Consider the following 52971-nt stretch of genomic DNA (forward strand, 5'->3'; position numbering starts at 1 on the left):
TCGGCGATGTCCTGAGCCGGAATTGCAACGTTGTCGCGGTAGTCCTGAGCAGACTTTTTGCTTTCCTCGTGGGTGATGTGGTCGGATAATTCTGTCGCCACCGCACCAGGCTCGATGACTATCACGCGGATGTCAGGCTGGAGTTCGACGCGAAGCGCCTCGGACCAGCCGTTGATCCCCCATTTGGTTGCCGAATAGGCAGCGAACCCGGCTGGAGCTACGCGACCTGCCACAGAAGAGATGTTCACCAGATCTCCCTTCTTGGCGCGGAGTTGGTCAAGGAAAACCTCAGTCACAGTCATGGCACCCAGGAGATTGGTTTCGACCATCTGCCGATGCTCGGATCGCTTGTCCGATCCAAACGGCGCTGTGAGCATCACGCCTGCGTTATTGACTAGAACATCGGCGCCGCCGAACTCCTGGACGCGCGCGGCGGCTCCAGCGATGGAGTCCCGGTCGGTCACGTCAGCCTGGATCGCGATAGCGCCTTCGCCGAGTTCGTCTGCGAGTGCCGCGACACGCTCGAGGCGCCGCCCTAGAAGGGCTACGCGATATCCTTCTGAAAGAAGCTCACGTGCCAGCGCCTCACCGATTCCGGAGGATGCACCAGTGATTACAGCGACCCGATTGTTGTTATTCATGGTAGTCTCCTTCGTTGTGCTCTCTGGCTGGCCCTACCGATCCGGAAAGACCGGAGCGAGGACCACAGAGGTGGCAGCGCCTCGGACAAGAAGCGCCGCAGGTACCCGGCTAGACTTCAGCCCGTCGGTTCTTGTGGGTTGGTCACCTGACCGGTGACATGCCGGTTCCGCCCTTGGAACTCGTTCCAAGTTTTGCGCCGGTATCGATCATCGCGAGCATTGGTGGGCTCAGACGCGCGCCCTGGACCGTGATCCGGGCAAAGCCGTCATCGATCTCCTTGACATCGGCCGCACTCAACTGGACCTGCAGCGCGTCCATGTTCTGGTCCATCTGGTCCTCCGTTATCGGGCCGGGAATGGGCACGATCCACGGCTTGCGGGCGAGCAACCAGGCAAGGGCGACCTGGCCGGGCGCAGCCTGACGACGTGCGCCTACGCGCTGTAGCAGTTCGACCACCGGCCAGTTGGCGCGGCGGGCTTCAGGCGTGAAGCGCGGCAGGTTGGCCCGTAGGTCGGCAGGGCCATGCACGAACATGGGGGTGACTGTACCGGTCAGGTATCCCATGCCGAGCGGGCTCCATGGCACGAACCCGATGCCAAGCTCCTCGCAGGTCGCCAGAACCTCCACCTCCGGATCGCGGGTCCAGACAGAGTATTCATTCTGCACCGCCGTGACTGGCTGCACTTTGTGGGCGCGGCGGATGGTCGCTTCGCCTGCAGCGGACAGGCCGAAGTGGCGGACCTTGCCTTCACGGATCAATTCCTGCACCGCTCCGGCCACGTCTTCGACGGGCACGGTCGGATCGACACGGTGTTGGTATTGAAGATCAATGTAGTCCGTCTTCAAGCGGCGGAGCTGTTGCTCGGTCACCCGCTTGATATTGTCAGGGCGGCTGTTGACGCCTGTGACCCGGCCTTCGGGCGTGATGTCGAAGCCGAACTTGGTCGCGATGATCACCTGGTCGCGGATCGGCGAAAGCGCTTCGCCAACAATATCCTCGCCCAGGAAGGGTCCATAGACTTCAGCGACGTCGAAAAAGGTCACGCCCCGGTCATGCGCCGCCCGGATGATCCGCACCGCCTCCTGCCTGTTCGTGGGCGGGCTGTACATCCCGGCAAAGTTTTGGCAGCCCATCCCCATGGCAGAGACTTCCAGCGAGCCGAGCATGCGACGCTGAAGGTTCGATGACCTTGCACCTGTGGCTGCGGCACCCGATGTTGCCGTTTGAGCTCTCGACTCGGAAAGAGGCAGCAGCGACGCTGCGGCGATGCCTAGCCCAGCGGCGAACAATTTACGGCGGCTTGGCATCTCGGGAGCGCCTGTTTCGAAATCGTCTGCATAGTTCTTCATGGTGCTGCACCTCCACTGGGTTTGATCAACCTCCGAAACACATCAGCGTTTGCGGCTGTGTCTTCGTGAGTGAGCGCAGAATACGATGGCCGTTCCTTTCAAAAAATGGCATTCGGGTTGATGCGACATTAACCAGAGGTTCATAATGGACAAGGATCAGCTTGATGGGCTTGTGGCGTTTGCGCTTGTCGCCGAGAAGCGGAACTTCACGGCGGCGGCAGAAGCACTCAGGGTTTCGCCGCCTGCGATAAGCAAGATGATCAGACACCTCGAAACTCGCCTGGGCGTCACCCTGCTTACAAGAACGACACGAGCTACGAGCTTGACCGAAGCCGGGGAGAAATTCCTGCAACAGGCGGGACCGGCGCTGGATGCGATCCTTTCCGCTATGAAGGACGCGGGAAGCGCAGCGGACAAGCCTGCCGGTCGTCTGCGCTTGAATGTCCCGCAGACCGTCTATCCGAACTTCCTTAGGCCGCTGATCGCGACCTTTATCGAAAAGTACCCGGATGTGACGGTTGAGATCTTCTTCGAGAACGCGGCCACCAACATATTCGAGCGCGGGTTTGATGCAGGAATACGGGTGTCAGACATCCTTGCCAAAGATGTCGTGGCGCTCAAACTCTTCGGTCCCGTCCGATGGGTTGTGGCTGCTGCACCGGCCTACCTTGACAAGCATGGGCACCCTGAACATCCAAAAGACCTGTTGGCCCATCCTTGCATCTGCGCGGGAGCTGGCAATCGTGTGTACGATCGGTGGGAGTTCGAGAGCGACGGCAAGGAATTTGAGGTTCAGGTAAAGGGGCCGCTGATCCTCAATGATGTTCTGCTGGCGATCGATGCGGCCGTCGACGGCTTAGGGGTCGTTTACAGCCCTGAAGAAGCGATCAGCGACAAGTTGACGAGCGGCAAGCTCGAAGTCGTTCTGGACCACTTCACCGGGACAAGCTCGGGTGTGTACCTCTACTACCCGCAGCGGTCTCAAGTTCACCCCAAACTGCGGGCCTTCATCGAACATCTCAAAGGCCTGGAGAAGAGGTAGCGCGAGCTTCCTATTGGACGCAGCTTTCGCGTCCCACAGAACCGCTGTCAACGCGAAGAATATTGACGGCCTTCGTCACCTTGGTGCTGCGGATCGCAATCCAACAACGTCCGCTGTTGGCGCATTTGTTGCCATCTCCGTCACAGCGGCAGTCTTCGAAACGGCACAACGGCGTCGTGGTCAAGGTGCGAGGCAAACAGCGCTTACGATGCGCGTCGAGGAAGACGAACAGGTTTGCGGTGCGGTTGCGTTTGTACTCGCAGTCGTAGCGCTCCAGCCTTCCCGGCGCGGCCGGGATTGGCTGACGCACCTCGCCGATGAGTTGGGTCGGGCTTTCGTCGAAGCACACCACCGGCCGCTTCGGGTCCGGTGCCTCGGCATAGAGGTCGAGCACATCCTCCATGCGCGCGACATACTCCGCGTCAACCTTTGGAATGCACCACATGTCCTTGCGCCACGGCTTGAGATCGTTCTCGGCCAGGCGCCGGCGCACCGTCTCGCGCGCCAGCTGTTCGTGCTCGGTCAGCTTGACGAACGCATCGGCCAGCAGATCCAGTGTCCAACGGGCCCGACCCGGCGGCGGACTGGAGCAGGCGGTGGCCACCAGCAGGGCTTCTTCCTTGCCCGTCAGCTTGCGTTGCGCGCCTGCGCGTGGCTCTTCGCTGAGCGCCGCCTCTAGGCCCATCTCCACGAAGCGGCGCTTGGTGCGGTAGACAGTGGAGCCGCCGACCGCCACCGTTGTGGCAATGGTCTCGTCACTGCGGCCGGCATCGGCAGCAAGCAGGATCTGCGCCCGCTTGAGCTTGCGCGCCGGATGCTTGCCGCCTGCCAGCATGGCTGTGAGTTCGTCGCGTTCGGGTTGGTCGAGATCGACGCGATAGCGTACATTCATCCCGGAAGGCCTCCTTCGGTTGCGGAGGTTCCGGAAGAATCAGAAAATGAATCAATTAGGTGACGGACGGCCGCCAGACCGACCCCGCTTCACCGAAAAGCAGGGCCAGTACCTCGCCTTCATCTGGACCTACGGCCTGCTCAACGATCGCGCGCCGGCCGAACGCGACATGCAGCGCTTCTTCGGCGTCACCGCACCTTCCGTCCATCAGATGGTGCTCGCCCTTGAGCGCGCTGGATTGATCCGCAGGCAACCCAGCCTCGCGCACAGCATTGAACTGCTCGTCAAACCCGATATCTTACCCAGGCTACAACCCATCGAACCCGTCATTGCTGTGATATCAGGAGCACCCACTGCCAATGACCGAACAGGAAATGATTATCAACGCGTTGGGTGTCGCTCCCAGTGTTGACGTCGCGCTGGAGGCACGCCGGCGTATCGACTTTCTCGGCACGTATCTGCGTGCATCGGGGCTCAGCACCTATGTACTGGGGATCAGCGGCGGGGTGGATTCACTTGCCGCGGCCCTTCTGGCTCAACGGGCCGTTGAGGAACTGCGAACGGCTGGATACGACGCCAAATTCCTGGCCGTTCGGCTCCCGTATGGCAACCAGGCCGACGAGAGCGACGCCCAGCGGGCTTTGGACACCATAGGGGCGGACGAAGTGCATCGGGTCGACATCAAGCCGGCTGCCGACGCAATGCTAGATTCGATCAAGCGGGCTGGTGTCGAGTTCGGCGACGCAGGCCGCGAGGATTTCTTGCTTGGCAACATCAAGGCGCGTCAGCGCATGATTGCCCAGTTCGCGCTCGCCGGCGCCAGCCGAGGACTGGTCATCGGCACCGACCATGCGGCCGAGGCACTGATGGGCTTCTTCACCAAGTTCGGCGACGGCGCCGCCGATATCCTTCCTCTTTCGGGGCTAAACAAACGCAGGGTGCGAGCCTTGGCCGCGCATCTGGGCGCTCCGCCCGAACTCGTCGACAAGATCCCGACCGCCGACCTGGAGAACCTTGTCCCGCTTCGTCCTGACGAAGATGCCCATGGCGTCACGTATGAACAGATCGACGATTTCCTCGAAGGCAAGGAAATCGACGAGGCCGCGCGGACGCGGATTCTTCATGTGCATTCCAGCACGGCACATAAGCGCGCGCTTCCGGTGACAGCGATTGCGCTAACACTCTCGCCATGACGGCATTGGCAATAGTTCCATGATACCGTTTCGTGGTCAGCACCTCGTGGAGATTGCTTCCGCCATGTTGGCAACCGCATCGACGAGCACTTTGACGGCATGAACAGCCGGACTCGATAATATTCCGCACTCGGGTTTGCTACCTTCGAGCGCCTGAGCAGGTTGGCCGATCCGACGTAGGCGGCGACGCCATCTGCAAGCACGATCCTCACGTGAAAGGGTTCTTGCGTGAGGTCGCCGCTGCCATAGTCGATGATGCGCGTCGTCGCCTTTTCCAGGCGAAGTCTAGCCTCGGCGCACCCCGAGAGTTGGGAGGCATCCCTTATGACGAGGACGCGCTCGATCGCTTCCGTCGTCTCGAATAGTTCTGCGGCCAACGCGACATGCAGCGCTTCTTCAGCGTCACCGCGCCTTCCGTCCATCAGATGGTGCTCACCCTCGAGCGGGTCGGATTGATCCGCAGGCAACCGGGCCTCGGCGCAGCATTTGAACTGCTCGTCAAACCCGATATCCTACCCAGGCTACAACCCATCGAACCCGTCGAATCCTCTGTGCAGGGGTACTAGACGATGTTAGCCTTTCCGGCTGCGCTCGACGAACTTGTTGAAGCGGCTAGTCTTTCCGCCGCTGGTCTCATCCTGGTAGAGGAACGCCAGTTCGTTCTCATCGAAGATCCTGAAGAACTCGTCCCATTCGACGGGCTCGAACGTCTCTTCAGGCTCGCCGAAGTCGATGCGCAGTATGCCGCCCTCGCCCTTGGTGCGCACCACCGCCGGCCGCCCGTCGCGATCCTCGGCCCAACGGCGGATTTCGTCGTGATCGGTGGTCGTCTTCGATTCAGACATCGCAATCTCCCTTCGATTCCACCGCAGACCGCGAGACCCCCGCGTTGCCGGTCTGCCTCCACACAACCAGCAGATGCATCGCTGCCCGGCATGTGCGCGCGGTTGGTCGAACATGGCTCCTAACACCAAGCAGCCTTCGATGTTCCCACGCCTGGTTGAACCTACCCCGGCGAGCCTCCTGAACTTTGTTGAAGCAAGGGAACAAACCTTTCGCCCGGAAGTTTGGGGCGGCAAAGCCATTCGTATGAGGAGTTGTCGTGAAACGTATACTGGTCACGGGAGGCTGCGGTTTTATCGGCCGCCACGTCGCCCAGGAACTCGTTGAACATGGCTATGGGGTTTCAATTCTCGATGCGCTGCTGGACCAGGTGCATGGCGGCGAGGCAATCAGCCTGCCGCCAGGCGCGAAGCTGATCAAAGGCGACGTTCGCGATCGCGACGCCATCGCAGAGGCGGTCGACGATGTCGACGCGATCATTCACCTGGCGGCTGAAGTGGGCGTCGGCCAGTCCATGTACGAGATCGCCCGCTATGTCGGCGCCAACGACCTCGGCACCGCCACGTTGCTGGAGGCACTGATCAAACGGCCGATCGAACGGATCGTCGTTGCTTCGTCGATGAGCGTCTATGGCGAGGGTCTCTATGCCACGCCGGACGGCCGGCGCATCGACAATGCAAGACGGCAGCCGGACGACATCCGCAGCGGCCAATGGAATCCCCTGTCGCCGGAAGGAGAAGTCCTGTCGCCGCTGCCGACCGACGAGCAGAAACCGGTCGACCTCGCCTCGATCTACGCATTGACGAAATACGCCCAGGAACGCGCCGTGCTGATCTTCGGCGAAGCCTATGGCGTCGATGCGGTGGCGCTGCGCCTGTTCAATGTCTTCGGTGCCGGACAGGCACTCTCCAACCCGTATACCGGCGTGTTGGCGAACTTCGCCTCGCGCATCGCCAATGGCCAGCGGCCGCTGATTTTCGAAGACGGCGAACAGCAGCGCGACTTCGTTCATGTACGCGATGTCGCCCTCGCCTTCCGGCTGGCGCTGGAACAGCCCCAGGCGCGCGGCCACGTCATCAACATCGGCAGCGGGCGAGCCTACGCGGTCAGCGAGGTCGCCCGGCTGCTCGCCGAAGCAATGGGCGTGCCTGGCCGCCAGCCGGAAATCCTCGGCAAGGCACGCTCCGGCGATATCCGCAACTGCTTTGCCGACATCTCGAAGGCGCGCGAACTGCTCGGCTTCCAGCCGCAGTACAGGCTGGAGCATTCGCTCGGCGATTTCGTCGCCTGGGTGCGTAACACGGTCGCCATCGATCGCAGCGCCGAGATGAAGCGGGAACTCGAAGCGCGAGGGCTGGTATCATGAGACCGGATTCACGCAATTTTCGCGAAGCGCCCGTCGCCATTATCGGCGGCAGCGGCTTCATCGGCTCGAACCTCGCCGACAGCCTGTTGTCGGACGGCGAGCCGGTGCTGGTCATCGACAATCTGAGCCGTCCCGGCGTCGAACAGAACCTGGAATGGCTGACGCAAAAGCACGGCAACCGCCTCGCCGTCGAAATCGCCGATGTCCGTGACGCCGAGGCGCTGATGCCGCTGGTGGCGCGTTCGAAGGCGGTTTTCCACTTTGCCGCGCAGACCGCCGTCACCACGAGCCTGGTTCGGCCGGACGAGGATTTCGACATCAACCTGCGCGGGACGTTCAACGTCCTGGAGGCCGCTCGCCGCAGCGGCAAGCGCATCCCCGTCGTTTTCGCCAGCACCAACAAGGTCTATGGCCGCCTCGCCGATCTCGCCATGCGCGAAGAAGGCGGCAGATACGCGCCTCGCGACGCGGGCGTCCATGCGCACGGCATCGACGAGACGCGCGGCCTCGATTTCTGCACGCCCTATGGCTGCTCCAAGGGCGCGGCGGACCAGTATGTCCTCGATTACGCCAAGTCATACGATCTGCCGACGGCGGTGCTGCGCATGAGCTGCATCTATGGACCGCGCCAGTTCGGGACGGAGGATCAGGGCTGGGTCGCCCATTTCCTGCTTAGTGCCTTCTCCGACCGGCCGATCACCATCTATGGCGATGGCAAGCAGGTGCGCGACATCCTCCACGTTGCCGACGCGGTCGCGGCTTACCGCGCCGTGCTCGACCGCATCGAGGCGGTCAAGGGCCAGCCATTCAATCTCGGCGGCGGACCGGACAACGCCGTCAGCCTGCGCATGCTGCTGAAGGAGATTCGCGACATAACGAAACGGGACGTTCCGATTCGTTACGACCGCGAACGCACCGGCGACCAACCGTTCTTCGTCGCCGACACACGCGCGATCGAGGCGGCGCTGGGATGGAAAGCGCACGTCCCGTGGCAAAACGGCATCCGCGACCTCGCCGACTGGCTGCAGCATCATCGCCTCGACCCGCATCCCGAACCGGCGAGGTACGTGGCATGAGGGTCGCTCTGGTCAATCCGTCCTGGACCTACCAGGACAGCATCTATTTCGGCTGCCGCCAGCCGCATCTGCCGCTCGAACTCGGCTATTCGAAAGCGCTGCTCGAAGCAGCCGGCCACGAGGTGCTGATGCTGGACGGGCAGATCCAGAAGCTCGACAACGCCGCGCTCGCCGATCGCGCCGCCGCATTCGAGCCTGACATGACCGTCGTCAGCACCGCGCCGACCTACCTGTTCTGGCGCTGCGCACCGCCCGAGTTGCGCGTGCCGGCCGATTTTCTCAACCATCTTGCCGGGCGCGGCGGTCGCACCGTCGCCGTCGGGCCGCATGGCTCGGCGACGCCGACGCCGACTTTGCGCAAGCTTGGCGTCGACATCGTCGTGCGCGGCGAATGCGAGGAAGTGGTCGCGGAACTTGCCCGGCGCGACGACTGGAGTGCGGTGCCGTCCACCGCCCACTTCGAGGATGGAGAACTGGTCTCGAACGGCGGCGTGCATGCGAGCTCGTTCATCGATCACCCAGCGCTCGAATGGCCATCAGACTGGATTGCCGCCCATTCGCACCATCATCACCGCTTCGACGACGACCAGGTCGGCTTTGGAGCGGAGGTCGAGGCGTCGCGCGGCTGCCCGTATAATTGCAGTTTCTGCGCCAAGATCGATTTCCGCGATGCCTATCGCCGCCGGAACCACGAAGCAGTGATCGCCGAGATCGACCGGCTGATCGCACAGGGCGTCGGCTACATCTATTTCATCGACGAGATCTTCCTGCCGCAAAAGGCATTGCTGGAGGCGCTGGTCGATCGTGATGTGAAGTTCGGCGTGCAGACCCGTATCGACCTCTGGAAGCCGGAATTGCTGAAGCTGCTCGGTGCCGCCGGCTGCGTCTCGATCGAGGCGGGCCTCGAAAGCCTGACGGTGGAAGGCCGCGCCATGCTGGCAAAACGCTGCCGTTTGGGCACCGAGGAGCTGGCCGCGTTGCTGGTCGACGCAAGGCGCCACGTGCCGTTCGTGCAGGCCAATCTGATCGGCGTGGTCGAGGACGATCCCGCGCTCGTCGATTATTGGCGGAAGCACCTGATCGACAACGGCGTTTGGGCCAACGAACCGGTGCCGCTCTATCCTTATCCGAGTTCGCCGAGCTACCGCGAACTTTGGGGCGAGCCGGACGATCTCGCCTGGGAGCGCGCGCATGAACATTATCTCGCATCCTTCCGAACGTTCAGCGACATCCAGGAGAAGCGGCCGCGTCCGCTGGCCGAATTGGAGGCCACATGTTGCGGACACTGAGCCCGCGGCCGCGGCGTATCCTGATGACTGTCGATGCGGTTGGCGGCGTCTGGCGCTATGCGCTCGATCTGGCCAGGCAACTGGTCGCCGGCGGCGACAGCGTCGTGCTTGCCGGGCTTGGTCCGGAACCGTCCAGGCAGCAGGCGGAGGAGGCCCAGTCATTCGCAACGCTGACATGGCTCAACACGCCGCCCGACTGGATGACCCGCAACGAGCACGACCTCGACACATTGCAGCAGGAGCTGCACCCGCTCATACGTGACTACGCCGTCGAAATCGTCCATCTCAACGCGCCGACGCAGGCCGCGGGGCTCGACGTGCCCTGCCCCGTCGTGGCGGTGTCGCATTCCTGCGTGGTGACATGGTTCCACGCCGTCAAGGGACAGGCGGCGGACGGCGAATGGGCTTGGCAGAAGGACCGCAACCGGCGCGGTCTCGACAAAGCAGGAATGGTCGTTGCGCCCAGCCGCAGCCATGCCGACATGCTCGAAACCTGCTACGGGCCGATCGCGCGCCTGAGTGTCGTCGGCAACGGCGCACGGCCCGGCGCGAAGAGCGAAAGGCGGGAATCGATCGTTTTCGCCGCTGCGCGCTGGTGGGATGAAGGAAAGAACGCGGCGGTGCTTGACCAGGCCGCCTCCCTGACGCAATGGCCGGTCTTCGTCGCCGGCTCGCAGCAAGGGCCGGACGGCCAGCATGTTGGCTTCAGTGGCGCCGTTCCCCTCGGGCCGGTGCCACATGAGGAAGTGCGCTCGCTGATGGCTCGGGCCGGTATCTTCGTATCGCCGTCGCTCTACGAACCGTTCGGCCTGGCCACGCTGGAAGCCGCAATGTCGGCAACGCCCTTGGTGCTCGCCGATATCGCGACCTACCAGGAACTGTGGGACGGCGCGGCCCTGTTCTACGACGTGCGCGATCCGAGTGATCTCGCCAGCTGCATCAATGGCCTTTGCAATGACGCGCAGCGCCGGCGAGAGCTCGGTGAGGCGGCGGCGCGCCGAAGCCGCAGATTTTCACTGGCAAGGCAGGCGACCGCCATGCGCGGCGTCTACGACAAGGCGGCCCTGGCCACCATGGCGGATAATTGATTATGCGATTTTTATTCTACACCCATTCGATCGTTTCCGACTGGAACCACGGCAACGCACATTTCCTGCGCGGCATCATGCGCGAGCTGGTCGCGCGCGGGCACCAGGCGATCGCGCTGGAACCCGCCGACGGTTGGAGCCGGTCGAACCTGGTAGCCGAGAAAGGGTCCTTCGCGATCGAGCGATTCCGGAAGGATTTCCCCGAGTTGATGCCGGTGACCTACGATGCCGCTTTCGACCACGAAGCCTGGATATCCGATGCCGATGTGGTGATCGTGCATGAGTGGACCGAGCCGGACCTTGTTGCGCGGCTGGGCAAGGCGAAAGCAACTGGCGGCCGTTTCACGCTGCTGTTCCACGACACGCACCATCGCGCCATCTCGGCCACGCAAGCGATTTCTGCCTTGCAGCTTGAACATTACGACGGCGTGCTCGCCTTCGGCGCGGCGCTGCGGGAAAGCTATCTTCGCGCCGGATGGGGCAAGCGGGTCTTTACCTGGCACGAGGCAGCCGATGACCATCTGTTCGAGCCCCATCCTGAAATCGAGCGCTGCGCCGACCTGATCTGGATCGGCAATTGGGGCGACGACGAGCGCAGCGCCGAAATCAGGGAATTCCTGGTCGAGCCGGTGCGTGAGCTCGGATTGAGCGGCACTGTCCACGGCGTTCGCTATCCACGGCAAGCGCTCGCCGACCTTGCGGCCGCCGGCCTGCACTACGAAGGTTGGATCGCCAACGCCGACGTGCCGAAGGCGTTTGCAGCAAACCGCATCACAGTGCACATCCCCAGGCGTCCATACCGCGAAAGCCTGCCAGGCATCCCGACCATCCGTATGTTCGAGGCGCTCGCCTGCGGCATCCCGCTGGTTTCGGCGCCGTGGTCCGATGTCGAACGCCTGTTCAGGCCCGGCGTAGATTTTCTGTTTGCAAACAACGGTTCCGAGATGCGGCGTCATCTTCGCGCCGTGCTGCACGACGCGGATCTCGCCGCCTCTCTGGCGACTTCGGGCCTCGAGACCATCCGCTTGCGGCACACATGCCGGCACCGGGCGAATGAGCTGTTCGGCGTGCTCGCCGAATGCGGGCACCGCCAAGCCGCCGACACGATCCTTGCAAAGGAGGCCGCCGAATGAAGATCGCATTTTACGGGTCGAGCCTGCTGTCGTCCTATTGGAACGGCGCGGCCACCTATTACCGCGGACTGCTCAAGGCCCTGGCAAGGCTCGGCTATGACATCACCTTCTACGAGCCGGACGTCTACGATCGCCAGAAGAACCGCGATATCGCGGCGCCGGACTGGTGTGCCGTCGTCGTCTACGAGGCCACTCCGCATGCCATGATGCAGGTGGCGGCGCGGGCGGCGGAGGCAGATATCGTCGTCAAGGCAAGCGGCGTCGGTTTCGCCGACGACGCGCTGTTGCGGGCGGTGCTCGATCACGCCCGTGCCGATGCGCTCACCGTATTCTGGGATGTCGATGCGCCGGCGACGCTTGGCCAGTTGCGCGACGAGCCCGACCATCCGCTGCATCGCGCGCTGCAGGAAATCGACCTCGTGCTGACCTATGGCGGCGGCGACCCGGTGGTCTGGGCCTATCGGGCAATGGGGGCGGCCGAATGCGTGCCGATCTACAATGCGCTCGATCCGGAAACGCATCATCCGGTCGGCAAGGACATGCGCTTTGCCTGCGATCTCGCCTTTCTCGGCAACCGGCTGCCGGACCGCGAGGCGCGCGTCGAAGCCTTCTTCCTCGACCCGGCCGGCCGCTCCGCCGATCAGCGCTTCCTGCTCGGCGGATCGGGCTGGGGCGACAAGCAGATGCCCGCCAATGTCCGATGGCTCGGCCATGTCGGCACGCGCGACCACAATGCATTGAACGTCACGGCCAAGGCGGTGCTGAACATCAGCCGCGACAGCATGGCGGCCAATGGCTTTTCACCTGCGACGCGCGTTTTTGAGGCGGCGGGCGCCGGCGCATGCCTCATCACCGACGCCTGGCTCGGCGTGGACCTGTTCCTGAAACCCGGCGAGGAAATCCTGGTCGCGCGCGATGGCGAGGACGTCGCCGAGATCATGCAAAGCCTTAGTGCCGAACGGGCTAAGGCGATCGGGACATCGGCGCTTCGGCGCGTGCTTGGCGAACATACCTACACGACACGTGCCGTTTTAGCCGACGCCATCTTCAGGCGCCATTTCGAGCGTCCGACCGTGGAGGCGGCCGAATGACAAAGCCGCTCGACATCGTCTTTCTTGGCCTGTCGCTCTCCTCATCCTGGGGAAACGGCCACGCCACCACCTTTCGGGGGCTGCTTAAAGGTCTCCACGAACTCGGCCACCGCGTCACTTTTCTCGAACGCGACGTGCCGTGGTACGCAAGTCACCGGGATCTGCGCGATCCCGATTTCTGCGCCTTGCGCTACTATGAAACGATCGATGATCTTCGCCGCAATTTTGCGCGCTGTCTGCGCGATGCCGATATCGTGGTCGTCGGCTCCTTCGTTCCCGAAGGCCCTGAAATCATCGACGTCGTGGCATCGCTGTGCACGGGTCAGTTCTGCTTCTACGACATCGACACGCCGATCACGCTGGCAAAGCTTTCGACCGATGATTGCGAGTACATTGCCAGGCGGCAGGTCCCGTATTTCGACGTCTACTTCTCCTTCACCGGCGGGCCGACGCTTGCCCGTCTGACGGCGGAATTCGGCGCGAGGCGGGCCGAGCCGCTCTACTGCTCCGTCGACCCGGAACGGCATCACGGAACCGGTGATCCAATCCGCTGGGATCTCGGCTATCTCGGCACCTACAGCCCCGACCGCCAGGCGACGCTAGAGGCCCTGCTGTTCGAACCGGCGCGTCGCATGCCGGAGCGCCGCTTCGTCGTGGCAGGCTCGCAATATCCGCGCGAAATCGCCTGGCCGGACAATGTGGATCGCATCGAACACCTGCCGCCGGCAGATCACGCCGCCTTTTACAGCCGCCAACGCTACACGTTGAACGTCACGCGCAGTTCCATGATCGCGGCCGGATGGTCGCCCAGCGTGCGCCTCTTCGAGGCAGCCGCCTGCGGCACGGCGATCATCAGCGATAGCTGGGCCGGACTGGACAGCCTGTTTCCAGAGCGGACGATCCACACGGCGCGCAGGACCGAGGACGTAATCGGTATCCTGTCTGGGGAATCCGACGGCGCCCGGCTTGCCATGGCCAGGCAGGCGCGCGTGCTCATCCTCGCAGCTCACACAAGCATCGCAAGAGCCCGCGAATTCGTTTCGCTGCTGGCGCAGGCCAAATCGCCACGTTCTGTTCTCGATCTGGACGTCGAGAGCGCAGCATGACCCGCAGACGGGAGAAGATAGAGATGCAGCTATCAAGAAAGGCGCAACGGACCAAGACCGTGCTTGTCGCCGGCGGCGCAGGTTTCCTCGGTTCGCATCTTTGCGAGACAATGCTCCAGGCCGGCTGGCGCGTGATCTGCGTCGACAATTTCCTTACCGGCCGCATGGAGAACATAGCATCGATCGCCGATCGTCCGGATTTTCGGCTGATCAAGCAAGACATTTGCCGACCGTTGGAGCTTGGCGAACCGGTTGACCGCATCTTCAACATGGCGTGCGCGGCCTCGCCACCACGCTATCAGGCCGACCCGGTCCACACGACACGGACTTGCGTCATCGGGACGCTCAATCTGCTGGAGCTCGCCGCCCGTAATGGCGCCCGCTTCCTGCAGGCGTCCACCAGCGAAATTTATGGCGATCCCGAACAGCATCCGCAGAAGGAAGACTATGTCGGCCACGTGAACTGCATCGGCCCCCGCGCCTGCTATGACGAAGGCAAGCGCACCGCCGAAACCTTGTGCTTCGATTATTTGAGAATGGGAAAGGCCGATATCCGTGTCGCGCGCATCTTCAACACCTATGGTCCCAGGATGGATCCTGCGGATGGACGGATCGTTTCCAATCTGATCATGCAGGCACTCGAGAGACGGCCGCTGACGATATTCGGCGACGGGCTGCAGACCAGGTCGTTCTGCTACGTTTCCGATCTGGTCGACGGCTTGATCCGGTTGATGGAGGTCAATCCCAACCCGCGCCAGCCGATCAATCTAGGCAATCCGGGGGAGTTCACCATCCTGCAACTGGCGGGCCTGGTGAGAGGCATGACCGCCACCAAATCGGACTTGAAATTCCTGCCGCTGCCGCAAGACGATCCTCGTCGTCGGCAACCCGACATTTCCCGTGCAAGGAAGCTTCTCGGCTGGTCGCCCAAAGTGCCGCTCAGGCAGGGTTTGATGCGCACAATCGGCTATTTTGCCGAGCTTGAGACGGCGCAGATGGTCGACAGAAGACGTCGAATTGCCGCCACCGTGCGTTCTGCATCAGGCCGGCTGCAAAACCTGCCGGCCTGAAGGCGGGGAGCGTCTGGCCGCTGCTTGGTCACGACGGAAAGCGCCGTCGTCTCGGATTTGGTCACTTTTTCTCGTTGCGGGAACAACCCGTCCAGCTTCTGGTTCTGTCAAGGTACCGGCATGGAGACGATTGTGCATCCGAAGCGATCCGCCAAAGACATCGAACAAATGGCCGCAAAGGAGACGGCTGCCTTCCTGCGGCGCGCCTCCATCACCTATCTGGAATGTTGTGTGAGCCTGATGATGACGCATCTTCAGCGCGAGGAGGTAGCGGCCATCCTCGAAAAGGAAGCGGATATGCTGCGCCGGCTGGACTGATCCTGGTCGAGCGGCGGCAGGTCGCCTTGGCTTTCCAGGAAACGAAGCAGCGCGGCAGCGTAACGTCTTGCCGCGGCCGCCAGCCGGATCTGTTCCCGATCATCGCCCGATCGCTCAGCCATGCTCCACAAGCCAAGCTGGAAGGCGAGATAGCAGGGCTCGTAGTAGTGGACCAGATTGGCATCGACGCGACGAGAGGTAGTCGCCTCGACAGCTTTGCACAGTGCCGCAGTCGCTGCGTCGGAGAGGCTGTACTCGACACGGGCGCCGGCAATGTCCCAGGCGATGTCCTGGCAGCCGATCAGATCGTGCGATCGGCAATGGTCGAGGGCGTCCGTCTTGATCAGCGTTCCGCCGCGCGAAAGGATGAACTCCCACGGATGAAGCCGCCCGTCGATCTCGACCCGCTGCATGTTCTTGGGTGGAGCCCGTGTCGAAAACCAGTTCTGCAGCTCCGCCGCGCGGTTTTCGCCCAGCGTCTCACTTGTATTCCGCACGGCCATGTCGGCAAGGGCCTCCAGCGAGGCGCCCGGCTGGGAGGCGGGCAGATTGGCTGCGCGCCAGGACAGATAGCGCGCGAGATGAGCGACCATTTTTTCTTTCGAAAGCCTTGCCCGGTCCAGCGTTGCACCGTCGATCCAGCGTTCGACGAGAAAGCCATGGCACAGCCCGGCGACTTCCGGGCCAAAGCCTGCATCGTGCAGCTTCCTGGCGGTCTCGGCCTTTTGCATTCCGATTTCGCCGAGGCCAACGAATTTGACCGACCATTTTCCCCGGCCCGCAAAAGCGAGGAACTTTCGCCGCTCGAAGCCGCGGTGAACAGGTGGCCAATGATCCAGCGAGCCATAGTGCAAGCGACGCCACTCTCCGGCGGATGTTTCGGTCAGGCTGGCCGCTGTGCGGCCGATCGTCCTGGCCACCCAATCCCGCAACGTCGGGACAGCGGATCCAGCAGGGAAAGTCCGTTCGAAATCCACGCTGTGTTTTTGGCAAACCGTCCATGCCTCCCGACTGTTCGTCGATGCCTCGGGGCCCGGCCCACCCGAATGGCTGGGGAACAGATGGATGCGCCCGGCATCGATATCCAGCGCTTGCAGCCATGCGACGACTGCGTGAAACGAGCTGCCGGACAGGCCCGGGCCCTCATCGACGACAGCGAAATGGGCCGATGGCCTTGTCCTCCAGCCGCCGATCAGTTCCGGATCGGCGGCAAGCCGCCTGCGAAACGGATGACCGGTCGGACGGACGCTGACGGGTGCCGGTGCGCCGATGGCTGCAGCCACCATCGCTGCAAGCCCCAGGCCGATGCTGCGGATGCCGATTACGCATGTGTTCGCATCGAGACCCGACTGCCGCGCGGCGACGAAATAGCTCTCCGGATAGAGCGCGTAATGGGCGTAGCCCTCGGCCGTGCCGATGAGGATTTCGCCATCGCAATCGAGTTCGGCCAGCATTCGCGGCACTTCGGCATCGACCGGGCCGTCGATGGCGAATCCGGCCGCCCACGATCTGCCCACGTCCCGGGCCAAGCCGACCAGGAGATTTGCGCCCGCGATCCGCTGTCGGGAATTCCTGTCCATGCCGTTGGCCTCGAATTCAGCATCGGCAAGGCCCTGGACCAATTCCGAGATCTTGATGAACAGGCCGACCAGGGCTGCGTGCCGTCCGATCCCGCTTGGCATATCCGCAATGTGCCCGGCCGCTTTGCAGGCCGAGCCGCGAACATATCGCGCGCTCTCAATTCGCTTGTGGTCGCCATAGACGATCATTGTTCCGTCCCGGTTGGCCTCACTCCCAGCTGCACAACTCGGCGAGCGCTACTTTGATCCACCATCGGTTGCACGATTTTTGCAGCCGGCAAGGAACAATCAGCGAGGCAGGTGGTTTGGCACGAAGAACTTACCTTCAACAGCATAGGCAGCGGTTTCGTGGGATCGAAGAAAGTTCGGATCGGAATAGTAGGCGTGGGCAACTGCGCCTCCTCCCTTATTCAGGGCATCACCTATTACCGTGACGCAAGGAGCGATGAGCCCATCCCCGGGCTGATGCATGCCGATCTTGGCGGCTACCATGTCAAAGACATCGAGGTGGTCTGCGCTTTCGATGTCGCCAAGGGCAAAGTCGGACGCGATGTGGCAGACGCGATCTACAGCGCGCCGAACAATACTTTCCGCTTTGCCGATGTGGCGGCTACCGGCGTTCGCGTCGAACGCGGGCCGACACTGGACGGCATCGGCAAATATCTGCGCGACGAGATCCAGGAGGCCGACGAACCCGTCGCCAACATCAGCAAGATCCTCGCCGAAAGCGGCGCCGAAATCCTGGTGTCCTATCTGCCTGTCGGTTCGGAGGAGGCAACGCGCTTTTATGCCGAGTGCGCGCTCGAGGCGGGCTGTGCCTTCGTCAACTGCATACCCGTCTTCATCGCCTCGCGGCCGGAGTGGCGCCGGCGCTTCGAGCAGCACGGCCTGCCGCTCATCGGCGACGACATCAAGAGCCAGGTCGGTGCGACGATCGTCCACCGGCTGCTCGCCAACCTGTTCCGCGAGCGCGGCGTGCGCATCGATCGCACCTATCAGCTCAATTTCGGCGGCAACACCGACTTCCTCAACATGCTGGAACGCGAGCGGCTGGAATCGAAGAAGATCTCAAAGACGCAATCCGTCACCAGCCAGATCGACGTTCCCCTGGAGCCCGGCAACATTCACGTCGGGCCGAGCGACCATGTCCCGTGGCTGACCGATCGCAAGTGGGCCTATATCCGGGTCGAAGGCACAACCTTCGGCGGTGTGCCGCTGAATGCCGAGCTCAAGCTGGAAGTGTGGGATTCGCCCAATTCGGCCGGCGTCGTCATCGATGCGGTGCGTTGCGCCAAGCTGGCGCTCGACCGCGGTATCGCGGGCGCGCTGACCGGTCCCTGCAGCTATTTCATGAAATCGCCGCCCGAGCAGTTCACCGACGCGGAAGCCCGCCAGCGCACGCTCTCGTTCATCGCCGGCAAGGACGAGCCGATGCTCGATGCCGCGGAATGACGACGACGTTCTTTCTGGTGCGCCACGCCGCGCACGACAATGTCGGCTGTTATCTTGCCGGACGGATGGCCGGCGTTTGCCTCGGCGAAGCCGGCAAGGCACAGGCCTCGCATCTGGCAGACCGCATGGCACGCGACGCGATAGCGGCAATCTTCTGCAGCCCGCGCGAACGCACGCAGGAGACTGCCAATCCGATCGCGCTCGCCTGCAATGCCGGTGAGATCGTGATCCGCGAGGAACTCGATGAGATCGACTTCGGCACCTGGTCGGGAAAGACCTTCGAAGAGCTGAACCAGGATGCCGACTGGCGAGTGTGGAACGACCAGCGTCAGCAGGCGAGAACACCGAGCGGCGAGACCATGCTGGACGTGCAGCAACGCGTCGTCTCATTGATCGAGCAGGTCCGCGGCACCTACCAGAACCAGGGCGTCGCACTGGTCAGCCATGCCGACGTCATCAAGGCCGCCGTGTGCAAGGTGCTCGGCCTGTCGCTGGGAAACTGCTTTCGCTTCGATATCGACCCAGCGTCGATCACCACGGTTGTTTGGGGGGACTGGGGGTCGAAGCTGATCAGACTCAACGAAGCTGCCTGACGAGGAATTGCCGGATGCGCATGGTCATTTTCGGTCTTACCGTGACATCGTCGTGGGGCAATGGGCACGCTACGCTGTGGCGCGGATTGATCCGGGCGATGGCCGGGCTGGGCTGGTCTATCACCTTCTTCGAACGCAACACTCCCTATTATGCCGGGACGCGCGACCTCGACCAGTTGGATGGCGGCAACCTCGTCCTTTATCAGGATTGGGAGGACATCCAGCGCGTTGCCGAGCAGGCGATGAATGAGGCCGATGTGGTCATCGTCACCTCCTATTGCCCCGATGCCGTGAGCGCGTCGCGCCTTGCCCTCCAGGCCTGTCGCGGGCTGAAGGTGTTCTACGATCTGGATACGCCGGTGACACTGGCGCGGATCGAACAAGGTGAGCCTCCGGCCTATTTCGGGCCGGAAGGGCTTCGCGATTTCGATCTCGTGCTGAGCTACACGGGAGGCACCGCGATCGACGCATTGAAGTCGATGCTGGGTGCACGCCGCGTCATGCCGCTCTACGGCCATGTCGATCCAGAGCGACACCGGCCCGCCCCGCCCAGGCCGGAGTTTGCCGGCGACCTTTCCTATCTCGGGACCTATGCGGCAGACCGCCAGGCCGGGGTCGAGAGGCTGCTGGTCAGTCCGGCTGCGCGCCTGCCGGAGCGCCGCTTCATCATTGGCGGCGCACAATATCCGCAGGAATTCCCGTGGAGCGACAATATTTTCTTCGTCCGGCATCTGCCGCCGGCCGACCACCCCGCCTTCTTTTCATCATCACGGCTGACCCTGAACGTGACCCGCGAGGCGATGGCCGAAAGGGGCTGGTGTCCTTCCGGCCGGCTGTTCGAAGCCGCCGCTTGCGGTGCCGCGATGGTGAGCGACACATGGCCGGGACTGGAGGCCTTTTTCCGGCCCGGCGAAGAGATCGTCGTGGCGAACAGCACCGACGACGTGGTCGCCGCGCTCGACCTGTCCGACGCCGAGCTTGACGCTATCCGCCGCCGAGCGCGCGAGCGGGTGCTGGACGAACACACCTCGGCGCGGCGCGCGAAGGAATTCGACCGCATCCTGTCCGATGCACTGCACGGCTCCACGCATGGCGAGCCGTTGAAGGAGGCAGTTTGATGTTGGGCATCGTGCCCGCAGCCGGACGGGGAAGCCGCATCCAGCCGCTCGGCTTTTCGAAGGAGCTTCTGCCGGTCGGCAGCCGCATCGACGGCAACACCGAGCGGCCTTGCGCGGTCAGCGAATACCTGGTGCGCCGCATGGTGCGCGCGGGGGCCGACAAGATCTGCTTCGTCATCGGCTCGGGTAAGTCGGATATCCTCGAATATTATTCTGCCGGCTATGCCGACGCGACTGCGCTGTTTGTGGTGCAGCCCTCTCCGGTCGGCCTTTGCGACGCCATCTTCCGTGCCGCACCGCTCGTCACAGCCGATGAGACCGTTCTGGTCGGGTTGCCCGATACAATCTGGTTTCCCGAAGACGGCTTCCTGGCCCTCCCGGACGACGGCCTGTCCTTCCTGCTGTTTCCGGTGGACCAGCCGGAGTTCTTCGATGCCGTCGTTGTCGACCAGGACGACCGGGTGAAGCAAATCCAGGTCAAGCAGCAGAATGCCCAATCGAACTGGATCTGGGGTGCGTTCAAGATGCCCGGCCGCACCCTTCACCAGCTCGCCGCGCTGTGGCGGGAACGGGACCGGTGCGACGAATATATCGGCACGCTGGTCAATGCCTATCTCGCCGCCGGAGGCGATGCCTATGGCATCAAGGCTGGCACCGCCTATGTCGACGTCGGCACCTTCAACGGCTACCGCACCGCACTTCGCCTGCTTGAAAGCGCCGGCGGTACCAAGGACGACCAAGTCGCCAATACGCGGCCCGGCCACCAGCACGTCCCTGTCCTCGCAGGCGAAGGAGGCTAGCCATGCTGCATTCCGATGCCGAAATCCGCCGCCGTATCGATGCGCTCGGCCCATGGTTCCACAATATGGAACTGGCCGGCGTCGAAACCGCTCCCGATCATTTCCTCGGCAATTACCCACTGATCAAATGGCGCAAATTCGCCGACGCCATTCCCGCCGATCTTTCCGGCAAGGCGGTGCTCGACATAGGCTGCAATGCGGGTTTCTATTCGATCGAGATGAAACGCCGCGGCGCCGGCCGCGTGCTTGGCATCGATTTCGATGAGGCTTACCTGGCGCAGGCGCGCTTTGCCGCTGAGGTTGCGGACTGCGACATCGAATTCCGGCAGCTCTCGGTCTACGACGTTGGCGCCCTGCATGAGCGGTTCGACATCGTGCTGTTCATGGGCGTGCTCTACCATTTGCGCCATCCCTTGCTCGCACTCGATCTGATCCGTGAGCACGTCGCCCGGGACCTGATGATCTTCCAGTCGATGCAGCGCGGCAGCACCAACGTGCCGGCGCTCGAGCAGAATTATCATTTCTGGACCCACGACCTGTTCGACCGGCCGGAGTTCCCAAAGCTGCATTTCATCGAGCATCGCTATGCCGACGACCCGACCAACTGGTGGATTCCCAATCGCGCCTGCACCGAAGCCATGCTGCGCAGCGCCGGCTTCGAGATCGTCCTGCAACCGGAGCAGGAGGTCTATTTCTGCCGCACCGCCGACGTGCCGGCCGGTGGCGGCGTCGTCTACCCGTCGAAAGGACAAATAAATGATTGAAGCCGCGATGATCTGGAACGAGCCCAACAACAAATCCCACTGGGATCCCGAGCTCGACCCCGACTGGAGCCGCTTCGCCAACATGGCAACCCTGGTCGCCGACGCGATCGCGTCGGAGAATCCGGCCTTGACCAAGGTCCTTGGCGGCATCTCGCCGATCGATGCCGGTTTCATGACACGGATGAAGGAGTTCGACGTGCTCGATCATGTCGATGCTGTCGCCGTGCACGGTTTCCCGCTCGACTGGAACCTCTGGCAGATCCACGAATGGCCGCAGAAGATCGGGGAGATTTCGGCTGTCACCGATCTTCCGGTATGGGTCAGCGAGGTCGGCGTGTCGACCTTCGGCGCCGAGGAGGTACAGGTCTGGGGCCTGCGCCGGACCGCGGAATTGCTGATCGGCAACGCACCGCGCATCCAATGGTATAGCCTCTACGACCTGCCGCGCGAGTGGGAAGCGACGACGCGCCATCGCGAGGCGGAAGGCTCGTCTTACTACCGCCATTTCTACATGGGCCTGCTCCGCCAGGACGGCACGCCAAAGCCCGCGCTCGAGGAGTTCCTGCACCACACGCCGGCAATGGGACTGGTGCAGTGGTTCCATTTCGAAGATCACCGGCTGGGTGACGCCGTCGCCTGGATGAAACGGCTCGGCGTCACCAATCTGCGCACCGGGCTTTCCTGGGCCGACAGCTTCAGGCCGAACGCACTTGACTGGTTCGACCGGCAGATGGAGGCTTTGGCCGACTTCGACGTGACGGTTACTTTCTGCTTCACGCCGGAACACCGCGGAATGATGCCGCACCACAGCAGTCCGCCGCTGGTGCCGGAGGAATTCGCCGACTTCTGCGCGGCAATGACGCGCCGATATGCCGGCAGCATCGCTGCCCCTTCGGTCGGCAGGCTGCGCGCCTCCGCAGCGTGAGGAGCTTCGGCTCTCCAGCCATGACGCTCACCGTCCTCAACGTCGCCTATCCCCTCGCCCCGGTCGGGCCGGATGCGGTCGGCGGCGCCGAGCAGGTTCTGTCGATGCTCGACCAGGCGCTCGTACGCGCCGGACACCGTTCGATCGTGATCGGCTGCCAAGGCTCGAGCGCGGCGGGTGTCCTCATCGAGACGCCGGCCGAACCGGGCGTGCTCGATGAAGCGGCGAGGCACCGGGCACAGCGTGCTCATCGCGCCGCAATTGCTGCCGCGCGCGCCCGTTGGCCAATCGACGTGGTTCATTTGCACGGCATTGATTTCGACGCCTATCTGCCGGGCGACGGGCCGACATTGGTGACCTTGCATTTGCCGCTCGACTGGTATCCGGCCGACGCTCTCAATCCGGCGCGAAACGATCTATGGCTGCATGCTGTATCCGCGGCTCAGCAAAGAACCGCGCCGCCGGGAGCCAGGCTGATCGGGCCGATTCCCAACGGAGTGGACGTCGACGCGCTGAGCGAACCGCAGGCCAAACACGACTTTGCGCTCGTGCTCAGCCGCGTCTGCCCGGAAAAGGGCATCCATCTGGCGCTGGACGCAGCCAAGAAGGCCAGCGTGCCGCTGGTCATCGGTGGCAAGGTCTACCCCTATGAAACGCACACAGCGTATTTTCGCGACGAGGTCGAACCCCGGCTGGACGACCGGCGCCGCTTCCTTGGTCCGCTCGGCTTTGTCGCCAAGCGGCGCCTGCTGAACACAGCCCGCTGCCTAGTCATCCCGAGCCTTGCCGCGGAAACCAGTTCGCTCGTCGCCATGGAGGCGCTCGCCTGCGGCACCCCCGTGGTGGCCTTCCCGAATGGCGCACTGCCGGATGTGGTCGAGCACGGCAAGACCGGGTATCTGGTTGGGGATGTCGACAAGATGGCCGAAGCCATCGCTGCCGCACCCAGCCTGGACCCCGAGACCTGCCGGGCCGAGGCGCGGCGGCGCTTTTCACTCGACCGCATGGTTTCCTCCTACATGGACGCCTATCGGGCGCTGGCACGGCTCGGCACAGACAGCGGGCAGCTCGCGACGGCAAAGTGAGCGCGACATGCTCCGCAGTGAGATCATCGACGATCCGGCGGACCTCGAAGCCCTCGAGCCGCACTGGTGGGAACTCTGGTCGAGCAGTCCCTCGGCGACGCCGTTCCAGTCTCCCGCATGGTTGCTGCCATGGTGGCGGACATTTGCTCCCGGCGACCTAGCGACGGTCGCCATCTGGCGTGGCGACGATCTGGTCGGCCTGGCGCCACTCTATCTGGAACGCCACGACGCCGGCGCGCGATTGCTTCCGCTCGGCATTTCGGTGAGCGACTATCTGGATGTCCTTTGTCTTCCCGAGATCGCCGAACCGGTCGGCGCAGTCATCGGTGGCGCCGTTCTTTCCGTCGGCTGGTCACAGTGGATCTTGCAGGACCTGCCTCCCGGCGGCGCCGGCCTTGCCATCAGGCATGCCGCGCTCGAATCGTGCCAAGCCGTCGGTCACGCCGCTTGCCCGGTGCTCGCCCTCGCCGGCGACCAGACGCTTCAAGGCTGTGTTCCGGCGCGGCGGAGGCGCCAATTGCGCCGCGCCCACAGGGCCGCGTCGAGACGCGGCAGTGTCTCCATCGAACCCGCTTTGTCCGATCCGCAGACATTCCTCGACCACCTGATCCGCCTTCACCGCGCGCGCTGGGCCGGACACGGCGACGGCGTGCTGTCCGATTCCCGCGTGGAAGAATTCCACCGTCAGGCGCTGCCGCAAATGGCCGCCCAAGCGCTTGCCCGATGCTGGCTTATCACGATCGGTAACGCGATCGTGGGCGCCTATTACGGGTTCCATCATCGTGGCCGCGCTTGCGCTTATCTCGGTGGCTTCGATCCGGCCTATGCCGAGGAAAGTCCCGGCGCGCTGCTCATCGGCCAAGCGATAAGGCAGGCGATCTGCGAAGGCGCGGAAGAGTTCGATTTTCTGCGCGGGCAAGAGGCCTACAAGTACAGCTGGGGCGCCGTAGACCGGTGGACGATGCGCAAGATCTGGACGCGGAGCAAAGGGCGATGAGCGCGACGCAGCCAGGATCTCGGCGGTCGACATCAGCAAGGCGGGTGCTGGAGGACTGCATGGCAGACGGTGCCGGCGTCGAAGCCGTCATCGCCAGGCTGGCTCTCCGTTTCGAGACAGGAATCGAAGCCGCAGAACTGGCGAAGATTGCACAAAACACACATTCGGCCGATTCGCGAAAGACGGCAAAACTACGACGGATTGCCGACCTGCTTCAGCGCAGGCCCGAGATCTTCGCCACGCTGCGCAAAACAGGTGGTGCCGTTCGGCACGAGCGTGGCGAGGACGAGACCGACGATGCGGTCGTCAAGCGGCTGGCGGCCGGGTTTGACGCGGCGGCGGCGATCTCCCCGGCGGCGAGCGTCCAGCTGTCATCGCTGGGCAATGAGGAAAAGCTCTCTGCCGCTACGGCTGAGATCGTTGCATGGCTGGAGAGGCGAGGCTTTACCGGCACTGACCGCGACATACTGGATATCGGCTGTGGTATCGGTCGGTTCGAACAGGCGCTCTCCGCTCTGTCGCACCGGATCGTTGGCAGCGATATATCCCCAGCGATGATCTCGATCGCCCGCCGGCGATGCGCCGGGCTCGGCAATGTAGAATTCCGCCCTGCGCGCGGTTTCGATCTTGCCGATTTTTGCGATGCCAGCTTCGACCGCGTGCTGGCCGTCGACAGCTTTCCCTATCTGGTGCTGGCCGGCCTTGCGGAGCGACATTTCGTGGAAATCGCGCGCGTGCTGAAGAGGCCGGGCATGGCCGCGCTTTTGAATTATTCATATCGCGGATCGCCGGCGCTGGATCGCGCCGATGTCCATAACTTCGCCAACGCAAATGGCATGCAAGTCCTCGTCGACGGCGAAAAGCCTTTCCGGCACTGGGACGGCGATGCCTTCCTGCTTACGATTTCCGGCGGAACATTGCGGCCCAACGATGGTTCGGATGCCGAACGGGAAAAGCCGCTATTCGACAGTATGAAGGAGGACAAGATGGCGTCCGGCAGCAAGAAGCACATCGGTCGCGGCAGTCACGGCAAAGGCGCTGGCGCTGGCGCGATGACCGATCTTCCCAAGGACAAGATCGGAGAGAACGCCGTTCTGTCCAACAGAGACAAGAAGCAGCACACCAAGGAGCGTGGGCTCGACGGCAATCGGGTCAAGTCCGAGCAGTACCAGGATCATTCAGCGGATCGGCGGCCTGAAGACTGATCGTTGCGGCAGCATGTGGCTTGCAGCCGGTGAGCAATTGAAAGGCGGCGAGAGCCCAACCGCTGACGAAGCTGTGCAAGGACCGATGCCGGTCGCATGGACGCCCTGCAAATTCTTGCAAACTCGCACTGTTGCCACCAGAGTGAGGTGAAGGAACCAACATTTGCCAAGAGAACGCGATGTCTCGCTCAAGGGAAGATTCCGGCAGCAGGCGTGCCGATCTGACGATAGATCGGGAAATCGCTTCCTTGCTTGCGGCCATCGAGCAGGAAAGGGTTCCTGACCGGCTGACCAAACTTGCGATCGAATTGCAGCATGCGCTTATCGAAAGGCGCTTGCGCGAAACCAGTAATTAACGTGACGTGTATTAGCGGCGCCTCTCGGCTTCGAAGTCCAGTTGTCCTTCGGACAGATAGCTGCGCCTTTCCATCAGGGTTTGCGAGGAACTTTCGCCAAGATATTCCAGCACGCCGGCGCGTGCCCTGTTGAGCCGGCTCTTCACGGTTCCCACCGCGCAACCGCATATTTCGGCCGTTTCCTCATAGCTGATGCCCAGAACGCCTATCAACATCAGAACCTCGCGCTGGTGCTCAGGAAGACTCTGGATGGCCTGGTGGACCTCCTTGCCCTGTACGGACCATTCCTGCGTCGCTTCCGAGATCGGCCGCAGCGAAGCGCAGTCGAGCAGGCCGGGCGCTTCCCTCACCGCGGCCCTGACACGCGTGTAGTAGGTGTTGCGCATGATCGTGAAGAGCCATGACTTCATGCGCGTTCCAGCTTCGAACTTGTCAATGTTGGCCAAGCCCTTGGTCAGCGTCTCCTGGACCAGGTCGTCGGCATCATCGGGAGTGCGGCAGAAGGTGCGGGCGAAAGCCCTCAAAGCGGGTATGAGGTCGACGATGGAAACTTCTTCGGTTTCGCGAGTCGCCAAGGCGTAGGCTGTAGGTGGCAATGGTCCAGCTCCCGTCCAGAATGAGTTCGTGAGCGCAGACCAGTTAAATGCATTGGGCGAAAGATCGTTCCGGCTGGCGAAAATCACCCGGATCGGGAACCGGAGCGGCTTGGCTGGGCAACCCAGCCGGCGGTGATATTTTTGACGGAACAACCACCGGTATCGCGGAGTTGGAATCCAGGCCGTCCGAAAATCCGGGGCGCCGCCATTGGCGTGTCGAAACGCGATTTTCGCAGCGAGCCTGGGCCGCCACCTCAAGGACAGTCCGCCACCTCAAAACAGGAGGAACCCATGACAGGAAACAAGCACGCCAAAGGCAAAACGCCGGCCGATAGCGACCTTGCCAACGATCCCGGCATCGGCAGTTCCAAGGGCACGATCAAGGAGGGCGACCGGCTCGATCAGGGCGACAACACGTTCGAAGGCGATGTCGAGAACGACACCACGCCTCAAGGCGGTATCAATCCCCGGCAAAAGATGCGGACCAACAAATGACGCCAGCATCGGCCGGCGCACGATCGAACAAACCCGCTGCAACCCGTGCAGCAATCCCGCGTTAAAGAGCATGGGCCTCGCGTCCGCCCAGCGTTGATGCGACAGGCTCTTTCGCGGAGACACAGATGACAAAAAAATCGTTTGGCCGCCCCGTTCCAATTCTCGTCGGCCTTGGTTTCCCTCGCCATGTCGAAAATATCTGGCAGGCCTATGACGTCTTGAACGAATGGCCGAGTCGCGGCCCGGCGCACAAGGCGGCGTTCGACGCCTGTCGCGCCGGGCTGGCTGACGAGGTCGATGCCGAGACCGTGCGCGCGGCGTTCGAAGCATTCGCCCGCAAGGCGGGCATTCTGGCGCACGATGTCGCCGCCGAAATACCAGCAGGCACCAATCCCACTGCGGTTCGCGACGTCGGCTAAAATGCCCAGCAGGCCATGTGACCCGCTGAGGCTAATTTATATCAAGGGTGGTTAAATCGGGAGGACCGCCATGCTGGAGATAAAGTTCGATGCTCCGGTTTGCATCTACTTCGGCAAGCCGGGACGATCGCGAATGGTCAGCTCCGTTTTCGAGGCTTCTTACTGCCTCAAAAGCGAGAAATGGCCTGCCCGCAATGCCCCGTTGTCGCTGATGGCGGGAGATGCATTGGATGGCGCCCAGATCGGCCAGATTACGGCAGCGGAAGCCCGCGAAGCATTTATCGACGCGGCTTTGGAAGCGAAGATTCTTGTCGAAGGCGAGCCGCATGACACACATGCCCGGACAGCCTTCATGCCGGACGGCGGGTGAACCGGCAGGCTGCTTCCCCGCAGAGCCGTTTATCGCGAATGGCTGGCTTCCTCGGCCTTTTTCTCCTGCTGCTGTCTGAGGACCTCGTCGGTTCCGACCAGCTTCTTCGATCCGCCGGGGATCGCGGTGGAAACAACAGCCGGCGGGTCGCTTGCGGGGAAAGAATCCTCCAGACCCGCCTGCAGCTGGTCTTCCAGCGTCTGCGGCTCTTCCGAGCGGCCAGCGGTCCTTCGGGTGTCTACATTCTCCAGCGGCTGTGTCATGTCCGGTGAAGACCTGACTTCTCGAATCCAGCCATAGAGCTGTTCGATGGCAAATTCCTTCATTGTGTCGAAATCGGCCTTTTCGTCACGCGATGCCTCGATTTGGTCAACCATGGTCTTCTCGAACCGTTCGAGGCTCTCGCTTCCACACGCTCGGCAGAGACGCACCAGCGCCTCGCGCAGTATGAGCGGCGCAAAGTGCGCTGTCGCCTCGAGCCTGAGCTGCTGCAAACGCTCCGGAGTAGCGGCTTGGAACTTCGACATGTTCGACCTCTCGCCTTGTGGAGCATGTCAACGAAAATTGTCGGCGGATGTTCCATCGGTGGTGGCCGGTGCATCGCTTGATCCTCAGCGGTGCGCGCCACCACCGACTGCAATGCGGATACCGAGACCGACGACGAAGCAGCTGTGCCGGATGACCGTCCCGGCCGCCCGCTATGTAGAATCCATGCGGCTACTTCGGCCCGGATTCGCCAGATGCCTTGGTGCCATCGTTGGACCTGCCGGCATTTTGCATCATCTTGAGTGCTTCGTCCCTGGTCAGACCGCACCTGCGGGCAAAACAATCGATCTCATAGGCAACTCGGCCGACAGGTCGTGTTTGGCATGCATTTTTCGCTGGTGTTTGCGTGCGCCCATTCAGGCTCGGTCCCGGATCAGCCGGTTCCCAGCGCCTGGCCAATCCGTTTCGGCAAGTTTTCTCACGCGCCGTCTGGCCGGCCCACCCTGTCCTCGAGTTCGTTAAGGAACGCGAGCAGCGCGTCCTCAGGATCGTCTGCCTCTTCGGTCAGCATATCGATGCCCCAGTGGCCGAGGACAGCCTCCTGGACGATGCTCGGCTGCGACATGAAGATGAAGGATTTCGGGCGATTCTTGTCATAGCCGGAGCGGCGCCAGGTCTGCCAAAGCCGGTGCAGCAGCAGACGGATGTTCATGTCGGACATGCTGTAGCCGATGAACAGGATGGTGCGCCCGAGCGCGTCGGCCCGAAATTTCACGTCGAGCGGCGAATCGAACGACAGCCGGTCGAAATAGTCGGTCTCCGCCAGGACCAAAGATTTATCGTCGTCGAAATCGCCGTGGAATTTGATGATCTGCGTCACCTCGCCAGTGGCCTTGGGCAAATCCTTCGCATTGGCCACTTTCACAAAGGGCCGGCTATGGATCTCGAAGGCAACTTCGAGATTTCGGTCGTAGTTTGTCGTGTAGATGATCGGAAAATCGAGCGACACGATGAGCTTGTGGATCGCCGAGCCCTGCACTTTCTCCCGCGAGACGCTCCATTCACGATCCATCCAGCTGCGCAAGGGGCCGAGGCTCCCCTGCTTCAGCCGGTAGTATTCGGCAAGCGCCTGATAGCTGGCCTCCGGCGCACCGATCGTATCCTCGTCCAGACCGAGTTCTTTTTGCATGTGTTCGATGAGCTTTTGCCAGGACGGCAAGCCGACGCTCATCGACACCCCGGCTCCAACGAACAAGATCGCTCGCCGCTCTTTTACCGATTGAGCCAGTTGCTCGACTGCAGACAGCATTCGACACAACTGCGAAAAGCGCCGCTCCGTTCCAGCCGAACCCGGACCACCGGGAATAGATTTACTTCCGACTTGAGTGCTAACATTCGGATCGGCTGGCCCGAGCGCCCGGCCGCCGACTTTGGCCAACCGAATCCGACATTTATTTCGTTGCATTTGGCACTTCTGCGCCGCTCACGCGTTGGAGAGTGTTCAACAAACACGGCGCAGCTGCAGCTAATGGAGCTCTGCGCCAACGTCGGCAAACTCGACAGCCAATGAGGCAAGCGCGACTGGTGGCGGCGAAAAATAGGGTGCCTGGCAAAAGGGGAAAGAGGCCATTGGCTGCGATGCTGGGATGGACGCTGCTGGCAAGCTTCGCGCTGACTACCGCGGCGGTTGCTCAGTCAACGTCAAGCTTTGCGATAAATCCGCCTGCCGCAGCTGCTCCGCCCGACGACGGCCAATGGGCGATGCCGGCAAAGAACTACGCCTCGACTCGCTACAGCGAACTTGCGGAGATCACCGAAGACAACGTCAAAAACCTGCAGGTGGCCTTCACCTTCTCGACCGGCGTCAACAAGGGTCAGGAGGCTGCGCCCCTGGTGGTCGGCAACACGATGTACATCGTGACACCGTTTCCCAACATTCTCTACGCGCTTGACCTTACCAAGCCCGGCGCGCCGATGAAGTGGAAGTTCGAGCCCAATCCCGAGCCTGCGGCGCAGGGCGTTGCCTGTTGCGACGTGGTCAACCGCGGTGCAGCCTTCTTCGAAGGGCGCATCTATTTCAACACGCTCGATGGCCACACGATCGCCGTCGATGCGGCCACCGGCAAACCGGTCTGGAACACCCACATCGGCAACATCAACATCGGCGAGACCATCACCATGGCGCCGCTGGTGGTGAAGGGCAAAGTGCTGGTCGGCAATTCCGGCGGCGAAATGGGCGTACGCGGCTGGATCAAGGCGCTCGACGCCGGCGACGGGCACGTCGTCTGGACGGCCTACAATACCGGACCGGACGCCGAGGTGCTGATCGGCCCCGATTTCAAGCCGCATTACGACATGGACAAGGGCAAGGATCTCGGCGTGACGTCGTGGCCGCCCGACGCCTGGAAGATCGGCGGCGGCAATGTGTGGGGCTGGATCTCCTATGACCCGGACCTAAACCTGATCTTCCATGGCACCGGAAATCCCGGTCCGTGGAATCCGGATCTGCGGCCCGGCGACAACAAATGGACCGCCGGCATCTTTGCCCGCGATCCCGACACCGGCGCAGCCAAATGGTTCTATCAATGGACCCCGCACGATTTGCACGACTACGACGGCATCAACGAACAGGTGCTGCTCGACATGACCTGGCAGGGCAAGCCCCGCAAGGTGCTGGTCCGACCGGAACGCAACGGCTATGTCTATCTGTTGGATCGCACCACAGGCGAGGTCCTGTCGGCAGTCCCCTTCGGGCCAGTCAATTCCAGCACGGGCGTCGACCTCAAGACCGGCCGGCTGATTGTAAATCCGGACAAGAAGACCGGCACCGGCAAGGTCGTGCGCGACATCTGCCCGACCGCATCGGGCCTCAAGGACTGGCAGCCTTCGGCATTCTCGCCCAAGACTGGTCTGCTCTACATCCCGCACAACAATCTCTGCATGGACGAAGAGGGCGTCGAGGTGAATTACATCGCCGGCACGCCCTATGTCGGCATGAACGTGCGCATGATCCCCGGGCCGGGCGGCAATCGCGGTGCTTTCACCGCCTGGGATGTCGCCGCCGCCAAGCCGGCGTGGAGCCTGAAGGAGAACTTTCCGGTGTGGAGCGGCGCCGTCGCCACCGCCGGCAACGTCGTGTTCTATGGCACTATGGAAGGCTGGTTCAAGGCGGTCAGCGCCAGGACCGGCGAACTGCTGTGGCAGTTCAAGACGTCGTCCGGCATCATCGGCCAGCCGATCACCTATCGCGGCCCGGACGGGCACCAATATGTCGCGATTCTTTCGGGCGTCGGCGGCTGGGCCGGCGCGATCGTATCCGGCGATCTCGATCCGCGCGACGCCACCGCCGCGCTCGGCTTCGTCAACGTCATGAAGGATCTGAAGGATGTAACCACGCCGGGAGGTGCGCTGTATGTGTTCCGGCTGCCTTGAGAAGATCGGCCGAGTTGCGCGCGCACGGAGAAAATCTTCCCGGCGGTTTGGCGCCGCGGTCGGCGCACTGGCGCTCTCGCTCGTCGCCGCCGTTGCCGATGCGCGCGAATTGAGGATCTGCGCCGATCCCAACAACATGCCGTTCTCCAATGCCGCCAGGCAGGGCTTTGAAAACAAGATCGCCGAACTCGTCGCGACGGAGCTTGGCGCAGCGGTTTCCTACACGTGGTGGGCACAGCGGCGCGGCTTCGTCCGCAACACGTTGAAAGCTGGCTTGTGCGATCTTGTGCCCGGCACGCCCGCCAATCTCGAGATGCTGCGCACGACCGCGCCCTACTACCGGTCTTCTTATGTGTTCGTGACACGCCAAGATGTGCCCGAAATCACGTCCTTCAACGATCCTCGCCTGCGAGATCTGCACATCGGCGTCCAGCTGATAGGCGACGATGGCGCCAACTCGCCCCCCGTCCAGGCGCTTGGCCGTCGTGGCATCGTCGGCCATCTCATCGGTTTCCCCGTCTATGGCGACTATTCGGCGCCGAACCCGCCAGCACGCATCATTGAGGCGGTCGCGAATGGCGACATCGATATGGCCGTCGTCTGGGGACCGTTGGCCGGCTACTTCGGTGCCAGGCAAGAAATACCGTTGCGGATTACGCCGGTTGCGCCGCGCATCGACGGTCCGCTGCTGCCGATGATCTACGACATCTCGATGGGTGTGCGCCACGACGACGATGCGCTGCGCAGCGAGGTAGACGCAGCGCTCGCCAAACACCGCGCCGAGATCGATGCAATCCTGGCGGAATATGGCGTGCCTCGCCTCGACGTCGCCGGGGCGGCAGTGCGATGAACCGCTGCCTTCCATGCTTGCTGTCGGCGATGCTCGTCCTTGCCGCTTGCCAGCGTGAGGAACGCGAAACGCGTCCACAGTCGGCGCTCGGCTCGGGCGATCAACCGGCAGCCGTGACGGCCCTCGAGCCGGGCGGCCAACGGCCGACCTCGTCCGACAACAAGGCCGGCGTGTTCGAGGCCAACGCCTTCCACCTCAGCGAGGGCAAGCGTCTGTTCAACTGGTTCAACTGTTCCGGCTGCCATGCCAATGGCGGCGGCGGCATGGGCCCGGCCCTCATGGACCAGAAGTGGCTCTATGGCAGCTCGATCGAAAGCATCCACGCCACGATCAGGGACGGCCGGCCCAACGGCATGCCGAGCTTCCGCGATACGATCCCGGATGACCAGATCTGGGAGCTTGCTGCCTTCGTCCGGGCACTGAGCGGCAACGCACCGTCCTCCGCCGCGCCGGGCCGCGACGACGACATGATGCCCCATCCATCCGAGAATCGCCTGCCGGACGCCGCGACGCTGGGGAAGTCGCCGTGAGCCGCGGTGTCTGGACGGTGTGCGGGTGCACGGCCTGCATCCTGCTCCTTGCAGGATGCAGCGGCTGGCAATCCGCGCTCGACCCAAAGGGCCCGGCCGCGGGCGAACTCGCATGGCTGATCTGGTTGTTCACCGCGCTGTGCACGGTGGTCTGGCTTCTGGTGATGGCCGTGCTGATCGTGCCATTGGCCCGGCGCGCGGCGCCGCTCGGCGACCCGCTTGTCCTCGACGCTGCGGCCGAGCGCAGCAAGATGCGAATTGTCGTCGCCGCACTCGCCGCTACCGCCCTGATCCTGGTCGGCCTGACGCTGCTGAGCTACTTCGCTAACCGGACGCTCGCCGCCATCGGCTCGGATGCGGCGCTGACGATCCGGGTGACCGGGCATCAATGGTGGTGGGAGGTGCGCTACGAAAACGACCAGCCGAACCGCATCCTGACGACCGCCAATGAAATCCACATCCCGGCGGGCGAGCCGGTGCGGCTTGTGGTGACCTCGACCGACGTTATCCATTCCTTCTGGGTGCCGAACCTCTCGGGCAAGTTGGACGTCATTCCAGGCCACGAGAACGTTCTCGATCTGAAGGCGGACAAGCCCGGCGTCTATCGCGGGCAATGCGCCGAGTTCTGTGGCGCGCAGCATGCCAATATGAGCACCTTCATCATCGCCGAACCTCGGCCCGTCTTCGATGCCTGGCTGAACGATCAGCTGCGGCCGGCGGCCGCCCCCGTGTCGGCCGAGGCCAAAACCGGCCACGACCTGTTCCTCAAACGGCCATGCGTGATGTGCCACAAGATCGGCGGCACCATCGCCGGCGGCACGGTCGCCCCAAACCTCACCCATATCGCAAGCCGGCAAACGCTCGCTGCCGGCACGCTGACAATGAGCCGCGGCAATCTCGCAGCCTGGATAGCCAATCCGCAGGGGATCAAGCCAGGCGCCCACATGCCCGTGGTGCGACTGGACGGGGACGAACTGAATGCGATCGTCGCCTATCTCGAGGGCCTGAAATGAGCAGCGCCGACGTGGCCCGTGAGCGTCGGCTCGCCGGCGAGCGAGCAGCGGCCGGCAAAGGAGACCTGGCCCCCGAGCGCGACGGTCCTCGCGATACCAGCCTCGACGACTCTAGCCTTGACCGCTGGCTGGCGCGGACATGGCAGACGGCGCCGGGCATCATCGGTGCGCTCTCGAGCGTCGACCACAAGATTGTCGCGCGGCGCTACCTGATCACCGCTTTCGCCTTCCTGTGCCTCGGTGGCCTCAGCGCCGTTGCCATGCGCATCCAACTGTCGGGGCCGGAGCGCGGGCTGATCGGGCCCGACCGCTACAACCAGCTGTTCACCATGCATGGCGTGACGATGATGTTCCTGTTTGCGGTGCCGATCGTCCAGGCGACCGGCATCTACCTCGTGCCGCTGATGGTCGGCACCCGCAACATCGCCTTTCCGCGCCTCAATGCATTCAGCTTCTGGATTTATCTCTCCGGTGGCCTCTTCGCCTGGGTGTCGTTTGCTCTCGACATGGCGCCCGACGTCGGCTGGTTCTCCTACGTGCCGCTGTCCGGTCCTGAATTCGGGCCAGGCAAGCGTTCCGACGTGTGGGCGCAGATGATCACCTATACCGAAGTGTCATCGTTGGCGGTCGCGGTTGCCACCATCGTCACCGTGCTGAAGCAGCGTGCGCCGGGCATGTCGCTGGACAAGATTCCGCTCTATGTCTGGGCGATGCTGGTCACCTCCTTCGTGATCGTGTTCGCCATGCCGGCGGTCATGATCACGTCGACGTTCCTGATTCTCGACCGGCTGGTCGGCACCCATATCTTCAATCCCGCCGAGGGCGGCGACGTATTGCTGTTCCAGCACCTGTTCTGGTTCTTCGGCCACCCCGAAGTCTACATCATATTCCTGCCGGCTACCGGCATGGTGTCCTCGATCATCGCCGCTTTCGCCCGGCGTCCGGTATTCGGCTATCTGGGCATGGTACTGGCCTTGATCGCAGTCGGCTTTCTGTCGTTCGGCCTGTGGGTTCACCACATGTTCGCAACCGGTCTGCCCAAGCTCGGCGCGAGCTTCTTCACCGCCTCGAGCATGCTGATCGCGATTCCGAACGGGTTGCAGATCTTCTGCTGGCTGGCGACATTGTGGGACGGACGCCCGATAATCAGAACGCCGCTGCTGTTCGTGTTCGGCTTCTTCTTCACGTTCGTCGCGGGCGGCCTGACTGGGGTGATGCTGGCGTCGGTGCCATTGGACCTGCAAGTGCACGACACCTATTTCGTGGTCGCCCATTTCCATTACGTGCTGATCGGCGGGTCGGTGTTCCCGCTGCTCGGCGCGACCTATTTCTGGTTCCCCAAGATCACCGGCCGGATGATGAGCGAACGTCTCGGACGCTGGCATTTCTGGCTTGCCTTCCTAGGCTTCAATGCGGCGTTCTTTCCGATGCACATTGTCGGCCTGTGGGGCATGCCGCGGCGGGTCTACACCTATCCGGTGGAACTCGGCTGGGGCAACATCAACCTGTTCATCACAGCCGGCGCGGTCATCCTGTTCCTAAGCTTCGTTCTGTTCACTATAAACCTGGTGTACAGCGCCTCGAGGGGCGCCCCGGCCGGGGACAATCCCTGGAATGCCGGCACGCTGGAATGGGCGACGAGCTCTCCACCGCCGAGCTATAATTTCGCTCGGATCCCGGTGGTTACCCACGCCGAGCCGCTCTGGGCCGAACGTGACACGCTGCCTGTCGCGACCGGGCTTCGCGTCGACGCGCGCGAACTTGTCATTTCGACCGTGGCAGAGGCGCATCCAGATGTGCGCGAGAAGTCGGCGACGCCGTCGATCTGGCCATTGTTCGCCGCGCTCGCCGTCGGCGCCACCTTTCTCTATTCGATCTTCAGCCCGTGGGCGGTGGTCTGGGGAGCCGGGCCGATCGCCATCACTTTGATCGGTTGGTTCTGGCCGAAAGGCGATCCGGAGGATGAGGAATGAAACAGCGTCCTGCCGCCGATCTTTCCAAACTCCCGACCTTCGGGATCGGACCGCGCAGCCCGACCTGGTGGGGCACTCTCGCCTTCATGGCGCTGGAGGGCACCGGCTTCGCGCTCGCCGCAGGCACCTATCTTTACCTCGCCTATCTGTCGCCCAAATGGCCATTGGGCGTGCCGCCGCCCAACCATTGGCCGGGCACCATCGTCACGCTGTTGCTGCTCGCCAGCGTGGTGCCCAATCACATACTGAACCGCTACACCGAAGCCTGTGCCATGGTGCCCGTGCGCATCGGCCTGATCGTCATGTCGCTGCTCGGTATCGCACCGCTTGTCGTGCGGTGGTTCGAATTTCCGGCCCTCAACATTTATTGGGATACCAATGCGTACGGCTCGATGCTGTGGGTCCTGCTCGGCCTTCACACAACGCACCTGATTACCGACGTCGGCGACACGCTGGTGCTGACGGTCCTGATGTTCACGCGCCATGGCTATAGCGGCCGGCGTTTCGGGGACGTTGGCGACAACGTCTTCTACTGGGATTTCGTGGTCGCGACCTGGATCCCGATCTATCTGTTGATCTACTGGATGCCGAGGCTTGACTGAGATGCGTGCGCTTCGCTTGGGCACATCATGGGGCGGGCTGTTGTCCGGGCCTTTGGCTTGGGCGGTGTCGACGCAGCTGAATTATGCGTTCGTGGAGTGGCAGTGCGCCCACGGTATTCCCGTCATACCGGTCATTGCGCTGGTGCTGACAGTGCTGGCGTTGCTCGGCGGCGGGCTTTCGTGGCGGGCGCGACAGCAAGGTGGCGCCGCCTTTAAACCGGATCGTACGCGCGGCACCGAGCATTTCGTCGCCAAGATCGGCATTCTCAGCGCGGTGCTGTTTGCGCTGGTAATCGTCATGCAAGGCGCGGCTTCGCTCATTGTTGACGGCTGCCTACGATGAGCTTCGACGCGCTCTTCTCGACCTCGATCTGCTACGGTGCCGGCGCCCCGCAGGCCGGCTGGACGCTGGCGTTGCCGATCACGCTGCCGCTAACCATGGTCGCACTGCTTTACGCGGCAGGCGCCTTTCGGCTGTGGCGGCGGAGTGCCCGCAGCCGCCCGTTGCGGTTGCGGCAAGCCCTGCTGTTTGCGACCGGCTGGGCCATTTTGGCGGCAGCACTGGTCAGTCCGCTCCATGCATTGGGTGAGCGCGTTTTCACCGCCCACATGATCGAGCACGAGCTGTTGATGGCGGTGGCGGCACCCCTGCTGGTCGCCTCCCGTCCGGCGGCGGCGATGATGTGGGCATTGCCGACCAAGCTGCGGCTGGCATTTGGCGCAGCCGGGCAGGCGAAGGTGCTTCGAACCGTTTGGGCCGCCGTCAGCCGCCCTCTAGCCGCGACCTTCCTGCACGGCGTCGCGATTTGGGCGTGGCACGTTCCGGCGCTGTTCGAGGCGGCGCTTGCACAGGGTGTCCTGCATTATGCGCAACATGCCAGCTTCTTTGGTACGGGGCTGCTGTTCTGGTGGGTGCTGCTGCCGCGTTCAGGCCGCGAACAAGCCTACGGCAGCGCAGTCATGCACCTCTTTTTCACCTCGCTGCACACCGGCCTGCTCGGGGTGCTGCTGCTGGTCTCGCCAAGGCTGTGGTACCCGGTAAACGCAGCCGGCGCGGAATTGTGGAGCCTTAGCCCGCTCGAGGACCAGCAGCTCGCCGGCTTGGTGATGTGGGTTCCGGCCGGCCTGATTTATGGCGGAGCCGCGTTGCTGCTGGCCGGTCTGTGGATTCGCTCAAGTGGACAGAGAAGATGGGAGGCGTCGCATGCGCTCCAGGCTGTCTAAGCTGGTCATTGGTACCGGGACGGCAATTGCCGTGCTGGCCGCAGCTTGGGCGGCGCTGACGTTGTGGCCGGAGCGCCTCGTCAGGGTCGCGCATAAGACGGACAATGCCCCTGGCAGCATCGGCGTGCGCGCAACATCGCGCTTCACTCCGTCCGGACCCATCCTCGGCGCCGCGGCAATTGTCGTGCTTGTTGCAGCCCTGGCCGGGATCGCGTTGTACTTTGAGCAAAGCCGTCGAGTGGAGCAGAAGGCCGACAATGCAACCGGCGGTGTTGGCGCCCGCGCCATACCAATCATCATGGCCAATGGCTGTGCCGGATGCCACACGATCACCGGCGTGCCCGGCGCGCAGGGACTGGTCGGTCCACGCCTCGACGCCAGCTTGGCCACCCGGGTCTATATCGGCGGCGTATTGTCCAACAACCCGCGAAACATGGTCCGTTGGATACGCGCCGCAAGAGAGATCAATCCGCACACGGCAATGCCTTCGACCAGAATTTCCGAGCAGGAGGCGCGGGATATCGCGGCCTATCTCTATTCGCTGAAATGAAAGTCATCGCTCATCCCGGCAGCTGCACGCGGCCTGTCTTCACCAGTCGATCGCAGGCCGAGTGATCATCAGCCAGAAAATCCCGAGTACCGCAGCGAAGGCGGGGAAGCCGAAGGCGAACCACAGCCAGAAGAGCCGATGATAGCGCGGCGGCAACGGCGCGCCTGCAGCGGCGGCTTGCGATGCCAGCTTGCGCATCTGCATTTGCATCCAGACGACCGGGAGCCAGAACATTCCGGTGAAGATATAGAGCGCGATCGAAAGTACGATCCAGCCCTCCGACAGCGAGTAGCCTGCCTGCCAGGCGAGCGCGGCTCCGGTCAAAGGCTGCGCGACCACGGCCGTCGCGGTGAAAAGGAAGTCGGCGACGACGACGATACGCGCCACGGCCGCAACCGTCGCGGCATTGCCGGTCCTGTGGGCGAGCAGCATGAAGAAAGCGATACCGGCGCCGGTACCAAGCAGCACGGATGCGCCGATGACATGCAGAAATTTCAGCAGGAAATAGAGCATCAACGCTCCTCCAGCACTGCCAAGGCCACAAAGTGCAGCACCAGGATCGGCAACACCTTGAGGAACGGCCCAAGCGGGTCGTTCCACAGATCGGGGCTCAGGAAGCTTCCGACGACAAGGTAGAAGAGCGAGAGCGCGATGCCGCCATAGAGGCCTTTTCGCGTCGCTGGCCGCCAGGCTAGGAGCGCGCCGACGGCGATGTCGGCAAGAGCACCGGCTATCACGGTCGGCGCCGACAAGATGCCAGCCCCCGTGCTTTGCATCAGCTCGATGCCACCGTTATAGCCGGTGGTCAGCGACACAATACCCGTCACGATCCAGAAGAAGGGCAGGACGACGAAGATCGCAGGCTTGATGAAATACAGCCGGGCAAACCATTTTTCCTGCACCGTTGCCGGATTGAGCGCGAGGAAGCCCGCCAGGGTTTGCGGGCGTATGCCGGTCGCGGCGGTCCAGTCCGAGGGATCTCCAACCGCTCCTCGGGCGATCTCTCTGGCCGCGTTGGTGCGCATCGGTGGACGCCAGCCGAACATCGCGGCAAGGTCGCCGAGGCGGTAGAGAAGCCTTGCAACAGCCGCCGGCAAGACAAACCTGGCTGCAGGAGCCCAGCCGAGCCATCGGCGATAGCTGCCGACGACCTCGTCCATGCTCAGCTGTTCGGGACCGACAAGTTCCAACACGACGCGAGACGGACTGTCGGGATCGAGAAGGAAGACGACTGTTGAGACCACATCGTCGAGTAGTACCACCTGGAGCCGGCCGGTGCCGGGCATGGACGGTAGCACCGGCAGCGAGGCGAGACCCCTAAACAATGCGCTGGCCCCAAACACCGGCCGGCCGAGCACCACGGACGGGCGCAGGATCACCCAATCCAGATCAAGCGCCATAAGCGCTTGGTCGCCGGCCAGTTTCGTCGCCGAGAATGCCGAAGGCTGCGCCCGATCGACGCCTATCGCCGAGAAGTGGATTACCCGGGCAACCCCTGCCCGCGCACAGGCGAGGAAGAGTGCTGCCGCCGCATCGCGATGGACTTCGCGCGTCTTTTCGCGAGGGCTGTCCTGCAGGACGCCGGCACAATTCACGACGGCGTCGACACCCCTGAGATGCGGTAGCCAGTCTTCGGGCTGCAGCGCCGCCGCCATGTCCAGCACCAGCAATTGATAATTGCCGGCCCGGTTTGCGCCGGGGCTGCGGACCAATCCGATCACCTCATGCCTTTCGGAAAGAAGGCGTGCCACGACGGAGGCACCGATCAGGCCGGTGGCGCCGGTAACCAGGACTTTCACTGGACCCCATTCTCCGACGGCGGGAAAGTATCGTTCATTCCGGTTTATCGCCCTCGATACTCCCCTTCATACCGGAAAGTTCTTCCGTCGTGCATAACAACCGCGGCCGCGCCGGGTCGGAGATGTCGAGCTTGTCCCAGGGAATGCGGTACACGCTGTCGCGACTGCGCAATCGAAAGACGTCGAGGACCGCAATGCCGATAGCCGAAGCGGACAGACGCTCGAAGGCCGCGTAGATGCCGACATGGTACTCGGTAACCACCAGGTCGTCGCCATCCGGTTCGGCGCGTATCTCCTCGATACGGCCGATGCTTTTGCCGTGCGAAAGCACATTCCTGCCAGCCAATTGCTCAAGATTGACGGTGGCCATCATCCAGCTCCCGGAATACGCCCAATGACATGATCGCGCAGCCAGTCCTGCCAGTCGAAAATCGCCGTTTCGCGGACGTCGATATCGAACTCGATGTCGACGCCGATGTCGCGCACCTTGTTCCAGGCGATGCGGTGCGGCTCGGCATGGCGCTTGCCGCCGAGCCTTGCCGCAACCCGCGCCATCCAGCGCCCGGGTCGCTCGCCAAGCCGACGCCCCAGCGTGATCGAGCCGAGCTCGACCGCAACGATTTTAGGCGGCTCGCCTGGCCTGAGCTCGGCCACCAGCCCGTCGACCTTGCCGATCTTGACCTGCTCGCGGTCGACTACTTGCTTGTCCAGGATGTCGCGCAGCAACTTCATCACGTGCCTCCGAATATCTGCAAAGGAATGGTCACGATCGCGAGCACGAAACCGAGCGCGATGATGAAGATGACCGCGGCATTCGCTATCATGCCATTGCGGTGCTCGCCGACATAACGCTCGTCATTCAGCAGGAAGAGGAACGGCACCACGGTCAGCGGCAGGCTGGCGGCCGTCAGCGCCATGGAAAAGATGGTGAGCTTCAGCGGATCGAGGCCCAGTGCGATCGGAATGGCGGCGAGAACCAACAAGATCGTATAGACGGTGCTGAAACCCGGGTCGTCGCGCGGTTTCAGGTTCTCGCCCCAAGTCCAGCCGAAACCCTGCGCCACAAGGTAGGCTTGCTGCAGGCCGATTTCGAGCGCGGCACCGAAGCAGGCAATGCCTAGTGAAGCAACGAACAGGACAAATCCCCAGAAACCGAAGATCGGAATCAGCATCAGTGGCAGTTGGTGGTAGTCATCGACCTGCTCTATGCCGTGCGCGGCCAGCACGAGCGCCGCCACAATCAGCACACCGATAGCGATTGTGCCGCCAAAACTCATGCCCAGGCCGGCAATGGCCCGATTGGCTCCGAGATAGCTCTTGTCCCACTCGTCCTCGATCGCTCCCGACGAATAGAACATGAACAGATAGGGCGAGATCGACGCACCAAGAATGCTGACCGCCATGAACCAGTAGTTGGCCGCGTCGTGATCCGGCAGTGTGGGCACGGCCCCGGCCGCGACCTGCTCCCAATCGGGCTTCAGCATGACTGCGCCAACCACGAAGCACAGCGTGACCAGCCCGAGGATCGCGACGCCTTTTTCGATGAATCCGAACGTGCCTTTCCAAAGGAACAGCCATGCCAGAAAAGCGACCGGCAGCGCCCACCACTGAAAGCCGATGCCGGTGGCGAGCTCGAGCGCAATGGCAACACCGCCGATTTCGGCTGCCATGACCAGGAAGTTGACCAGCAAGGTCGCAAGCAACGGCCACAGAAAGGCGTTGAAGCCAAACCGTTCCCGGATCCCGTCGGCGATGGTGTGATGGCTAACTGCGGCGAAGCGTCCGGCCATTTCGACCAGGAAGATGATGCAGAACGTGCCCAGGACGACGGCCCATATCAGCTGAAACCTGAACGCCGCGCCGGCCTGAGCGGCGGTCGCCACTGATCCGACCTCAAGAAAGCCGCCAACGCTGGTGACGACGCCGAGCGATATTTCGAGCAGCTTCTTCATGATTTCGGCGCGAAATATTTCGCGTAGGACGTGCTCAGATCGGCGGCGGCGGCCCGCAGATCCTGCTGCGCGTGTTCCACTTCCGAGCGGTTGCCGTTCTGCACGGCCGTCGCCGCGCGAATTACCGCTGCCGAAAGCCGTCCAACCGCCATCGTCAGACCGGCTTGCCCGCTGGGCTCAGGCGACTTGGCGGACTGGATTTGCGCACCGGCATCGGCGAGCGCCTTGCCGGCCGATTGCAAAGTGCGCGACGTGTATTCCGACGGGGCTCCCCCAGCGATCCAGCTCTCCAGGACCAGCGATGCAGTCTGTGTGGCGGAAGCCGCGGTTTTCGACTGCTGCTCGACCTGGTCGGAAGGCGAGCATGCCGTCAATACAAATATTATCAGCAGCAAGCACGGGCGGTCTGGTCGAAGACCGACGGCTGTAACGGCATTTACAATACGTGCTTGTAGCGTTGCTGCCACACGATTGTTCTCCCCGCACCAAGCGACTTCGGCGCGAAGTTTGATCTAGAGCGCTGGGTGATCAGGTCAACTGAACCGCGATGAACGGCGCTGGCACCGCGGAACAAACCAGCGATCGCCGGATTAGGGGCTGAGGAGGCAAAGGCCATGGATAGGGAAGAGCGTATCAGGCAGCGAGCCCATGAGATCTGGGAGCGCGAAGGCCGTCCGCAAGGACGCGAGCGCGAGCACTGGGATCAGGCCGTGCAGGAGATCGAAGCTGAGGGTTCCGAGGCCGAACGCGGCCCGGTCGTGCCCGATCCAACGGTCGAGGCCGGCTCCGATCCGGAGGCACGCGGCAGCAAGCGGCGGCGAGGGACATGAGGCCGATGCCTCGTTTCGTCGCCTGGATCGTGGTCGTACTGGTCGTGCTGTTCGCCGCCTGGCTGATGATCGGGCGCGACAGAACCGGCGGCGGAGGTCAGCCCACGCCGCACGCAATTGATCAAAATGGATAGGAGCCGACATGACGGGAACCGATACTCATCCTGAACAAGACCCGGCGGAAGGATCGCGATCGGTAGTGGAAAATCAGCTCCGCAAGGAGCAAGGCGGCGAGGGTCAAGATCGCAAAGCCGAGCCAGCTTCCGACAAATCCGGCAGCAAGACCAAGACGCCTTCGGAAGCGCGCAAGAAAGGCTCAGGCTTGGATTGAGCCGGCCGAAAGCAGGCTCACACTGCCGTTTGCCGCGAAATAATAGGGATAGCGCTCCTGGACGATTTCGAGCACCTCGAAGATGCGGCGAAGATGCGTTCGCATCGCCTCTTCCGCCGCAAACGCGTCGGCCTGCTCAAGCGCATCGACAATCCGCCGATGCTGGCCGAGGACCACCGACATGCTGTCGAGGCGCGGAAAAGACAGGAAGCGGAAGCGGTCCATGTGCAGCTTCGCCGCGCTGATGTCGGCCCAGATTCCGGGAAACCCGGCATGACTGGCGATATGCTGGTGGAACAGCTCGTCCGACTTGAAGAAGCGCCTGTCGTCCGCGATGGAGGCGAACGTCTCCTGGACGGCCAGTTCGCCTTTTAGCACGGCAAGCAGGTCAGCACGGCGCGGGCTCTCGACCGCGCGCTTGATCAGGCCGACTTCGAGCGCTTCGCGCAGGAACTGCGATTTCTCGAGATCGGCAATCCGGAGCGGCGCCACCATGCTGCCGCGCTGCGGATAAATGTCGATCAAGCCAAGACCGGCCAGCCGGGCGAGCGCCTCCCTGACCGGCGTGCGGCTCACGCCGAGGGCTTCCGACATCGCCTTTTCAGAAATCAGCTCGTGCGGCTTCAGGCGGAAGGTCAGGATCTGGTCGAGCAGAACCTCGAACGTCCTCGCCGCGACCGATACGCCGGGGCCGGTTTCGCCCAACCGCCCCTCGGTGATGGTCCGCATTCCCAAAAGCCCTGCCATCGGCGACCCCTTATTGGCTCTGCAGCTTCAAGCCGTTCATGAAATGCCTGCGCAAGCAGCAGCGCCGACGTTATTCCTTGCGCGGAGAACCGCCGATGCGCGCCAGCAGGCCGCCATCGACGCGTACGACCTCGCCGGTGACGAAGGAGGCATCGTCGGACAGCAGGAAGGCGACGACTGCGGCAATCTCTTGCGGCCGGGCGGTACGGCCGAGCGGATGCATATTGTCGAGGATGCGCAGGATCTCGTCGGGCTTATCGTTGAGTTTCACCGCATCCCGCAGCATCGGCGTGTCGACCGCACCCGGAGCGACGGCATTGACGCGCACGCCGAGCGGCGCATAGTCGACGGCCATCGATTTGACCAGGCCGATCAGGCCGTGCTTGGCCGTGCTGTAGGCCAGAACCCCTTCCTGGCTGGCCAGACCCTGCACCGAGCTCATATGGACGATGGCGCCGCGGCTTTGCCGCAGCAGCGGCATCGCCGCGCGGGAGAGCAGGTAGGCAGCCTTGAGGTTGACGTTCATCACCTCGTCCCAAAGCGCCTCGTCCGTGGTCTCCACCGTTCCGTAACGCTGGATGCCGGCATTGTGGGAGAGCATGTCGAGCCCGCCGAACGCGGACCGGGCAAGCTCGACGGCGCGGCCACAGGCCTCAGTGTCGGCGGTCGAGCCAAGCACGGTGTGCACGGTCACGCCGCGCGCCGAAAGCTGCGCCGCTACCTCATCCAACTGATCGCCCGCCCGGTCGAACAGGATCAGGTCGACGCCTTGCTCGGCCAGTCTTTCGGCGACAGCACGGCCAATGCCCATGGCCGCCCCGGTGACCAGTGCGCGTTTTTTGAACTCAGCCATTTATCCTCCCTCGAACAGTTGCGCAGCGACTGCCATGGTAGTCGACGGGCGCCACTTGACGTGCTCTTTCCACCGAGCCGGCCCAAGCGTGTTCGGCATCATGTCGATCCTTGCATGAAAGCCAGCGTTTCCGCGCGCGTCGGTGCGCCAAGACGTCCGCCAAAGCGCAGGCATTTCAGGGCGGCGGCGGCGCTGGCCACTGCTATCGCCCGCTCTTCGTCCCAACCTTCGGCCAGGCCGAGAGCGAAGGTGCCGTGGAACACGTCGCCTGCCGCCAGAGTGTCGACGGCTTCGACCCGCGGCGACGGCAGATGACGGACGTCATTGCTGCCCGAGTAGCGGAACACGGTGCCGTTCGCCCCATCGGTGACCGCCACGAAGGCGCCGGTCCGTTCGCCGAGAATGGCGACGGCAGAACCGGCGGATATCTCCGGACCGCAAAAGATGCGTGCCGCCGGCAGCGAAGCAACGACATGCGAGGCGAGCGGCAGCAGCCGGTCGAGCACCGGTCGCGACGCGACATCGGCGTCAAGGATCGCCGGGATGCCGCACTCGCGAGCCTTCGCCAGCGCCAGGGCCGCGGCTCCGGGCCAGCGGACATCAACCAGCACGGCGTCGAAGCGGGAAAAATCCGCGGGCGGAAGACGGTCAGGATCGGCTTGCGTGACTGCATCGTAGAAGGGCACAATCATACGCTCGCCGGCGGCATCGACCAGGATGGTGGCAATGGCCGAGCGGCCACCTTCAACCCTGCGCACCAGCGAACAGTCGACCCGCTCCGCCTCCATCTGGCCGATGACATCGCGGCCGACAGCATCGTCGCCGACGCTTGCCCATAGCCAGACCTGCCCGCCCTGGCGGCTGGCCGACGCGGCCGCGCTTGCTGCCATGCCGGCCGCGATCTGCACGGCCTCGCTTGGCAGGAACTTGCCGGCGCCGGAGGGCAGGACATCGAGGCGCAAGATCGTGTCGTAGGTGAGCGCGCCGACGCAGAGCAGGCGGGGCGCCGTCATTGCAGCCGGTAGCCGCGCTGATGGGCAATCGCCGTCATCACGCCTCTCAATTCGGCAAGGCCGCGAAGACGGCCGATCACGGGGTAGCCGGGATGGGTGTGCCGCGCGGCGTCATCGATCAGCTCGTGGCCATGATCCGGGCGAAAGGGCAGCAGCGCCGCCGGTTCCCCGGCGTCGCGGCGGCGTTGCTGCTCGTCGAGCAAGATCGAAACCACCGACACCATGTCCACATCGCCGCTCAGATGCTCGGATTCCATGAACGAGCCGTCCGGGTCCTTGCTGACGTTGCGCAGATGCACGAAGTTGATCTTGTGCGCAAAGCGGCTGGCGATGGCGGGCACGTCATTGGCCGGGTTGGCGCCCAGCGACCCCGTGCACAAGGTAAGGCCGCTATGGGCCGATGGCACTGCGTCCAGGATAAAGGCGATGTCGTCCGCGTTCTTGACGATCCGGCACAGGCCGACGAGATCGCGCGGCGGATCGTCCGGGTGGATCGCCAACGTGACGCCCGCCTCTTCGGCCGCCGGCAGCACGTTTTCGAGAAAACGGACGACGTTCTCGCGCAGCCGGTCGTGCGACAGGCCCGATTGCTCGGCCACCACTTCGCGCAATTCCGCTATGTTATAGCGCTTGAAGGCGCCCGGCAGGCCGGCCATGATGTTGGCAAGCAGACGCTCTTTTGACGCATCCGGCGTCGCCTCGAACCATTCGCTTGCCCGCTGGAGAACATCGGACGCATAGTCGCGCTCAGATCCCTTGCGCTGCAGCATGTAGCAATCGAACGCGGCAAGCTCGTGCATGTTCATGCGGAGCGCCCGTCCGCCGCCCGGCAGCGGCGCAGCCAGGTCGGTCCGGGTCCAGTCGAGGATCAGCATGAAGTTATAGCAGACCGTGCGCACACCGCAGGCGCCGAGATTGCGTAAGGTCTGCCCGAAATTGTCGTAGAGCCGGTCGAGATCGCCGCGGCCGAGCTTGATGTCCTCGTGCACGGGCACACTCTCGACGACGCTCCATTTGAGGCCCATCGCCGGATCCGCCTCGATAAGCGCCTGGCGCTGCCTGATAGCGTGGATCGGCCAGACTTCGCCGTAAGGGATGTCGTGCAGTGCCGTCACGATACCGGTCGCGCCGGCCTGCCTGGCATGGGCAAGCGTTGCTGCGTCGCTCGGCCCAAACCATCGCCACGTCTGCTCCATTCGACCTCCAGCGACGGAATTTTCGATGAGCCCCCGGTGTATTGGATGCTACCATGGCAGTCAATTGCCGCAGTCCAGTGCCTGTGTCCGCGTTCGGGCGGCCGCCCCATGAGAGATTACAACGATACGTGGCGTTCAGATTGAACGGCTATCCAAGGTCCGAGTTTCGGCTGGCCCAAATCGCGCCGCGTTCGAACATCGTGCGCATTTGCGGCACGGCGAACTCGTCGGCGGTGTGCCCGAGCGCGCTGTAGAAGACGCGGCCCTTGCCGTAGCGGCGCTTCCAGACAACCGGCATGACGACGCCGGCGATGAAATCGAGATGCTCGCCGGTGAAAGTAGTCGTCGCCAGCACCTCGTTGGTCGGATCGACATGCATGTAATACTGCTCTGAACGGTAGGCGAAGTCGTCGATGCCCTGCATGACCGGATCGCCTGGCCTGGTGATGTCGACGTGATAGTCGATGATGTTGCCGGGATGGGCGACCCACTGGCCGCCGGTCATGAACTGGTATTCCGGCTCGTTGCGGAAGCTGTCGCACATCGTGCCGTGAAAGCCCGCAAGGCCGGTGCCGGCCCCGACGGCGCTGGTCAGGTTTTGCAGCTCCGGCTTTTCGATCGTCGACATGGTGATCACCGGGACAATGAGATCGAGCATGCCCAGCTGCGGATCGGCAAGCGCCGAAGTCCCCTGCTCCAGCTGCACGTCGAAGCCGTTGCCGGCCAGCATCTCCTTGACGATTTCGGCGCTCCGGGCCGGGGTGTGACCTTCCCAGCCGCCCCAGAAAATCAGTGCCGTCTTGCTCATCGCATTATTCCCTATTCCAGAATTCCGAAAGGCAGGTCGGCCTGCATCGGCGCCGGCCGGGCGCAGCCATATCTCAGGTCGATACGCTGGCCTATCTCTGCTGAAGAGATGATCGATTCCATGATTTCCAGGACATGGAGGGAAAGATCGAGGCTGGCGCGGTGTTGCCTGCCCGAGACGACCGCCTGCGCCATGTCGGCAAGGCCGAGGCCCCGGTAATTGCCGTCGCCATACGAATGGATCTGATCGGCCACCGTCCAGTCGCCCTTGCGCTGGCTGGTCCTGATGTCGCCCTGAAACTGGTTGGGATCGGAGACGATCATCGAGCCCTTGGTTCCGTAAAGTTCGATGTGATTGTGTTCATGCTTCCAGACGTCGAAGCTGGTGGTGATCGAGACCGCGGCGCCATTCTCGAATGCGAGCAGGCCGGAAATATGGGTCGGCACCTCGACCCGGATGGTTTCGCCCTGGCGCGGTCCAGAACCGATGGTGCGGGTGGCGTAGGAAGACTTCGCCTGCCCGGTCACGGATTTTACCGGACCCAGGAGATTGACCAGGCAGGTCAGATAGTACGGTCCCATGTCGAGCATTGGCCCACCGCCGGGCTGATAGTAGAAATCCGGATTGGGATGCCAGAGCTCGTGGCCGGGCACCTGCAAGAAGGCAGAGCCGGCGACAATGGTCCCAGCCGTATCCTCATCGACCAGCCGCCGCGCCGTCTGGTGGGAGCCGCCAAGAAAGGTGTCGGGTGCGCAGCCGACGCGCACGCCCTGTTCGCGCGCCGCCGCGACCAGCCGCTCGGCGTCGCTGAGCGTCGTTGCCAGCGGCTTCTCGGAATAGACGTGCTTGCCTTGCCCGACAGCCTGCAGGCCGACCGGCACATGATGCTGCGGCGTCGTCAGATTGAGCACGATCTCGACGCGCGGATCGGCCAACAGCGCGTCGACCGGCATGGCAGCCAGGCCGTAGGCCGCTGCCTTCGCCTCGGCTGCCGCCCGGTTGATGTCGGCGACGCCGACAATGTCGAGCACCGGGAATTGTGGCGATGCCTTCAGATAGGCATCCGAAATGTTGCCGCAGCCGATAATGCCGACACCGATCCTCCGCATGGGCTTCTCCTCAAAAGGCGGCATTGATGAAACAGCAGAACTCGTTTGTCACCCCCCTTTCGGCCAGACGACGTTATCCCGTGACAAGGATATACCTCGAGAGCCTCAGAACCGCCGCCCGATCACAATCGCGCGCCTATGCGCGAGCCGCTTGCTTTCGAGGTCGAACGGCCGGTACTCAGCAACATTGCTTCATGTAGCTTGCTCGACATTTTTGATGCCGGCTTTAGAAGGACGCAAATGATCCGCCCACAAGGAACCATCGCACCGATCCTGACGCCGTTCGAAAACGACGGCCGGATCGCCCGCGATCTCTGGATATCCCACGCCAAATGGGTGCTGGATCAGGGAGCGCATTTCCTGTCGCCGTTCGGTACCACGGGCGAGGCCTTGTCCGTCTCGTTGCGCGAGCGCATGCAAGCGCTGGAGTGGCTGGTCGAGGCCGGCATTTCGCCAAGCCATCTGATGCCCGGCACCGGTGTCACAGCACTTGCCGAGACCGTCGAGCTGACGGCGCATGCCGTCGGGCTCGGCTGTGCCGGGGTGATGGTGCTGCCGTCGTTCTTCTATACGGCCGCCGGCGACAACGGACAGGCCCGCTACTATGGCGAGCTGATCGAACGGGTGGCGAACCCGGCGATGAGGATGATCCTCTACCACATCCCGCAGAATTCCGGCGTACCGGTGAGCCCGCCGCTGACCGCCCGCTTGAGCCAAGCGTTTCCGGATGTCGTGGTGGCTTACAAGGACAGCGCCGGCGATTGGAACAACACCGCGGCGGTCATTGCGGCAGCCCCAAGGGTCGCGGTGTTCCCGAGCTCGGAAGCACAGCTGACGAAAGGCCTCGCCAACGGTGCTGCGGGATGCATCTCGGCGACGGTCAATCTAAATGCCGCAGCGATCCGGGCCCTCTACGACGCAGCACTGGCGGGAGAGGACATTACTGACGCGGATGCCGCCATCAAGGCGTTCCGCAAAATCATCCAGGACGCCGGCCTCATCTCCGCGATGAAGGCAGTGCTGGCGGTACGGGCCGGCGACAGACGCTGGCTGAACCTGCGCGCGCCGCATGAGAACGCGACGCAAGCCACCGGCGAAGCTTTGCTCGCCGCTCTCGGCCCGCTAGCCGACCATATCGGCCGGAGCTGACTATCGGGCCGTGTTCAGGGCGGCAGCAGCGCGTATCAGCGCCTTGAACGCATTCTCATCTATGTCTTCGCCCTCACGGATATCGATGGCGCGCCTGGTGTTGCCTTCGAGACTGGAGTTGAACAGGCCTGAAGGATCCGGCAGGGAGGCGCCCTTTGCGAAGGTCACCTTCACGACGTTGTTGTAGGTCTCGCCGGTGCAGATTATTCCGGCGTGCGACCACACCGGAACGCCTCGCCACTTCCACTCCTCGACCACTTCCGGGTCAGCCTGCTTGACGAGAGCGCGGACATGGGAAAGCGTCTTGCCTCGCCAATCGCCCAGCTCACTGATCCTCGCATCTATCAGCTGAGAGGGGGAGCTCTCTGCATTTCCTTCCATAGAGCCACTCTTCATCACCATTGTCGCTTTCCCTAGGGTTGTTGCCGCTCGCCCGTCACATGAATACCGCTAGTCGGCACCGGGTTTGCGGGAATGACTGGCATTCCACTCACATTCGCTCGCCAGGCAACTGGCTGGCTTGCTTTACCCAGTCGGTGAGTTGAGCTTCGTCGAGCTGGTCGTCCTCGCGGATGTCGAGGTAGCGCACGTCCTTGTGCTTGGACTCGCCTGGAGGGAAAGGATGCAGCGACGTGCCGCGGAAGAAAGCCAGCTTGATGTACTTTGTGAAGCAATGGAAGTTGAGGAACCAGCCTTGACCCTCTACGCCATAGAAGGGCGAGTTCCATTTGACGGCCTTGCGCAGGTTGGGAACGTTGCGCTCGATGAGTGCGTCGAGGCGGCGGCCGACGTCGCGTTTCCAGCCCGGCATGGCCGCGATGTAGGCCTGCACAGGAGCGTCACCATCACCCTTCGGGATCTGCGGGTTGCCGCCTGCGAGGAGGACCGGCTTGGCGGCTGCAGGCTTGGCGGCGGGCTTCTTCGCGACCGCCGCTGACTTGATGGACGTCTTGTTGGCCATGCGTTCACTCCAATGCGCCGGTGCCCCCTGCGTTGCGCCACTTGGGAGCGTAAGGCAGCACGAACATGTACAGTCCGGTAAGCAGGAGCAAGCCGAGTGGAAACAGCGGCAAGAGGTATACCCAGTAGGCGGGTTCCTTGCCTGCTCCCAGGCTGATGAAGATGGCGGCGACGACCGCCGCAAAGATGATCGACAGCCAGCGGTGGATCTGCCGAACCCATTTGTTCCAATCCATTGAGACCTCCTCTGAAGACGAACCGAAGCGGATCGGGCGGCCCGTTTGGCGACTCCCGCCGGGCAGCCACGCCACTGAACGCATGCTTTACCAGCGCGCCAGTTGGGTGATTTGAACGAGATTGCCGCAGTTGTCGTTCAGCTGGGCGATGGTCGAGCCGGTTACTTCGGTCGGCGGCATCGTGAACTCGGCGCCGCGCGCTTTTATGCGCTCGTAGTCGCCCTTGACGTTATCGGTGAAGAACATGACCGCGGGCTGGCCCTGCTGGAAAATGGCTTGCTGGTAGGCCTTGGCCGCCGGGTTGTCATTGAGCGCGAGTTGCAGCTCGGCACCGTCCGGCTCGTCGGGTGATGCGACGGTCAGCCAGCGAAACGGCCCATTGCTGAAATCGGCCTTCTTGGTAAAGCCGAGCGTTTCGGTGTAAAAGCCCAGTGCCTTTTCCTGGTCGTCCACGTATACTTTGGCCAACTTGATCTTCATTGGCTTGCCTCCATTATCGCCTCGTGATGTCGCTCTGTAACAGAGCCCTTGCTTGGATAGCCCAGCGGATCTCAGTCCGTCCGCGCCAGAACCTGCTCCAGATCGTCAAAGAACCTCGGCCAGCCGACTTTGGCACCCCGGAAGTAAGGCTGCTGATCCGGCCGGAAGCCCGACTGTTCCATGCGCAAGCGGGCTCCGGTGCTCGTGGGGGTGAGGGTCCAGGAGACGACACTCTTGAGATCCTTGGTATCCCACGTGTAAGTCAGTGTTCTGTTCGGCTCGACCGTCTGCACCTGACACTCGACAGAGCCCCAGTCTGCGTGAAGATTGAAGCGGTGGTTCGCGACAGGTTTGAAGTCATTTTTCATGAGCCACTCCTCGATCAAGTGTGGTTGCGTGAGCGCGCGCCAGATCTTCTCGGGCGGATAAGCGATTTCCCGTTCAACAATGACGGAGAGTGTTTCGGTCGACGTTCGGTTCACTGGTCCATCCTTTTGAGCAGGTCTTCGAGGTCGTCGAACCGGCTCTGCCAGAACCCGGTCATCTGGCTTGTCCAGTCAATCAGGGGGGCAAGCGCAGCAAGCTGCGCGCTAT

Annotated in this window: 64 protein-coding genes and 2 pseudogenes (2 of these 66 only partly in view); 39 read left to right on the forward strand and 27 right to left on the reverse strand. The window is 63.0% G+C overall.

Annotated features, from left to right (window positions below):
• Both NKI16_RS12545 and NKI16_RS12550 read right to left on the reverse strand, forming a co-directional pair.
• Positions 1 to 641 carry the 5' portion of an SDR family oxidoreductase gene (locus tag NKI16_RS12545; protein WP_023676116.1) on the reverse strand. It extends 82 nt beyond the left edge of the window, so 641 of the gene's 723 nt are visible here — the first part of the coding sequence; the start codon lies at positions 639 to 641; the stop codon falls past the left edge of the window.
• A 142-nt stretch (positions 642 to 783) separates the two neighbouring features.
• Complete coding sequence (locus tag NKI16_RS12550) at positions 784 to 1809, reverse strand: aldo/keto reductase (protein WP_051406112.1); 1026 nt, start codon at positions 1807 to 1809, stop codon at positions 784 to 786.
• Positions 1810 to 2137: 328 nt separating this feature from the next.
• On the opposite strand from NKI16_RS12550, the gene NKI16_RS12555 reads away from it, so the two are divergent.
• Positions 2138 to 3034, forward strand: coding sequence for a LysR substrate-binding domain-containing protein (locus tag NKI16_RS12555; RefSeq protein ID WP_023676118.1), 897 nt, complete (start codon positions 2138 to 2140; stop codon positions 3032 to 3034).
• A gap of 205 nt (positions 3035 to 3239) precedes the next feature.
• On the opposite strand, the pseudogene NKI16_RS12560 reads toward NKI16_RS12555, so the two are convergent.
• Positions 3240 to 3926: pseudogene (locus NKI16_RS12560) on the reverse strand (IS630 family transposase); the annotation flags it as partial.
• A 46-nt stretch (positions 3927 to 3972) separates the two neighbouring features.
• Between NKI16_RS12560 and NKI16_RS12565 the strand changes: the two are divergent.
• The 3 genes from NKI16_RS12565 to NKI16_RS12575 all read left to right on the forward strand — a co-directional run bounded on the left by NKI16_RS12565 (position 3973) and on the right by NKI16_RS12575 (position 5685).
• Entirely contained in the window at positions 3973 to 4338 is a 366-nt protein-coding gene (locus NKI16_RS12565; protein WP_352579606.1) for a LexA family protein, read from the forward strand.
• The gene (gene nadE / locus NKI16_RS12570) at positions 4286 to 5119 is read left to right on the forward strand and encodes an NAD(+) synthase (RefSeq protein ID WP_023676120.1); all 834 of its coding nucleotides are present in this window, start codon (positions 4286 to 4288) and stop codon (positions 5117 to 5119) included. Before NKI16_RS12565 ends, nadE begins: the two co-directional genes overlap by 53 nt.
• Positions 5120 to 5502: 383 nt before the next feature.
• Positions 5503 to 5685: a hypothetical protein gene (locus NKI16_RS12575; RefSeq protein WP_352579605.1), complete on the forward strand. Its 183-nt coding sequence runs from the start codon at positions 5503 to 5505 to the stop codon at positions 5683 to 5685.
• Between the two features lie 6 nt (positions 5686 to 5691).
• On the opposite strand, the gene NKI16_RS12580 is transcribed toward NKI16_RS12575, so the two are convergent.
• Positions 5692 to 5964 carry a hypothetical protein gene (locus tag NKI16_RS12580; RefSeq protein ID WP_023676123.1) on the reverse strand — a complete coding sequence of 91 codons (273 nt, stop codon included), beginning with the start codon at positions 5962 to 5964 and terminating at the stop codon, positions 5692 to 5694.
• 257 nt (positions 5965 to 6221) lie between these two features.
• Between NKI16_RS12580 and NKI16_RS12585 the strand changes: the two genes are divergently transcribed.
• Genes NKI16_RS12585 through NKI16_RS12625 form a run of 9 tightly spaced genes read left to right on the forward strand, consistent with a single transcriptional unit; the run spans position 6222 to position 15499 of the window.
• Positions 6222 to 7328, forward strand: a complete 1107-nt coding sequence (locus NKI16_RS12585) for an NAD-dependent epimerase/dehydratase family protein (protein ID WP_352922856.1) — start codon at positions 6222 to 6224, stop codon at positions 7326 to 7328.
• Positions 7325 to 8404, forward strand: coding sequence for an NAD-dependent epimerase/dehydratase family protein (locus tag NKI16_RS12590; protein WP_352922858.1), 1080 nt, complete (start codon positions 7325 to 7327; stop codon positions 8402 to 8404). The genes NKI16_RS12585 and NKI16_RS12590 overlap by 4 nt, the downstream gene beginning before the upstream one ends.
• Positions 8401 to 9693 (forward strand): TIGR04295 family B12-binding domain-containing radical SAM protein, encoded by a 1293-nt coding sequence (locus tag NKI16_RS12595; protein ID WP_352922861.1) that lies wholly within the window; start codon positions 8401 to 8403, stop codon positions 9691 to 9693. The genes NKI16_RS12590 and NKI16_RS12595 overlap by 4 nt, the downstream gene beginning before the upstream one ends.
• The gene (locus NKI16_RS12600; protein ID WP_352922864.1) at positions 9678 to 10781 is read left to right on the forward strand and encodes a glycosyltransferase family 4 protein; all 1104 of its coding nucleotides are present in this window, start codon (positions 9678 to 9680) and stop codon (positions 10779 to 10781) included. Before NKI16_RS12595 ends, NKI16_RS12600 begins: the two co-directional genes overlap by 16 nt.
• Before the next feature lie 2 nt (positions 10782 to 10783).
• Positions 10784 to 11914 carry a CgeB family protein gene (locus NKI16_RS12605; protein ID WP_352723996.1) on the forward strand — a complete coding sequence of 377 codons (1131 nt, stop codon included), beginning with the start codon at positions 10784 to 10786 and terminating at the stop codon, positions 11912 to 11914.
• Entirely contained in the window at positions 11911 to 13005 is a 1095-nt protein-coding gene (locus tag NKI16_RS12610) for a CgeB family protein (RefSeq protein WP_352697982.1), read from the forward strand. The genes NKI16_RS12605 and NKI16_RS12610 overlap by 4 nt, the downstream gene beginning before the upstream one ends.
• Positions 13002 to 14111 carry a CgeB family protein gene (locus NKI16_RS12615; RefSeq protein WP_023676130.1) on the forward strand — a complete coding sequence of 370 codons (1110 nt, stop codon included), beginning with the start codon at positions 13002 to 13004 and terminating at the stop codon, positions 14109 to 14111. The genes NKI16_RS12610 and NKI16_RS12615 overlap by 4 nt, the downstream gene beginning before the upstream one ends.
• Before the next feature lie 23 nt (positions 14112 to 14134).
• On the forward strand, positions 14135 to 15181 hold the full coding sequence (locus NKI16_RS12620) for a UDP-glucuronic acid decarboxylase family protein (protein WP_352691146.1): 1047 nt from the start codon (positions 14135 to 14137) through the stop codon (positions 15179 to 15181).
• A 24-nt stretch (positions 15182 to 15205) separates the two neighbouring features.
• Positions 15206 to 15499, forward strand: coding sequence for a hypothetical protein (locus tag NKI16_RS12625; protein ID WP_352691144.1), 294 nt, complete (start codon positions 15206 to 15208; stop codon positions 15497 to 15499).
• Here NKI16_RS12625 and NKI16_RS12630 read toward each other — a convergent pair.
• Positions 15436 to 17268: a hypothetical protein gene (locus tag NKI16_RS12630; RefSeq protein ID WP_352691142.1), complete on the reverse strand. Its 1833-nt coding sequence runs from the start codon at positions 17266 to 17268 to the stop codon at positions 15436 to 15438. The two genes, NKI16_RS12625 and NKI16_RS12630, sit on opposite strands and share 64 nt — an antisense overlap.
• Before the next feature lie 159 nt (positions 17269 to 17427).
• Here NKI16_RS12630 and NKI16_RS12635 point away from each other — a divergent pair, with 159 nt between their 5' ends.
• The 10 genes and pseudogenes from NKI16_RS12635 to NKI16_RS12680 all read left to right on the forward strand — a co-directional run bounded on the left by NKI16_RS12635 (position 17428) and on the right by NKI16_RS12680 (position 26018).
• A complete protein-coding gene (locus NKI16_RS12635) occupies positions 17428 to 18531 on the forward strand; it encodes an inositol-3-phosphate synthase (protein ID WP_352839717.1) in 1104 nt (367 codons plus the stop codon).
• Complete coding sequence (locus NKI16_RS12640; RefSeq protein ID WP_352569244.1) at positions 18528 to 19124, forward strand: histidine phosphatase family protein; 597 nt, start codon at positions 18528 to 18530, stop codon at positions 19122 to 19124. Before NKI16_RS12635 ends, NKI16_RS12640 begins: the two co-directional genes overlap by 4 nt.
• Before the next feature lie 14 nt (positions 19125 to 19138).
• Positions 19139 to 20242, forward strand: a complete 1104-nt coding sequence (locus tag NKI16_RS12645) for a CgeB family protein (protein WP_352839721.1) — start codon at positions 19139 to 19141, stop codon at positions 20240 to 20242.
• Positions 20242 to 21042 carry a nucleotidyltransferase family protein gene (locus tag NKI16_RS12650; protein ID WP_352634543.1) on the forward strand — a complete coding sequence of 267 codons (801 nt, stop codon included), beginning with the start codon at positions 20242 to 20244 and terminating at the stop codon, positions 21040 to 21042. Before NKI16_RS12645 ends, NKI16_RS12650 begins: the two co-directional genes overlap by 1 nt.
• Before the next feature lie 2 nt (positions 21043 to 21044).
• Positions 21045 to 21806, forward strand: coding sequence for a TIGR04290 family methyltransferase (locus NKI16_RS12655; protein WP_352614931.1), 762 nt, complete (start codon positions 21045 to 21047; stop codon positions 21804 to 21806).
• Positions 21799 to 22731, forward strand: coding sequence for a glycoside hydrolase 5 family protein (locus NKI16_RS12660; protein WP_352697992.1), 933 nt, complete (start codon positions 21799 to 21801; stop codon positions 22729 to 22731). The genes NKI16_RS12655 and NKI16_RS12660 overlap by 8 nt, the downstream gene beginning before the upstream one ends.
• 20 nt (positions 22732 to 22751) lie before the next feature.
• A complete protein-coding gene (locus tag NKI16_RS12665) occupies positions 22752 to 23816 on the forward strand; it encodes a glycosyltransferase family 4 protein (protein WP_352691140.1) in 1065 nt (354 codons plus the stop codon).
• 7 nt (positions 23817 to 23823) lie between these two features.
• Positions 23824 to 24813, forward strand: a complete 990-nt coding sequence (locus NKI16_RS12670) for a GNAT family N-acetyltransferase (RefSeq protein WP_352723989.1) — start codon at positions 23824 to 23826, stop codon at positions 24811 to 24813.
• Positions 24814 to 24872: 59 nt separating this feature from the next.
• Positions 24873 to 25574, forward strand: a pseudogene (locus NKI16_RS12675) (class I SAM-dependent methyltransferase); the annotation flags it as partial.
• 225 nt (positions 25575 to 25799) lie between these two features.
• The gene (locus tag NKI16_RS12680; RefSeq protein WP_023676213.1) at positions 25800 to 26018 is read left to right on the forward strand and encodes a hypothetical protein; all 219 of its coding nucleotides are present in this window, start codon (positions 25800 to 25802) and stop codon (positions 26016 to 26018) included.
• A gap of 188 nt (positions 26019 to 26206) precedes the next feature.
• On the opposite strand, the gene NKI16_RS12685 is transcribed toward NKI16_RS12680, so the two are convergent.
• Positions 26207 to 26335, reverse strand: a complete 129-nt coding sequence (locus NKI16_RS12685; protein ID WP_352569237.1) for a hypothetical protein — start codon at positions 26333 to 26335, stop codon at positions 26207 to 26209.
• Between the two features lie 50 nt (positions 26336 to 26385).
• Complete coding sequence (locus tag NKI16_RS12690) at positions 26386 to 26949, reverse strand: sigma-70 family RNA polymerase sigma factor (RefSeq protein WP_023676143.1); 564 nt, start codon at positions 26947 to 26949, stop codon at positions 26386 to 26388.
• A 312-nt stretch (positions 26950 to 27261) separates the two neighbouring features.
• Here NKI16_RS12690 and NKI16_RS12695 point away from each other — a divergent pair, with 312 nt between their 5' ends.
• The 3 genes from NKI16_RS12695 to NKI16_RS12705 all read left to right on the forward strand — a co-directional run bounded on the left by NKI16_RS12695 (position 27262) and on the right by NKI16_RS12705 (position 28254).
• The gene (locus tag NKI16_RS12695) at positions 27262 to 27465 is read left to right on the forward strand and encodes a hypothetical protein (protein WP_023676144.1); all 204 of its coding nucleotides are present in this window, start codon (positions 27262 to 27264) and stop codon (positions 27463 to 27465) included.
• Positions 27466 to 27590: 125 nt separating this feature from the next.
• Positions 27591 to 27884 (forward strand): DUF982 domain-containing protein, encoded by a 294-nt coding sequence (locus tag NKI16_RS12700; RefSeq protein WP_023676145.1) that lies wholly within the window; start codon positions 27591 to 27593, stop codon positions 27882 to 27884.
• A 70-nt stretch (positions 27885 to 27954) separates the two neighbouring features.
• The gene (locus tag NKI16_RS12705) at positions 27955 to 28254 is read left to right on the forward strand and encodes a DUF982 domain-containing protein (RefSeq protein ID WP_023676146.1); all 300 of its coding nucleotides are present in this window, start codon (positions 27955 to 27957) and stop codon (positions 28252 to 28254) included.
• Positions 28255 to 28283: 29 nt separating this feature from the next.
• On the opposite strand, the gene NKI16_RS12710 is transcribed toward NKI16_RS12705, so the two are convergent.
• Both NKI16_RS12710 and NKI16_RS12715 read right to left on the reverse strand, forming a co-directional pair.
• Positions 28284 to 28781 carry a hypothetical protein gene (locus NKI16_RS12710; RefSeq protein WP_352569236.1) on the reverse strand — a complete coding sequence of 166 codons (498 nt, stop codon included), beginning with the start codon at positions 28779 to 28781 and terminating at the stop codon, positions 28284 to 28286.
• A 437-nt stretch (positions 28782 to 29218) separates the two neighbouring features.
• A complete protein-coding gene (locus tag NKI16_RS12715; protein ID WP_352796248.1) occupies positions 29219 to 30049 on the reverse strand; it encodes an SIR2 family NAD-dependent protein deacylase in 831 nt (276 codons plus the stop codon).
• A 329-nt stretch (positions 30050 to 30378) separates the two neighbouring features.
• Here NKI16_RS12715 and NKI16_RS12720 point away from each other — a divergent pair, with 329 nt between their 5' ends.
• Genes NKI16_RS12720 through NKI16_RS12760 form a run of 9 tightly spaced genes read left to right on the forward strand, consistent with a single transcriptional unit; the run spans position 30379 to position 38914 of the window.
• Positions 30379 to 32172, forward strand: a complete 1794-nt coding sequence (locus NKI16_RS12720; protein WP_352839768.1) for a methanol/ethanol family PQQ-dependent dehydrogenase — start codon at positions 30379 to 30381, stop codon at positions 32170 to 32172.
• Entirely contained in the window at positions 32153 to 33022 is an 870-nt protein-coding gene (locus tag NKI16_RS12725; RefSeq protein WP_352697996.1) for a substrate-binding domain-containing protein, read from the forward strand. The genes NKI16_RS12720 and NKI16_RS12725 overlap by 20 nt, the downstream gene beginning before the upstream one ends.
• Positions 33019 to 33552, forward strand: coding sequence for a c-type cytochrome (locus NKI16_RS12730; protein ID WP_023676152.1), 534 nt, complete (start codon positions 33019 to 33021; stop codon positions 33550 to 33552). The genes NKI16_RS12725 and NKI16_RS12730 overlap by 4 nt, the downstream gene beginning before the upstream one ends.
• Positions 33549 to 34565 carry a cytochrome c oxidase subunit II gene (gene coxB / locus NKI16_RS12735; RefSeq protein WP_352907140.1) on the forward strand — a complete coding sequence of 339 codons (1017 nt, stop codon included), beginning with the start codon at positions 33549 to 33551 and terminating at the stop codon, positions 34563 to 34565. The genes NKI16_RS12730 and coxB overlap by 4 nt, the downstream gene beginning before the upstream one ends.
• A complete protein-coding gene (ctaD, locus tag NKI16_RS12740) occupies positions 34562 to 36538 on the forward strand; it encodes a cytochrome c oxidase subunit I (RefSeq protein WP_352907139.1) in 1977 nt (658 codons plus the stop codon). Before coxB ends, ctaD begins: the two co-directional genes overlap by 4 nt.
• Positions 36535 to 37140, forward strand: coding sequence for a cytochrome c oxidase subunit 3 (locus tag NKI16_RS12745; protein ID WP_352691134.1), 606 nt, complete (start codon positions 36535 to 36537; stop codon positions 37138 to 37140). The genes ctaD and NKI16_RS12745 overlap by 4 nt, the downstream gene beginning before the upstream one ends.
• A gap of 1 nt (position 37141) precedes the next feature.
• Positions 37142 to 37483, forward strand: coding sequence for a hypothetical protein (locus NKI16_RS12750; protein ID WP_352569438.1), 342 nt, complete (start codon positions 37142 to 37144; stop codon positions 37481 to 37483).
• A complete protein-coding gene (locus tag NKI16_RS12755; RefSeq protein WP_023676157.1) occupies positions 37480 to 38364 on the forward strand; it encodes a cytochrome c oxidase assembly protein in 885 nt (294 codons plus the stop codon). Before NKI16_RS12750 ends, NKI16_RS12755 begins: the two co-directional genes overlap by 4 nt.
• Positions 38345 to 38914 carry a c-type cytochrome gene (locus tag NKI16_RS12760; RefSeq protein ID WP_352691133.1) on the forward strand — a complete coding sequence of 190 codons (570 nt, stop codon included), beginning with the start codon at positions 38345 to 38347 and terminating at the stop codon, positions 38912 to 38914. The genes NKI16_RS12755 and NKI16_RS12760 overlap by 20 nt, the downstream gene beginning before the upstream one ends.
• A gap of 39 nt (positions 38915 to 38953) precedes the next feature.
• Here the strand turns inward: NKI16_RS12760 and NKI16_RS12765 are convergent, their stop codons facing one another.
• From NKI16_RS12765 to NKI16_RS12790, 6 genes are read right to left on the reverse strand one after another with little or no spacing between them, the layout of a single operon-like run.
• The gene (locus tag NKI16_RS12765; protein WP_023676159.1) at positions 38954 to 39427 is read right to left on the reverse strand and encodes a DUF2269 family protein; all 474 of its coding nucleotides are present in this window, start codon (positions 39425 to 39427) and stop codon (positions 38954 to 38956) included.
• Positions 39427 to 40713 (reverse strand): SDR family oxidoreductase, encoded by a 1287-nt coding sequence (locus NKI16_RS12770; RefSeq protein ID WP_352691132.1) that lies wholly within the window; start codon positions 40711 to 40713, stop codon positions 39427 to 39429. The genes NKI16_RS12765 and NKI16_RS12770 overlap by 1 nt, the downstream gene beginning before the upstream one ends.
• Positions 40714 to 40747: 34 nt before the next feature.
• Entirely contained in the window at positions 40748 to 41083 is a 336-nt protein-coding gene (locus NKI16_RS12775) for a hypothetical protein (RefSeq protein ID WP_023676161.1), read from the reverse strand.
• Complete coding sequence (locus NKI16_RS12780; protein ID WP_023676162.1) at positions 41083 to 41445, reverse strand: hypothetical protein; 363 nt, start codon at positions 41443 to 41445, stop codon at positions 41083 to 41085. The genes NKI16_RS12775 and NKI16_RS12780 overlap by 1 nt, the downstream gene beginning before the upstream one ends.
• Positions 41445 to 42665, reverse strand: coding sequence for an NRAMP family divalent metal transporter (locus NKI16_RS12785; RefSeq protein WP_023676163.1), 1221 nt, complete (start codon positions 42663 to 42665; stop codon positions 41445 to 41447). Before NKI16_RS12785 ends, NKI16_RS12780 begins: the two co-directional genes overlap by 1 nt.
• Positions 42662 to 43060, reverse strand: a complete 399-nt coding sequence (locus tag NKI16_RS12790; RefSeq protein ID WP_245274675.1) for a hypothetical protein — start codon at positions 43058 to 43060, stop codon at positions 42662 to 42664. The genes NKI16_RS12785 and NKI16_RS12790 overlap by 4 nt, the downstream gene beginning before the upstream one ends.
• A 219-nt stretch (positions 43061 to 43279) precedes the next feature.
• Here NKI16_RS12790 and NKI16_RS12795 point away from each other — a divergent pair, with 219 nt between their 5' ends.
• The 3 genes from NKI16_RS12795 to NKI16_RS12805 are packed head-to-tail and all read left to right on the forward strand — an operon-like array spanning position 43280 to position 43826.
• Positions 43280 to 43495, forward strand: coding sequence for a DUF2934 domain-containing protein (locus NKI16_RS12795; RefSeq protein ID WP_023676165.1), 216 nt, complete (start codon positions 43280 to 43282; stop codon positions 43493 to 43495).
• Between the two features lie 5 nt (positions 43496 to 43500).
• Complete coding sequence (locus tag NKI16_RS12800) at positions 43501 to 43629, forward strand: hypothetical protein (protein WP_280952094.1); 129 nt, start codon at positions 43501 to 43503, stop codon at positions 43627 to 43629.
• 8 nt (positions 43630 to 43637) lie between these two features.
• Positions 43638 to 43826 (forward strand): hypothetical protein, encoded by a 189-nt coding sequence (locus NKI16_RS12805; protein ID WP_156937321.1) that lies wholly within the window; start codon positions 43638 to 43640, stop codon positions 43824 to 43826.
• Here NKI16_RS12805 and NKI16_RS12810 read toward each other — a convergent pair.
• The 6 genes from NKI16_RS12810 to NKI16_RS12835 form a co-directional block, all read right to left on the reverse strand.
• Entirely contained in the window at positions 43812 to 44573 is a 762-nt protein-coding gene (locus NKI16_RS12810; RefSeq protein ID WP_352569222.1) for a GntR family transcriptional regulator, read from the reverse strand. The two genes, NKI16_RS12805 and NKI16_RS12810, sit on opposite strands and share 15 nt — an antisense overlap.
• Before the next feature lie 70 nt (positions 44574 to 44643).
• Positions 44644 to 45426 carry an SDR family NAD(P)-dependent oxidoreductase gene (locus NKI16_RS12815; protein ID WP_023676169.1) on the reverse strand — a complete coding sequence of 261 codons (783 nt, stop codon included), beginning with the start codon at positions 45424 to 45426 and terminating at the stop codon, positions 44644 to 44646.
• Positions 45427 to 45524: 98 nt separating this feature from the next.
• Positions 45525 to 46439 (reverse strand): PfkB family carbohydrate kinase, encoded by a 915-nt coding sequence (locus NKI16_RS12820; RefSeq protein ID WP_352922870.1) that lies wholly within the window; start codon positions 46437 to 46439, stop codon positions 45525 to 45527.
• Positions 46436 to 47635 (reverse strand): mannonate dehydratase, encoded by a 1200-nt coding sequence (uxuA, locus tag NKI16_RS12825; protein ID WP_352457403.1) that lies wholly within the window; start codon positions 47633 to 47635, stop codon positions 46436 to 46438. The genes NKI16_RS12820 and uxuA overlap by 4 nt, the downstream gene beginning before the upstream one ends.
• 148 nt (positions 47636 to 47783) lie before the next feature.
• The gene (locus NKI16_RS12830) at positions 47784 to 48443 is read right to left on the reverse strand and encodes a ThuA domain-containing protein (RefSeq protein WP_352457402.1); all 660 of its coding nucleotides are present in this window, start codon (positions 48441 to 48443) and stop codon (positions 47784 to 47786) included.
• A gap of 11 nt (positions 48444 to 48454) precedes the next feature.
• Positions 48455 to 49552 (reverse strand): Gfo/Idh/MocA family protein, encoded by a 1098-nt coding sequence (locus NKI16_RS12835; protein WP_352922873.1) that lies wholly within the window; start codon positions 49550 to 49552, stop codon positions 48455 to 48457.
• Between the two features lie 240 nt (positions 49553 to 49792).
• Between NKI16_RS12835 and NKI16_RS12840 the strand changes: the two genes are divergently transcribed.
• A complete protein-coding gene (locus NKI16_RS12840; protein ID WP_352457400.1) occupies positions 49793 to 50701 on the forward strand; it encodes a dihydrodipicolinate synthase family protein in 909 nt (302 codons plus the stop codon).
• Here NKI16_RS12840 and NKI16_RS12845 read toward each other — a convergent pair whose 3' ends face one another.
• The 6 genes from NKI16_RS12845 to NKI16_RS12870 form a co-directional block, all read right to left on the reverse strand.
• Positions 50702 to 51082, reverse strand: coding sequence for a DUF1801 domain-containing protein (locus NKI16_RS12845; RefSeq protein ID WP_352457399.1), 381 nt, complete (start codon positions 51080 to 51082; stop codon positions 50702 to 50704).
• A 109-nt stretch (positions 51083 to 51191) separates the two neighbouring features.
• Positions 51192 to 51662, reverse strand: coding sequence for a DUF1801 domain-containing protein (locus NKI16_RS12850; protein WP_352569221.1), 471 nt, complete (start codon positions 51660 to 51662; stop codon positions 51192 to 51194).
• Between the two features lie 4 nt (positions 51663 to 51666).
• Positions 51667 to 51897: a hypothetical protein gene (locus NKI16_RS12855; RefSeq protein WP_023716563.1), complete on the reverse strand. Its 231-nt coding sequence runs from the start codon at positions 51895 to 51897 to the stop codon at positions 51667 to 51669.
• 87 nt (positions 51898 to 51984) lie between these two features.
• Complete coding sequence (locus NKI16_RS12860; RefSeq protein ID WP_352451012.1) at positions 51985 to 52377, reverse strand: VOC family protein; 393 nt, start codon at positions 52375 to 52377, stop codon at positions 51985 to 51987.
• A 71-nt stretch (positions 52378 to 52448) separates the two neighbouring features.
• Complete coding sequence (locus tag NKI16_RS12865) at positions 52449 to 52859, reverse strand: SRPBCC family protein (RefSeq protein WP_023676179.1); 411 nt, start codon at positions 52857 to 52859, stop codon at positions 52449 to 52451.
• A protein-coding gene (locus tag NKI16_RS12870; protein WP_023676180.1) for an ArsR/SmtB family transcription factor crosses the window boundary here: on the reverse strand, positions 52856 to 52971 show its end. It continues 208 nt past the right edge of the window; only the last 116 of its 324 coding nucleotides appear in the window; its start codon lies beyond the right edge, outside the window — the gene reads right to left on this strand; it ends in the stop codon at positions 52856 to 52858. Before NKI16_RS12870 ends, NKI16_RS12865 begins: the two co-directional genes overlap by 4 nt.

This window comes from Mesorhizobium sp. M0698 (genome assembly GCF_040320455.1).
In the GTDB taxonomy this organism is placed as follows: Bacteria; Pseudomonadota; Alphaproteobacteria; order Rhizobiales; family Rhizobiaceae; genus Mesorhizobium.

Bases quoted from the DNA above. Each gene is read 5' to 3' on its own strand.
- NKI16_RS12710 (WP_352569236.1), bottom strand. From the start codon at position 28,781: ATGTCGAAGTTCCAAGCCGCTACTCCGGAGCGTTTGCAGCAGCTCAGG.
- NKI16_RS12715 (WP_352796248.1), bottom strand. From the start codon at position 30,049: ATGCTGTCTGCAGTCGAGCAACTGGCTCAATCGGTAAAAGAGCGGCGA.
- NKI16_RS12595 (WP_352922861.1), top strand. From the start codon at position 8,401: ATGAGGGTCGCTCTGGTCAATCCGTCCTGGACCTACCAGGACAGCATC.
- NKI16_RS12555 (WP_023676118.1), top strand. From the start codon at position 2,138: ATGGACAAGGATCAGCTTGATGGGCTTGTGGCGTTTGCGCTTGTCGCC.
- NKI16_RS12815 (WP_023676169.1), bottom strand. From the start codon at position 45,426: ATGGCTGAGTTCAAAAAACGCGCACTGGTCACCGGGGCGGCCATGGGC.
- NKI16_RS12855 (WP_023716563.1), bottom strand. From the start codon at position 51,897: ATGGATTGGAACAAATGGGTTCGGCAGATCCACCGCTGGCTGTCGATC.
- NKI16_RS12590 (WP_352922858.1), top strand. From the start codon at position 7,325: ATGAGACCGGATTCACGCAATTTTCGCGAAGCGCCCGTCGCCATTATC.
- NKI16_RS12730 (WP_023676152.1), top strand. From the start codon at position 33,019: ATGAACCGCTGCCTTCCATGCTTGCTGTCGGCGATGCTCGTCCTTGCC.
- NKI16_RS12850 (WP_352569221.1), bottom strand. From the start codon at position 51,662: ATGGCCAACAAGACGTCCATCAAGTCAGCGGCGGTCGCGAAGAAGCCC.
- NKI16_RS12550 (WP_051406112.1), bottom strand. From the start codon at position 1,809: ATGCTCGGCTCGCTGGAAGTCTCTGCCATGGGGATGGGCTGCCAAAAC.
- NKI16_RS12565 (WP_352579606.1), top strand. From the start codon at position 3,973: ATGAATCAATTAGGTGACGGACGGCCGCCAGACCGACCCCGCTTCACC.
- NKI16_RS12605 (WP_352723996.1), top strand. From the start codon at position 10,784: ATGCGATTTTTATTCTACACCCATTCGATCGTTTCCGACTGGAACCAC.
- NKI16_RS12680 (WP_023676213.1), top strand. From the start codon at position 25,800: ATGGCGTCCGGCAGCAAGAAGCACATCGGTCGCGGCAGTCACGGCAAA.
- NKI16_RS12620 (WP_352691146.1), top strand. From the start codon at position 14,135: ATGCAGCTATCAAGAAAGGCGCAACGGACCAAGACCGTGCTTGTCGCC.
- NKI16_RS12640 (WP_352569244.1), top strand. From the start codon at position 18,528: ATGACGACGACGTTCTTTCTGGTGCGCCACGCCGCGCACGACAATGTC.
- NKI16_RS12670 (WP_352723989.1), top strand. From the start codon at position 23,824: ATGCTCCGCAGTGAGATCATCGACGATCCGGCGGACCTCGAAGCCCTC.
- NKI16_RS12750 (WP_352569438.1), top strand. From the start codon at position 37,142: ATGCGTGCGCTTCGCTTGGGCACATCATGGGGCGGGCTGTTGTCCGGG.
- NKI16_RS12665 (WP_352691140.1), top strand. From the start codon at position 22,752: ATGACGCTCACCGTCCTCAACGTCGCCTATCCCCTCGCCCCGGTCGGG.
- NKI16_RS12720 (WP_352839768.1), top strand. From the start codon at position 30,379: ATGCTGGGATGGACGCTGCTGGCAAGCTTCGCGCTGACTACCGCGGCG.
- NKI16_RS12820 (WP_352922870.1), bottom strand. From the start codon at position 46,439: ATGACGGCGCCCCGCCTGCTCTGCGTCGGCGCGCTCACCTACGACACG.
- NKI16_RS12705 (WP_023676146.1), top strand. From the start codon at position 27,955: ATGCTGGAGATAAAGTTCGATGCTCCGGTTTGCATCTACTTCGGCAAG.
- NKI16_RS12775 (WP_023676161.1), bottom strand. From the start codon at position 41,083: ATGGCCACCGTCAATCTTGAGCAATTGGCTGGCAGGAATGTGCTTTCG.
- NKI16_RS12810 (WP_352569222.1), bottom strand. From the start codon at position 44,573: ATGGCAGGGCTTTTGGGAATGCGGACCATCACCGAGGGGCGGTTGGGC.
- NKI16_RS12695 (WP_023676144.1), top strand. From the start codon at position 27,262: ATGACAGGAAACAAGCACGCCAAAGGCAAAACGCCGGCCGATAGCGAC.
- NKI16_RS12580 (WP_023676123.1), bottom strand. From the start codon at position 5,964: ATGTCTGAATCGAAGACGACCACCGATCACGACGAAATCCGCCGTTGG.
- NKI16_RS12700 (WP_023676145.1), top strand. From the start codon at position 27,591: ATGACAAAAAAATCGTTTGGCCGCCCCGTTCCAATTCTCGTCGGCCTT.
- NKI16_RS12760 (WP_352691133.1), top strand. From the start codon at position 38,345: ATGCGCTCCAGGCTGTCTAAGCTGGTCATTGGTACCGGGACGGCAATT.
- NKI16_RS12785 (WP_023676163.1), bottom strand. From the start codon at position 42,665: ATGAAGAAGCTGCTCGAAATATCGCTCGGCGTCGTCACCAGCGTTGGC.
- NKI16_RS12795 (WP_023676165.1), top strand. From the start codon at position 43,280: ATGGATAGGGAAGAGCGTATCAGGCAGCGAGCCCATGAGATCTGGGAG.
- NKI16_RS12845 (WP_352457399.1), bottom strand. From the start codon at position 51,082: ATGGAAGGAAATGCAGAGAGCTCCCCCTCTCAGCTGATAGATGCGAGG.
- NKI16_RS12835 (WP_352922873.1), bottom strand. From the start codon at position 49,552: ATGCGGAGGATCGGTGTCGGCATTATCGGCTGCGGCAACATTTCGGAT.
- uxuA (WP_352457403.1), bottom strand. From the start codon at position 47,635: ATGGAGCAGACGTGGCGATGGTTTGGGCCGAGCGACGCAGCAACGCTT.
- NKI16_RS12860 (WP_352451012.1), bottom strand. From the start codon at position 52,377: ATGAAGATCAAGTTGGCCAAAGTATACGTGGACGACCAGGAAAAGGCA.
- NKI16_RS12800 (WP_280952094.1), top strand. From the start codon at position 43,501: ATGCCTCGTTTCGTCGCCTGGATCGTGGTCGTACTGGTCGTGCTGTTC.
- NKI16_RS12780 (WP_023676162.1), bottom strand. From the start codon at position 41,445: ATGAAGTTGCTGCGCGACATCCTGGACAAGCAAGTAGTCGACCGCGAG.
- NKI16_RS12660 (WP_352697992.1), top strand. From the start codon at position 21,799: ATGATTGAAGCCGCGATGATCTGGAACGAGCCCAACAACAAATCCCAC.
- nadE (WP_023676120.1), top strand. From the start codon at position 4,286: ATGACCGAACAGGAAATGATTATCAACGCGTTGGGTGTCGCTCCCAGT.
- NKI16_RS12805 (WP_156937321.1), top strand. From the start codon at position 43,638: ATGACGGGAACCGATACTCATCCTGAACAAGACCCGGCGGAAGGATCG.
- NKI16_RS12575 (WP_352579605.1), top strand. From the start codon at position 5,503: ATGCAGCGCTTCTTCAGCGTCACCGCGCCTTCCGTCCATCAGATGGTG.
- NKI16_RS12615 (WP_023676130.1), top strand. From the start codon at position 13,002: ATGACAAAGCCGCTCGACATCGTCTTTCTTGGCCTGTCGCTCTCCTCA.
- NKI16_RS12600 (WP_352922864.1), top strand. From the start codon at position 9,678: ATGTTGCGGACACTGAGCCCGCGGCCGCGGCGTATCCTGATGACTGTC.
- NKI16_RS12655 (WP_352614931.1), top strand. From the start codon at position 21,045: ATGCTGCATTCCGATGCCGAAATCCGCCGCCGTATCGATGCGCTCGGC.
- NKI16_RS12645 (WP_352839721.1), top strand. From the start codon at position 19,139: ATGCGCATGGTCATTTTCGGTCTTACCGTGACATCGTCGTGGGGCAAT.
- NKI16_RS12755 (WP_023676157.1), top strand. From the start codon at position 37,480: ATGAGCTTCGACGCGCTCTTCTCGACCTCGATCTGCTACGGTGCCGGC.
- NKI16_RS12630 (WP_352691142.1), bottom strand. From the start codon at position 17,268: ATGATCGTCTATGGCGACCACAAGCGAATTGAGAGCGCGCGATATGTT.
- ctaD (WP_352907139.1), top strand. From the start codon at position 34,562: ATGAGCAGCGCCGACGTGGCCCGTGAGCGTCGGCTCGCCGGCGAGCGA.
- NKI16_RS12830 (WP_352457402.1), bottom strand. From the start codon at position 48,443: ATGAGCAAGACGGCACTGATTTTCTGGGGCGGCTGGGAAGGTCACACC.
- NKI16_RS12610 (WP_352697982.1), top strand. From the start codon at position 11,911: ATGAAGATCGCATTTTACGGGTCGAGCCTGCTGTCGTCCTATTGGAAC.
- NKI16_RS12685 (WP_352569237.1), bottom strand. From the start codon at position 26,335: ATGCTGCAATTCGATCGCAAGTTTGGTCAGCCGGTCAGGAACCCTTTC.
- NKI16_RS12725 (WP_352697996.1), top strand. From the start codon at position 32,153: ATGTGTTCCGGCTGCCTTGAGAAGATCGGCCGAGTTGCGCGCGCACGG.
- NKI16_RS12650 (WP_352634543.1), top strand. From the start codon at position 20,242: ATGTTGGGCATCGTGCCCGCAGCCGGACGGGGAAGCCGCATCCAGCCG.
- NKI16_RS12745 (WP_352691134.1), top strand. From the start codon at position 36,535: ATGAAACAGCGTCCTGCCGCCGATCTTTCCAAACTCCCGACCTTCGGG.
- NKI16_RS12765 (WP_023676159.1), bottom strand. From the start codon at position 39,427: ATGCTCTATTTCCTGCTGAAATTTCTGCATGTCATCGGCGCATCCGTG.
- NKI16_RS12840 (WP_352457400.1), top strand. From the start codon at position 49,793: ATGATCCGCCCACAAGGAACCATCGCACCGATCCTGACGCCGTTCGAA.